At 46.5% G+C, this 57,671-nt stretch carries 44 protein-coding genes and 4 pseudogenes (1 of these 48 running past the window's edge); 15 read left to right on the top strand and 33 right to left on the bottom strand.

Going from position 1 to position 57,671, the window contains the following annotated elements; all coding sequences use genetic code 11:
* Window positions 1–667: the 3' portion of a methyl-accepting chemotaxis protein gene (locus QF049_RS00240; protein WP_307534009.1), read on the top strand. Its footprint begins 1,406 nt before the window's first position; only the last 667 of its 2,073 coding nucleotides appear in the window; the start codon falls outside the window, past its left edge; it ends in the stop codon at window positions 665–667.
* 94 nt (window positions 668–761) lie between these two features.
* Complete coding sequence (locus tag QF049_RS00235) at window positions 762–1,934, top strand: aminotransferase class I/II-fold pyridoxal phosphate-dependent enzyme (protein WP_307534007.1); 1,173 nt, start codon at window positions 762–764, stop codon at window positions 1,932–1,934.
* Window positions 1,935–2,156: 222 nt separating this feature from the next.
* Here the strand turns inward: QF049_RS00235 and QF049_RS00230 are convergent, their stop codons facing one another.
* The 9 genes and pseudogenes from QF049_RS00230 to hcp form a co-directional block, all read right to left on the bottom strand.
* A complete protein-coding gene (locus tag QF049_RS00230; protein WP_307534004.1) occupies window positions 2,157–4,205 on the bottom strand; it encodes an iron ABC transporter permease in 2,049 nt (682 codons plus the stop codon).
* Window positions 4,202–5,203: an ABC transporter substrate-binding protein gene (locus QF049_RS00225; RefSeq protein WP_307534002.1), complete on the bottom strand. Its 1,002-nt coding sequence runs from the start codon at window positions 5,201–5,203 to the stop codon at window positions 4,202–4,204. The genes QF049_RS00230 and QF049_RS00225 overlap by 4 nt, the downstream gene beginning before the upstream one ends.
* Before the next feature lie 182 nt (window positions 5,204–5,385).
* Window positions 5,386–5,928 carry a CueP family metal-binding protein gene (locus QF049_RS00220; RefSeq protein WP_307534000.1) on the bottom strand — a complete coding sequence of 181 codons (543 nt, stop codon included), beginning with the start codon at window positions 5,926–5,928 and terminating at the stop codon, window positions 5,386–5,388.
* A gap of 305 nt (window positions 5,929–6,233) precedes the next feature.
* On the bottom strand, window positions 6,234–7,013 hold the full coding sequence (locus tag QF049_RS00215) for a collagen-like domain-containing protein (protein ID WP_307533998.1): 780 nt from the start codon (window positions 7,011–7,013) through the stop codon (window positions 6,234–6,236).
* Window positions 7,014–7,265: 252 nt separating this feature from the next.
* Window positions 7,266–8,285 (bottom strand): NAD(P)/FAD-dependent oxidoreductase, encoded by a 1,020-nt coding sequence (locus tag QF049_RS00210; RefSeq protein WP_307543026.1) that lies wholly within the window; start codon window positions 8,283–8,285, stop codon window positions 7,266–7,268.
* Between the two features lie 6 nt (window positions 8,286–8,291).
* Window positions 8,292–9,308, bottom strand: coding sequence for an ABC transporter substrate-binding protein (locus QF049_RS00205; RefSeq protein ID WP_307533995.1), 1,017 nt, complete (start codon window positions 9,306–9,308; stop codon window positions 8,292–8,294).
* A 102-nt stretch (window positions 9,309–9,410) separates the two neighbouring features.
* A complete protein-coding gene (locus QF049_RS00200) occupies window positions 9,411–11,036 on the bottom strand; it encodes a helix-turn-helix domain-containing protein (RefSeq protein WP_307533993.1) in 1,626 nt (541 codons plus the stop codon).
* A 250-nt stretch (window positions 11,037–11,286) separates the two neighbouring features.
* Window positions 11,287–12,675 carry a PTS transporter subunit EIIC gene (locus QF049_RS00195; protein ID WP_307533991.1) on the bottom strand — a complete coding sequence of 463 codons (1,389 nt, stop codon included), beginning with the start codon at window positions 12,673–12,675 and terminating at the stop codon, window positions 11,287–11,289.
* Window positions 12,676–12,931: 256 nt separating this feature from the next.
* Window positions 12,932–14,225, bottom strand: a pseudogene (gene hcp, locus QF049_RS00190) (hydroxylamine reductase).
* A gap of 310 nt (window positions 14,226–14,535) precedes the next feature.
* Between hcp and QF049_RS00185 the strand changes: the two are divergent.
* A complete protein-coding gene (locus QF049_RS00185; RefSeq protein WP_074096008.1) occupies window positions 14,536–17,187 on the top strand; it encodes a cation-translocating P-type ATPase in 2,652 nt (883 codons plus the stop codon).
* 64 nt (window positions 17,188–17,251) lie between these two features.
* On the opposite strand, the gene QF049_RS00180 is transcribed toward QF049_RS00185, so the two are convergent.
* A complete protein-coding gene (locus tag QF049_RS00180; RefSeq protein WP_307533988.1) occupies window positions 17,252–17,635 on the bottom strand; it encodes a VOC family protein in 384 nt (127 codons plus the stop codon).
* Window positions 17,636–17,920: 285 nt separating this feature from the next.
* On the opposite strand from QF049_RS00180, the gene QF049_RS00175 reads away from it, so the two are divergent.
* Window positions 17,921–19,261, top strand: coding sequence for an MFS transporter (locus tag QF049_RS00175; protein ID WP_307533986.1), 1,341 nt, complete (start codon window positions 17,921–17,923; stop codon window positions 19,259–19,261).
* Window positions 19,262–19,416: 155 nt separating this feature from the next.
* On the opposite strand, the gene QF049_RS00170 is transcribed toward QF049_RS00175, so the two are convergent.
* Entirely contained in the window at window positions 19,417–20,073 is a 657-nt protein-coding gene (locus tag QF049_RS00170) for a DUF2625 family protein (RefSeq protein WP_307533983.1), read from the bottom strand.
* A gap of 103 nt (window positions 20,074–20,176) precedes the next feature.
* Here QF049_RS00170 and QF049_RS00165 point away from each other — a divergent pair, with 103 nt between their 5' ends.
* Complete coding sequence (locus tag QF049_RS00165; RefSeq protein WP_307533981.1) at window positions 20,177–21,664, top strand: right-handed parallel beta-helix repeat-containing protein; 1,488 nt, start codon at window positions 20,177–20,179, stop codon at window positions 21,662–21,664.
* A gap of 129 nt (window positions 21,665–21,793) precedes the next feature.
* On the opposite strand, the pseudogene QF049_RS00160 reads toward QF049_RS00165, so the two are convergent.
* Window positions 21,794–22,195: pseudogene (locus QF049_RS00160) on the bottom strand (GGDEF domain-containing protein); the annotation flags it as partial.
* Window positions 22,196–22,398: 203 nt separating this feature from the next.
* On the opposite strand from QF049_RS00160, the gene QF049_RS00155 reads away from it, so the two are divergent.
* Complete coding sequence (locus QF049_RS00155; protein ID WP_307533979.1) at window positions 22,399–23,613, top strand: MFS transporter; 1,215 nt, start codon at window positions 22,399–22,401, stop codon at window positions 23,611–23,613.
* Complete coding sequence (locus tag QF049_RS00150) at window positions 23,606–24,169, top strand: TetR/AcrR family transcriptional regulator (protein WP_307533977.1); 564 nt, start codon at window positions 23,606–23,608, stop codon at window positions 24,167–24,169. The genes QF049_RS00155 and QF049_RS00150 overlap by 8 nt, the downstream gene beginning before the upstream one ends.
* A gap of 85 nt (window positions 24,170–24,254) precedes the next feature.
* Here QF049_RS00150 and QF049_RS00145 read toward each other — a convergent pair whose 3' ends face one another.
* Window positions 24,255–25,889 (bottom strand): DUF1593 domain-containing protein, encoded by a 1,635-nt coding sequence (locus QF049_RS00145; protein WP_307533975.1) that lies wholly within the window; start codon window positions 25,887–25,889, stop codon window positions 24,255–24,257.
* Between the two features lie 292 nt (window positions 25,890–26,181).
* Between QF049_RS00145 and QF049_RS00140 the strand changes: the two genes are divergently transcribed.
* Complete coding sequence (locus tag QF049_RS00140) at window positions 26,182–26,832, top strand: hypothetical protein (protein WP_307533974.1); 651 nt, start codon at window positions 26,182–26,184, stop codon at window positions 26,830–26,832.
* A gap of 34 nt (window positions 26,833–26,866) precedes the next feature.
* Entirely contained in the window at window positions 26,867–27,424 is a 558-nt protein-coding gene (locus QF049_RS00135; RefSeq protein WP_307533972.1) for a DUF1697 domain-containing protein, read from the top strand.
* A gap of 140 nt (window positions 27,425–27,564) precedes the next feature.
* Here the strand turns inward: QF049_RS00135 and QF049_RS00130 are convergent, their stop codons facing one another.
* The 3 genes from QF049_RS00130 to QF049_RS00120 form a co-directional block, all read right to left on the bottom strand.
* Complete coding sequence (locus tag QF049_RS00130) at window positions 27,565–28,008, bottom strand: Hsp20/alpha crystallin family protein (RefSeq protein ID WP_036617413.1); 444 nt, start codon at window positions 28,006–28,008, stop codon at window positions 27,565–27,567.
* A 191-nt stretch (window positions 28,009–28,199) separates the two neighbouring features.
* Window positions 28,200–29,402 carry an MFS transporter gene (locus QF049_RS00125; protein ID WP_307533970.1) on the bottom strand — a complete coding sequence of 401 codons (1,203 nt, stop codon included), beginning with the start codon at window positions 29,400–29,402 and terminating at the stop codon, window positions 28,200–28,202.
* A gap of 111 nt (window positions 29,403–29,513) precedes the next feature.
* Complete coding sequence (locus tag QF049_RS00120; RefSeq protein WP_307533968.1) at window positions 29,514–30,473, bottom strand: helix-turn-helix transcriptional regulator; 960 nt, start codon at window positions 30,471–30,473, stop codon at window positions 29,514–29,516.
* 245 nt (window positions 30,474–30,718) lie between these two features.
* Between QF049_RS00120 and QF049_RS00115 the strand changes: the two genes are divergently transcribed.
* Window positions 30,719–32,305: a choice-of-anchor I domain-containing protein gene (locus QF049_RS00115; protein WP_307533966.1), complete on the top strand. Its 1,587-nt coding sequence runs from the start codon at window positions 30,719–30,721 to the stop codon at window positions 32,303–32,305.
* Window positions 32,306–32,816: 511 nt separating this feature from the next.
* On the opposite strand, the gene QF049_RS00110 is transcribed toward QF049_RS00115, so the two are convergent.
* The 5 genes from QF049_RS00110 to QF049_RS00090 form a co-directional block, all read right to left on the bottom strand.
* A complete protein-coding gene (locus tag QF049_RS00110) occupies window positions 32,817–35,060 on the bottom strand; it encodes a carboxylesterase/lipase family protein (protein WP_307533964.1) in 2,244 nt (747 codons plus the stop codon).
* Window positions 35,061–35,660: 600 nt separating this feature from the next.
* On the bottom strand, window positions 35,661–36,917 hold the full coding sequence (locus tag QF049_RS00105; protein ID WP_307533962.1) for an amidohydrolase: 1,257 nt from the start codon (window positions 36,915–36,917) through the stop codon (window positions 35,661–35,663).
* Between the two features lie 102 nt (window positions 36,918–37,019).
* On the bottom strand, window positions 37,020–38,534 hold the full coding sequence (locus QF049_RS00100; RefSeq protein ID WP_307533960.1) for an AbgT family transporter: 1,515 nt from the start codon (window positions 38,532–38,534) through the stop codon (window positions 37,020–37,022).
* 284 nt (window positions 38,535–38,818) lie between these two features.
* The gene (locus QF049_RS00095; RefSeq protein ID WP_307533958.1) at window positions 38,819–40,123 is read right to left on the bottom strand and encodes a hypothetical protein; all 1,305 of its coding nucleotides are present in this window, start codon (window positions 40,121–40,123) and stop codon (window positions 38,819–38,821) included.
* A gap of 187 nt (window positions 40,124–40,310) precedes the next feature.
* Window positions 40,311–42,224 carry a helix-turn-helix domain-containing protein gene (locus QF049_RS00090; RefSeq protein WP_307533956.1) on the bottom strand — a complete coding sequence of 638 codons (1,914 nt, stop codon included), beginning with the start codon at window positions 42,222–42,224 and terminating at the stop codon, window positions 40,311–40,313.
* Window positions 42,225–42,453: 229 nt separating this feature from the next.
* Between QF049_RS00090 and QF049_RS00085 the strand changes: the two genes are divergently transcribed.
* Window positions 42,454–44,106 carry an alkaline phosphatase gene (locus QF049_RS00085; protein WP_307533953.1) on the top strand — a complete coding sequence of 551 codons (1,653 nt, stop codon included), beginning with the start codon at window positions 42,454–42,456 and terminating at the stop codon, window positions 44,104–44,106.
* Window positions 44,107–44,260: 154 nt separating this feature from the next.
* The gene (locus QF049_RS00080) at window positions 44,261–44,626 is read left to right on the top strand and encodes a VOC family protein (protein WP_076328197.1); all 366 of its coding nucleotides are present in this window, start codon (window positions 44,261–44,263) and stop codon (window positions 44,624–44,626) included.
* Between the two features lie 321 nt (window positions 44,627–44,947).
* On the opposite strand, the pseudogene QF049_RS31465 reads toward QF049_RS00080, so the two are convergent.
* Window positions 44,948–45,118, bottom strand: a pseudogene (locus tag QF049_RS31465) (GNAT family N-acetyltransferase); the annotation flags it as partial.
* 319 nt (window positions 45,119–45,437) lie between these two features.
* Between QF049_RS31465 and QF049_RS00070 the strand changes: the two are divergent.
* Window positions 45,438–45,584: a hypothetical protein gene (locus tag QF049_RS00070; protein ID WP_307533951.1), complete on the top strand. Its 147-nt coding sequence runs from the start codon at window positions 45,438–45,440 to the stop codon at window positions 45,582–45,584.
* A 571-nt stretch (window positions 45,585–46,155) separates the two neighbouring features.
* On the opposite strand, the gene QF049_RS00065 is transcribed toward QF049_RS00070, so the two are convergent.
* From QF049_RS00065 to QF049_RS00055, 3 genes are all read right to left on the bottom strand, one after another.
* Window positions 46,156–47,634 (bottom strand): methyl-accepting chemotaxis protein, encoded by a 1,479-nt coding sequence (locus QF049_RS00065; RefSeq protein WP_124115868.1) that lies wholly within the window; start codon window positions 47,632–47,634, stop codon window positions 46,156–46,158.
* Window positions 47,635–47,935: 301 nt separating this feature from the next.
* Window positions 47,936–48,979, bottom strand: a complete 1,044-nt coding sequence (locus QF049_RS00060) for a pectate lyase family protein (RefSeq protein ID WP_373428187.1) — start codon at window positions 48,977–48,979, stop codon at window positions 47,936–47,938.
* Window positions 48,980–49,267: 288 nt separating this feature from the next.
* The gene (locus QF049_RS00055) at window positions 49,268–50,110 is read right to left on the bottom strand and encodes an AraC family transcriptional regulator (protein WP_307533948.1); all 843 of its coding nucleotides are present in this window, start codon (window positions 50,108–50,110) and stop codon (window positions 49,268–49,270) included.
* A 114-nt stretch (window positions 50,111–50,224) separates the two neighbouring features.
* Here QF049_RS00055 and QF049_RS00050 point away from each other — a divergent pair, with 114 nt between their 5' ends.
* A complete protein-coding gene (locus tag QF049_RS00050; RefSeq protein ID WP_307533946.1) occupies window positions 50,225–52,210 on the top strand; it encodes a beta-galactosidase in 1,986 nt (661 codons plus the stop codon).
* A gap of 123 nt (window positions 52,211–52,333) precedes the next feature.
* Here QF049_RS00050 and QF049_RS00045 read toward each other — a convergent pair whose 3' ends face one another.
* The 7 genes from QF049_RS00045 to QF049_RS00015 form a co-directional block, all read right to left on the bottom strand.
* Window positions 52,334–53,473, bottom strand: a complete 1,140-nt coding sequence (locus QF049_RS00045) for a DUF4179 domain-containing protein (RefSeq protein ID WP_307533943.1) — start codon at window positions 53,471–53,473, stop codon at window positions 52,334–52,336.
* Entirely contained in the window at window positions 53,463–54,011 is a 549-nt protein-coding gene (locus tag QF049_RS00040; protein WP_307533941.1) for a sigma-70 family RNA polymerase sigma factor, read from the bottom strand. The genes QF049_RS00045 and QF049_RS00040 overlap by 11 nt, the downstream gene beginning before the upstream one ends.
* 179 nt (window positions 54,012–54,190) lie before the next feature.
* Complete coding sequence (locus tag QF049_RS00035) at window positions 54,191–54,592, bottom strand: hypothetical protein (RefSeq protein WP_307533939.1); 402 nt, start codon at window positions 54,590–54,592, stop codon at window positions 54,191–54,193.
* A gap of 34 nt (window positions 54,593–54,626) precedes the next feature.
* On the bottom strand, window positions 54,627–54,953 hold the full coding sequence (locus QF049_RS00030) for a hypothetical protein (RefSeq protein ID WP_307533937.1): 327 nt from the start codon (window positions 54,951–54,953) through the stop codon (window positions 54,627–54,629).
* Window positions 54,954–54,967: 14 nt separating this feature from the next.
* Window positions 54,968–55,615, bottom strand: coding sequence for an SMI1/KNR4 family protein (locus QF049_RS00025; RefSeq protein ID WP_307533933.1), 648 nt, complete (start codon window positions 55,613–55,615; stop codon window positions 54,968–54,970).
* Window positions 55,616–55,643: 28 nt separating this feature from the next.
* The gene (locus QF049_RS00020; protein WP_307533931.1) at window positions 55,644–56,324 is read right to left on the bottom strand and encodes a hypothetical protein; all 681 of its coding nucleotides are present in this window, start codon (window positions 56,322–56,324) and stop codon (window positions 55,644–55,646) included.
* A 28-nt stretch (window positions 56,325–56,352) separates the two neighbouring features.
* On the bottom strand, window positions 56,353–56,820 hold the full coding sequence (locus tag QF049_RS00015; RefSeq protein ID WP_307533930.1) for a DUF6386 family protein: 468 nt from the start codon (window positions 56,818–56,820) through the stop codon (window positions 56,353–56,355).
* Between the two features lie 188 nt (window positions 56,821–57,008).
* Between QF049_RS00015 and QF049_RS00010 the strand changes: the two genes are divergently transcribed.
* Window positions 57,009–57,386, top strand: a complete 378-nt coding sequence (locus QF049_RS00010; RefSeq protein WP_036617371.1) for a PilZ domain-containing protein — start codon at window positions 57,009–57,011, stop codon at window positions 57,384–57,386.
* Between the two features lie 77 nt (window positions 57,387–57,463).
* Here QF049_RS00010 and QF049_RS00005 read toward each other — a convergent pair.
* Window positions 57,464–57,671 (bottom strand): annotated as a pseudogene (locus tag QF049_RS00005) (uracil/xanthine transporter); the annotation flags it as partial.

The following is a 57,671-nucleotide window of genomic DNA, read 5'->3' as shown; positions in this document are numbered from 1 at the left end:
ACTTGCGGTCGTGGAACAATTATCGAAATGGTCCGAGGAAAACCATCAGTCCACCCAAGCAATGTCCTCTATTATCCAGGAGATTGACCTGAGTCGGAATGAAATATCCAGTTTTGTGGATACAGTCAAACAGATTGCCTCTCAGACGAACCTGCTCGCACTGAATGCCTCCATTGAAGCTGCACGTGCTGGCGAACATGGAAGAGGATTTGCCGTCGTTGCCGAAGAGGTCCGCAAACTTGCAGAACAGACGGCTCAGGCAACAGAGGAAATCAACAAAAAGGTAAATGTTATTGAAGAGAAAACAACCCTGTCGGTTGAACATACCATGCGCGGTATGAAGATTGCGGAGGAGAATGCCAAATCCGTAGAAGATACCAAACATGTATTCTTTAGTATTAACAAAGACCTAAAAGATCTACAGCAGCGTATGATGCAGATTACCAACAATACCTCCAATGTACACAAACACAAAGATGAGATATTCCAGGCACTGGAGATTATCTCTTCTACCACTGAGGAGAACTCGGCATCGACGGAAGAAGTAAGCGCCAGCACGCAGGAGCAGCTGGATAGTATCGAACAGGTAGCGGATCTGTCAAAACAGTTGAACCAGCTATCTGGCAAACTGCAAGACGAATTAAGCCAGTTTAAAGTAAAGTCATGATCCGCAAGCTTTCACCTGCTCTTCTCTTTTAGTCGCTGTCCATTTATTATTAATGAATATGCGTACGAAGAGGATTGGAGGCTGAATCATCATCATGAACTTTGCCAAACGAATGGATCATTTCAACGAAGGAATTTTCACCCGGTTGCTGGAGATCAAACGCCGCAGACTGGAGAACGGACAGCCGGTTATTGATCTCAGTGTGGGTACGCCGAATATCCCACCTGCGCAGCATATTATAACTGCACTATGTGAGGCCGCAGCTGATCCGGCTAATTATATATATGCAGTGAATGATCAGAGTGAGTTGCTGCAAGCTACAAGCGATTGGTACAAGCAGCGCTATCAGGTCGAGTTAGACCCGAGAACACAGATCTGTTCCTTGCTCGGTTCACAGGAAGGGCTGGCACATATATCCCTCTCCATTGTTGATGAAGGTGATCTGGTGCTGGTCCCCGACCCCTGCTATCCCGTCTTCGCGGATGGACCGTTACTGGCAGGTGCAGAACTGTATTATATGCCGCAAAAAGAAGAAAACGGGTATGTTATTCAGCTTCAGGATATACCGGAAGATATCGCTCATCGAGCGAAATTCATGCTGGTCTCCTATCCCAACAATCCAACAACTGCGATGGCACCGGATCAGTTCTATCTTGACCTGATTGCCTTTGCCAAGAAGTATGATATTATCGTGCTCCACGATAATGCGTACAGTGAACTCGTATTTGACGGAAAGTCATGTGGAAGCTTCCTTGCGTTCCCTGGCGCCATGGACGTCGGTGTGGAATTCAATTCCCTGTCAAAAACGTACGGACTGGCAGGAGCTCGAATCGGCTTCTGTGTGGGCAATACAACCATGGTCTCCATGCTGAAAAAGCTAAAATCCAATATGGATTACGGGATGTTCCTACCGATCCAAAAAGCAGCAATTGCCGCCATTACCGGTGATCAATCCGAGGTTGAACGGGTCAGAGCTATTTATGAACAGCGTAGAGACATCCTCTGTGAGGGCTTCAGCAGTCTGGGTTGGCCGATTACCAAACCTGAAGCAACGATGTTCGTCTGGAGCCGGATTCCGGCGCACTACGACAGCTCGGAACAATTTGCCATGGATCTGGTTACACATGCAGGAGTCATCGCAACGCCAGGGAGTGCCTTTGGCCCTTCAGGTGAAGGGTATGTGCGCTTCGCCCTCGTTCAGGATAATGAAATATTGCAACAAGCGGTACAATCCGTCGATGACAGCGGGATTCTGAAATCCAGCTAACGGGAGTACGATTCGAATGTGCTCAAGCAAAAATCCCCTCAAGGTTCACAGGGAGTAAAAGTATCACGGTTGATAACGTGATCTCTACTTCTTGTAGACGTGAGGGGATTTTGTCATTTGGTGCGGGAGTAGACATTCATTGGGTGATTTAAGCTCGCGGCGGAATGGTGCCAAGTGACAGCAAAAAGCCTGCTCGGGGAGCAGGCTTTTTGTTTCAACGATTTATACAGACTTGCGCCAATTGGAACGATACATCAGATACAGGAAGTACGGTGTTCCAATAATCGCAATGAGTATGCCTGATGGAATCTCTGTCGGTGCCATGACGGTTCTGCCGATTGTATCGGCGAGCACCAGCATGACTGCACCCGCTAATGCGGATAGGAACATGGATCGTCTTAACTTATTCCCCGTCAGTAGCCGTACCATATGTGGTGCAATCAGGCCGATAAAACCAACGGTTCCTACACAAGCAACCGCCCCTGCTGCAAGTAATACACCAACTGTCATGGCTAATAAACGTGTACGACGTACTCCGAGACCAAGCCCGGATGCACTATTGTCGTCAAATACCAGCAGTTCGAATCTGCGTGCCAGCCACCAAGCCACCGGTACCAGAATAACTAAAAATAATCCGATAACCTTCACCTGTTCCCAGGTACGAGCATAGGTGCTTCCTGTCAACCAGATATATCCGCTGCTACCGTATACCGCACCTCGGACAATCAGAATCTGAATACCTGCTCCAGCAATCGCAGACATCGCAATCCCCAGCAATACAACCGCCGAAGGGTTCAGTCCTTTCTTCCAAGCGAGGGAGAACACAACCACTGCAGCAATGGCTGCACCGATGATTGCCGCAATTGGCAGCAAATATATCGGAAGACCCGGCCATAAAATGATGACCATCATCGCTCCAAGCCCTGCACCTGAGGACACACCAACAATTGAAGCATCTGCCAGCGGGTTTCGTACCGCCATCTGAATGAGCACACCGCTAATTGCCAGTGCAGCTCCTGCACCTGCGGCAACAAGAGTACGCGGAATCCGAAGCTGAATCAGCGCGGAGAACAGTCCATCCGATTGGAACAGACTTGGTAACCAATCGGCCAGCGGGATTCGCATACCGCCAAACATCGTACTGAGCAAGATAAGCACGACCGTTATGACTGAGAATAATACAGCCATAGGGCCAAATGCAAAGCGACGCGCAGCTCCTCCTGTGCTCATTGAAGTAGACATGCCTGATCCGTTCGCAGCCTTCATGCGTGTAAGAACAAGCCAGATGAGCCACGGTGCACCAATAATCGCCATAACGGCACCCGTTGGCAGTTCCATGCTGGAGTTATGCACCATCTTGGCGAGGACATCTGCTCCAACCAGGAGCGCTGCGCCCCATATGAACACACCGGGTAAAAGTAATCGATTAGAACGTACACCACTCAATCGAACCAGATGAGGTGCAACCAGTCCCACGAACCCAATCGGTCCGATTACACTGACAATCACGGCGGCCAGCAATACAGCAAGAATTAACCCCACTGCACGAGCCAATCCAACCTTTTGTCCCAAGGAAGAAGCCGTTGATTCATCCAGCTCCAGCATATCCCACTGTCTGGACAGGATTAACGTGAGAAGGGTAATACCAACCACCCAAGGCAAAGCATAAAACACACCACTCCAGTCATTCTGGACAAGTGTTCCGGAGCCCCAAAGGAACAACCCTTGTGTCTCCATGGAGAAAAAAATATGTAATGCACTTGTAAATGAACCAAGCACCATTGATACAATCATACCGGACAACGCAAGTCGAACCGGGCTTGATGTTCGTCCGCCGCCCATGAAATAAGCCGCAAATGCTGCCAGCAAACCACCCAGTGCTGCGAAAAGAAAAGGCGACTGACTTAATAGACCTGGAAAAGCGATAGCTCCCAACACCACCACAAAGTACGCTCCTGCATTAATGCCCAGCGTATCCGAAGCAGCCAGTGGATTACGCGTAATCGTCTGAAGCAAAGCGCCTGCAACAGCCAGTGCACCGCCTGCAAGAATACCAATCACCGTACGCGGCATCCGCAAATCCCAGACCATATTATGCTCTAATGAATCCTGTCTGCCTGTGAGCGAATCCCAAACGACATGCAAAGGAATGGATGCCTCTCCATAAATTAGACTTACAAAAAAAAGCACGATGAGAGCGGTCAAACCGCCCCCATATATGCTTATTGTGCGCCAATTCATCGTTGGCTTGGATCTTTGAACCGAACTCATTTGGTAATCGCCTCAACAACACCGTCAACCAATACTTTGGAGGAGATCGGTCCACCAAAAGTCCATGTGGTGCTAGCCAGTTGATAGGTGCGTTTGTCCTTCACGAAGTTCAGCCCGTTCCAAACCGAGTTATCTTTCATGGCTGTGCCAAAAACGTCATCGTCTGGTTGAGTGATATAAATGAAGTTACTGTCCTTAACAGCGGTCAACGACTCAATTCCTACTGTCGAGAAGCCGTAGTTTTCCAGTTTATCCGGCTTCCAATCGTTCAGCAGACCAATTTTGTCCAATGTACCGATAACAACCGAATTATCCGTAAACATACGCAGGCTGACTGCATTTTGATATGTGAATGCTTGTGTCAGTGCAAAGTTGAAGTTCTCTTTACCCGCAGCAGCCAATTTTTCTTTGGCTTCTACATAGTGCTGATCGAGATCACTAAGAACTTGCTTAGCCTTGTCTTCTTTACCGAGAGCTGTTGCAATGGTATTAAAGATTTCTGTCATTTTGTCATAATTATAGCCATCGCCATCATACGGATCGAATTCAATGGTTGGTGCAATAGCATTAAGCTGATCATAGACCGCATTATTATTATCTGCGTTAGCAATGATCAGATCCGGCTTCAATGCAGCAATAGCTTCCAGATTCGGCTCACCGCGTGTTCCGATATCCGTTACACTGTCATCCAGTGCTGCTTCGGATGTTACCCACACTTTATAGTTAGCGTTATCTGCATTACCTACTGGCTGAACCCCCAGGGCAACGACATCTTCCGTATATGTCCATTCAAGCGTAACGACACGTTCTGCTGGCTTGTCCAGCTTAAGCTCTCCACGTTTATGCTTCACGGTAACAGGACCTGCTGTCTCTTCAGCCGGAGCACTACCCGAGTCACTACCTTGACTTGTATCTGTTGTAGTCGTGGTTTTACCACAGCCCGCCAAAACCAGCACAAAGGCCAGCATAATCAACAGTCCGTTTAATCCTTTTTTCATATCTGTATCTCCCCTGTTTGTATGTATTTATATGATAACAATTATCATTATCACTATTGGATTATGCCGTAGGAACGGATATTTGTCAATGCAAAGTACCTTATTCCAACTCTTTTATGCAATAAAAAAGGAAAGGGATAGCTCTAAGGCCATCCTTTCCCTTCTAGTGCTTGTCTGTTGCACTAACTCAACTGCATCGTAGTGATGCATGTATTATCATTTTCGTATGTAGACAATTGCGTTTCTGCAACCTTTCCATCTTGAACAATACGAATCAGATAGGTTCTGTCTCTAGGCACCCAAAAATCCATAAATCCGTTTGTACCAGACTTCATCACTTCATCTTTCATAAAAGTGTTGCCTTGGGAATCATGAATGGTAACGCTGAATTCCTTATTGCTCATTTCCCCCTGACAACCGGTCAAGCTGTGAATTGCACAGGGATGCGTCTGGTCCACATAGGGTGCAATGGAAAGGAAAAATTCATTTTCAGGCAAATCGTATGTAGTGGTCTTTTTATCTTGATCGGTTACGATTAACTGTTTAGCATTGATGGAGGCAGATTCCGGTGTCTCTTTTCCTGTGCTGATATCTTCCACCAATTTTCGGATGTTGGGCGCATTGGCTGTACCCGCCTCTTCCTTGCCTGTATTGCTTGCAAACAGATAGGTTCCGATCACAATCACAACTGCAACACTTGCAATGATCCACATTTGTTTTTTCATCTGGAGTCCATCTCCTCGTCCGTTTTCATTAAGTATAATGGAGAACGAAGCAATATGGACTTATACAACAAACAATTCACCAGATTATCACATTATTGGTACGAATCTTTTCGCATCATAGTTGATTAGTTCGAATGGTAGGCTGGGCTCTGGAAACGGAGAGAGTAGCGGCGATGACCTTCAGCGTCATCGTCCCGCCACTCTCCACCTCCGTTAATCTATCTTTTGAATAAATAGACTTATTTACTGGATAAAACACATAAACTTTTATATTTTACGAACATAAACTATATTGAGAATCGGAATTAAGGAGTCAGTTTTAGAATGGTCACAGTGGTATTTAGATTGTTATGCAACTGTGCAGGAGTTGCATTCGCATTTACCAGCTGGATCGTCGTCGGAACCGTTGTTACTGTAATAATTACTTCAGCCGAGATAGGTCCACCTCCATTACCTGTGAAAGGCACAGGTGTTACGGGCGTTCCATTTACCGTGAGGTTGAAATCCGCATCGCCCTGATTATGAATGCTAAAAGAGATCAAGTAACTTCCTGTTTCATTGATTGTTATCGTGGAGGACGGCGGCACAAAAGTGAATGCACCTCCAACATTAGCCAAAACCCCGGTTAAAGTTATTGGTGAGTTGCCAGGTACTGTGTCTGTGCCTGTGCCAGGATCTGCTCGGAAAACACTTAGGAAATCGGATATTCCAGCCCCAACTGGACCGGCCGGACCTGTTGCTCCTGCTGGGCCTACTGGGCCTACTGGACCCACTGCTCCGAGCGCGCCTGCTGGCCCGACTGGCCCTTGTATACCCGGAATTCCTTGCAGTCCTTGTGGTCCCGGTATCCCTTGAGCACCGGTCGCTCCTTTGAGACCTATCGGTCCTTGTGGCCCAGGTATCCCTTGAGCGCCAGTTGCCCCTTTTGGACCTATCGGTCCTACTGGTCCAGAAATTCCTTGAGCGCCTTGCGGTGCATTAACAACAACCTTAGGTCTAACCTTTACCACCTTAACCTTAACACGACAATGCATGCTTTGTTTAAATTTACGTCTACAAATGCGTTTTCCATGACGATTTAACATTGAACTCACCTCCGTGATATTTCTCCACATACTATGTGTATCCATCATGAGGGGCATAGACTATTAACTATAAATTAGAAAATTTTAGTGCCCATAATGAGAAAATTGGTCTATGAATCCAGTCTATAACATGAATGCAAAGACCAATTTTCAATATAAAATGCAGATAAATAAGCCAGTCGAACACGAGATACTCTCGAGGTTTGACTGGCTTTTGCGATGCTTATCCCTTTCACACAGGTTCTTCTTATTTTACAATAGTGCTTTGTTTTTCTCATAAAACCGGGCGTTGTGAGAGGATACACCTGCCATATCGGAAGCAGCAGGTTCCAGATACGTCTTGGCACTGTTGACTGCGAGCACCGCATCGTTAAAAGCACCAGCGATCAGCCTGACTTTGCTTCCATAGGTGATGAAATCACCTGCTCCGAATATGCCTGGGATGTTGGTACGCATGCGCTGATCAACGGATACGCCGTAATCTTCCCGCGCCAGTCCCCATTGCACCAGGTTACCAAAATCACGATCATACCCGTGGCTTACGACGATCTCATCCACCTCAACATGTGTGGTCTCACCGGTTTCTACATGGGCCAACTCAACACGATCGATTTTGTCACCTGTACCGTATAAGCGAGAGATACTATATGGTGTCATGACGTTGGATTGAGCTTTCATCTGGGCAACAGGCGACTCATGTCCAGTAAATTCATGACGTCTGTGTGCCACCGTAATTTCACTTGCTATTTTGCCCATTTCATTCGCCCAATCGACTGCGGAATCGCCGCCACCCGAGATCAGAACACGCTTCCCTGCAAATCGAGATAGATCAGTTACGGTATAGTGCAGATTCGTCAGCTCATACCGATTGGCACCCTCGACATCCAGCTTTTGCACCTGAGTCATACCTCTGCCTGCACATAACAGGATGGTACGTGTGTAATGACGCTCGCCTGTTTTGGAAATGAGTACAAGTACACCATCCTCACGTCGTTCAAGCTCGGATATTTCCTGCCCAAACACAATCGTTGGATCGAACGTTCTCGCTTGTCTCTCCAGCGATTCAATCAGCTTCTCACAGCGAATCGGATCAATCCCGCCCACATCCCAGATCAGCTTCTCCGGGTACGTACGCATGAATCCACCCAGTTCCTGCTTGGCTTCGATGATCTTGGTGCGCATGGCTCTCATACCACTATAAAATGAGGCATACATGCCAGCTGGTCCACCACCAATGATCGTAATATCGTAGATATCCAATTGTGTCTCCATCGTCATTTAAGGCACCAACTTTTCAACAACATAGTCCATCAATTTTACAGATCCAATCGGACCCACACCCGATACGAATTGGCTTGTCTTCAACGGGAAGACATGATCATTCTTCACAGCCTCCAGATTCGACCACACTTGGCTTGCTTTCAGATCTTCCATGGATTTCTTCGTGTCATAACCTACAAGGGTTCTGTCTTCCAGGAAAATATAATCCGGATTCATCTCAGGCAAGAATTCCAGTGAGAACTGGCTAAACCAATCTGTAGAGTCTTTGATCGCTTCAGGACTATTCAGACCCAGGATATCATAGAAGAAAACACTGCTGCTTCCTCCTTTGGGACCCATGAAACGGTAACGATTGTGCTCAACCCGGAGAACCAATACGGTCTTGTCTCCCAGGGCTGCCGCGATTTTCTCTTTCGCTTGTGAGGCTCTCTCATCGAATTCAGCCAGTACTTTGTCAGATTCTTCGGTCTTGTCAAATATGGCAGCCAGCTTTGGCATAGCACGTTTCATTTCACTGTTGGCATCCAGTGCCACCGTAGGAGCGATTTTGGACAATTCATCATATATGCCCTGTTCCATGCCTTCGCCAGCTGCAAGGATCATATCCGGTGACAACGCAAGTAACTGCTCATAATTATATTGATATTGCTCGACTTCAATGATCTGGACCCCATGTTCTTTCAAATAATCAGGGCGGTATTCCGCTTCAACCTCCGGAGTTAACAAAACGATTTGGGGTGTAACACCCATTTCAATCAGATACTCCGCATAGATCGAATCAAACACAACCAGATTTTGAGGATGAGTTGGAATCGTTACTTCTCCAAACTGATCCTTCACCACCTTAGTCCCACTTTCAGTCGCTGTTTCTTCTGCAGTACTCGCTGCTCCTTCAGTTGGAGCACCTGCTGTTCCAGCTGTAGCGTTCTCTTCAGTAGTTCCACCGGAACATGCCGCCAGCATCATACTGATCACCAACAGCATGATGCCCAACCCTTTAAATCTTCGTGACATGATATACTTCGCCCCTTATGTATATTGATAATGATAATTATTATCAAATGGTATCAAATAAGAAGTGTTGCTTCCATAGCATATCGTGCGTATTCCGTTGGATTATTGTGCTCTCTCATGAAGAGGTTCCGTAAGATGGCGAATGATCTGATTGAGAATCAGAGTGTGTCCCGTAATTCCCTGACCGTCTACCCACAGGTGAGTATCTACGTAAAATACCCGATTATTTTTCACAGCCTTCAGGTCATTCCATTGCGGACTCTCCCATAGTTTCCTCATATTTTCTTCAGCACTGAAGTGCTGCATGATCCGCTTCTCCACAAACAAATAATCGGGATTGGCTTGTGTGAGCAGGTCCAGCGAACAAGGATTAAACCAAGCTGCACCTGAATCAAGTGCTTGCGGCAGTGTTAATCCAAGCTGTTCATATAACAAGTGTGATACCCCGTGTGAATGCCCACCCAGATATCGATAACCAAACGCTTCTACCCTTAGCAACATGACTGTGGCCTCGGATTGGATGATGGGTTGCAACTGTCGCTTAGCTACACTGACTTCGTGTTTCATCTGCTGATGCAGTCTATAAGCCTCTTCTTCTTTGAGAAACCAGACTGCCAATTGATCGAGCATTGGTTCTACATCTTGATGAAGTCCGGTAAGAATCGGTGCAATTGTGCGCAGCTCCCTTTTAACCTCTTCCGTCAATACGTTTCCTATCAACATCTCCGGTTGAACTTGTCGAACAAGTTCTATCTCCACCTCATATTGTGTAATCTCCAGCATCTGCACTCCATACGATGTAAATTGTTCATGGTGATGTGGCGACAACAGGATCGGGGTGACCACTACGGCATGGGGGATGACACCCAGATGAATCATAATTTCTGCACAGATTGGAGAAAGTGATACGATCTTGCGCTGCGTCATCGTCTGCCTATATATCTTAGGTGATACGCCAGTCAACTGTTTGAAGCGTCGGCTAAAATAATGAGCATCTTCAAATCCAGATTTTTTGGCAATATCCTGTGAGGTTGCATCTGTTAATATCAATTCTTCCTGTGCACGATAGATCCGGTAGTGGGCCAGATAATCCAGAGGTGGCTTACCATATCGCTCGCTAAATTTGCGGGAGTAATGCCATGGACTGATTCCGGCAATCTGAGCTAACTGCATACGTGTAATCACCTGATCATAATGCTGCTGCATGTAGTCAATGGAGCGCAGTATGCCGTGCTCTGGCTTCTGTTTGTTGTCCGCTTGTTTCCGGTACAGATTTTTTAATAATTCATATAACAAATGCTGATGCCCAACTCCTACTGCACTTTGTTCCTGTGTATCCTCTTCACTCCAATCCTGAATGATACTTGCCAGACTTCCACCCGACAGTTGTACCTTCTGATACGCCTCTCCTGACGGTAAATGCCATTCGAACTTCTCTGCTTCCCGTCGCTCATGCAGGACCGAATATGTATCGAACTGAACATGCCATCCTGCCAGATCCAGATTGCCACCTTCGATAACCTCCATTACGGAGTTCTCTTCGAGCGCTATTAATTCTCCAAAGGAGACGTGAACTCGATGTCCATTTATATTCCAGATCGCTTTTCCATCAATAATAAATATCAAGGTGTGACTCGAAAAGTGATGAAGCTCGCCTTTCGTTATCCATGCATTGGTTAATGCCTTCGTTGACTTCCATTGAGCAATCCATTCCATGTTGTCAGACATATGTTATCCTTTCAGAGGGATTGATCATCCAGATTTATAGGTTTCACTATATCAAAATACTCTACAACTCCATATACAACAAGCTATGGCCTGAATAAAATAGTAGACAGCTATTGTACATTTCATACTTGTAATATTCAGATAAAAACAACAGAAAAGCCCGTACCAATAGGTACAGACTTACTCTGTTTGTTTGGCTTGCATTGTTTATTTTGTTACCTTCTACGCTTTACTTGATGATAGCTTTCGGTCATCCCTGTCCCGGTTTCTGTCCTTTTCCCGCCATCCAATAAGTCAGTCCACCTGACACAACAAAAGCAATCACCACACCAATGAAGGTGTGTAACAGATTCAGGCTACCCTCTTCAATGAAGAGCGGGAGGCTGGTCAAGCCCAGATTCCCCACCATAGCGAATGCCTTGACAGATAACAATCCGAAATATAGTCCACCCGCAGCTCCACCCAGCAATGCCGCGTAGAAAGAGGATCTCTTTCTCATATTGACCGCATATAATGCAGGTTCCACGACTCCAAGGAGGGCTGTTCCCGTTGCCCAGAAAGCAAGTCTTCTGGATGCTGGCTCTTTCGAGCGAATTCCGTTTGCAATCGCGGCCCCCGCTTGTCCAACAATCGCCACTAACATGGCAGCAATCACCACAGAAGAACCATTCATGACGATTTCATTAATGATGATGGCAAGTAACCAGTAGTGTAATCCTGTAATTAACATCAGGGAGAAGAGTGCTCCCAGCAACATCACCGTCAACACTGGAGCATTAGCTACCAGTGAATCCAATGCCTCCGGCAGATATTCGTCGATCCAGGTGCCAACTGGACCAAGTATCATTAATACTAGTGGTACAAGAATCAGCAACGTCAGGAAAGGGGCAACAATCCCTTTGGAAAATTTCGGACTCCATCGTTCAACGACTTTTTCCAGGTAGGACGCTGCACAGATCGTTAGAATAACCCAGATGGCCGTGGAGTAAAAAGCGGGCTGGGACACAAGTGGCAAGCCCAGGAAATGAACCTCTTGCTCACCTGACATCAACATGGTCATCTCCGGATAGAACATCAATCCGCCGATGGATGCAGCAACATAGATATTGCTCTTCAACCGATACGCTGTGCTGATTGCTACCAATACAGGCAGTAGATAAACAACACTGTCTCCAATGATCTTAAATATCGTAAAGGTCTGGCTGTCCATTAGTGCAGAAGAATCCGCAGAACTATACGTATCCATTAACGCAATAATAGCGAGCAGAATTTTAATAACAGCGGCTCCGAGAATTGCAGGCATCAAGGGTCTGAACACATCGGAAACAAAATGTAAGATCGAGAATCTGTTTTTCTTCACGTGTCCCGCTTTCTGCAACGCTGTCCCTGTCGAATCCCAGGCGTCCATACCCAGTAACGCATTGTAGATCACGGAAGATTCATCCTTTACTGCCAGATGGCACTGCTCACCCGTTACCCGAATATCTGCCACATAATCTGTGGAGGCCAGAACCGACATGTTCAATTGGGTACTGTCCTTCAGTACCAGCGTCGTTGTACCCTTATCGCGTTCTACGAGCTTGATGTTCTCCTTGCCACCTGCGAGTTTCAACCAATCTTCAATCTGTGTGTCATACATTATGTACAATCTCCTCATGTTACGGTAAAACCGTGTTTTGTGATGTGTTCGATCTAATATGCCTCTATCTATATACACATTTCCATGAAAAAACTTCAATAGGATAATAAAACTAATTTTCCTTACATTGCATGTTTATTTATACAAGGTATATGGACCTATGAAGGTCAAAAAAGCAAAAAAGCCTACTCTTATGTAGGCTCTTATCCATCTGTACTTATGAGTCATACTCTTCATGTAAATATACATCCTCATCCTATGACAGTGCCAACATCGCGTTCATATCTTCTTCTGCTGTTGTAATTAACTTCAGACCAAACATATCCACGAGTACATCCAAGACACCTTCCGATATAAACTCAGGCGGTTTTGGTCCAATGCGAATGTCCTGAATGCCGAGGCTGAACAGGCCAAGCAGGATCGCAACTGCTTTTTGCTCAAACCAGGACAGCACAATGCTGACAGGTAACTCGTTTACAGTACAGCCAAAAGCATCCGCCAAAGCCATTGCAATTTTCACCGTTGAACCGGAATTGTTGCATTGACCCAGATCGATATAACGCGGTATCCCCGTGTCTCCAACCGTACCATAATCCACATCATTGAAGCGGAACTTACCACAGGATGTCGTCAGAATTACAGTATCATTCGGTAAGGATGTCGCGAGTTCACGATAGTAGTTGCCACCTTTGCCTGGCGCATCACAACCGGCAATAACGAAGAATCGACGAATATGACCGTCTTTCACCGCTTGAATAATCTCGGGCGCAAGCCCAATCACGGTCTCATGATGATATCCTGTCGTTAAGACTTGCTCCGATTGTACATTAGCCGCAGGCAGTGACAATGCACGTTCAATCAGCGGTGAGAAGTCATCATCCATAATCTTGGCAACCCCCTCCAGACCCGCCACTTCGTAAGAGAAAAAGCGGTCTGCATATGTGCCTTTGATCGGCATGACACAGTTGGTTGTTGCAAGAATAGCACCCGGGAATTGTTTCAAACAGTCTGCGCTGATCGTACCATGCTTTACCGATATTACCCTTGAGATGGGCATATTTCTTCAGCGCCGGATAACCGTGCGCAGGCAACATTTCCGAGTGCGTATAGATGTTAATTCCTTTCCCTTCAGTTTGACGAAGCAACTCCTCCAATGCATACAGATTATGTCCCGTCACCACGATGCACTGTCCTTCGATCTGATTCTGACTAACCGTAATCGGTTGCGGTACACCAAAGCGGTCCGTGTGCGCACGATCCAGCACGTCCATAATGCGGATTGCTGCATTACCTACCTTCATCGCCATATCCAGATGTTCCTGTACATTAAAATTTGAGTTCGTTAATGTCATATATAATGCCTCATGTGTAATTCGATCCACCTCAGGATCATGATATCCCAACTGGCGTGCATGTGTTGCATAGGCAGCGATGCCTTTTAACGCAAAAATCATCGTATCCTGCAAACTTGCGATTGTTTCGTTTTTGCCGCATACCCCTACCACAGTACACCCGCCACTCGGCGTCTGTTCGCACTGATAACAAAACATATGGTTTCCCCTCCAAACTTAGATTAAACGCAGTTCGTTATGTAATAGCGTAACAGACCCTGATATGAGCTAGTGTGATGGTGCACACAGTTTCTGATCCAACATCTATATATGGTTCTCTGAGACTATCATCCAAACTGGAAATAATAACATTCAAAAAAAGGCATATCTCGGATCATTATGAAAAATACTGTGTACAGCTAAAAACGTATAAATCCATAATCTTAAAAAAATATGGGAATGAAACGATTCTAGATTTTGCCCGTAAGGGTAATACACAGAGAAATCTAATATTCAAGGAGCTGGTCAATTGCAACATTACAGACACAGTGCGGAGGAAACCCTTCAGGATGTACAGAGTTCCTCCAAGGGGCTCACAACCTCCGAAGCTGCCAAGAGACTTGAAACGGAAGGATATAACGAGTTAAAAGGTAAAGATGCAACACCAGTCTGGAAACTGTTTCTCGAAAATTTCAAAGATCCGATGGTCATCGTGCTGCTGATTGCAGCCGCGGTACAGGTTGTACTTGGACATCTGATTGAATCGTTGATCATATTCCTGGTTATTTTGCTCAATGCGGTGATCAGTGTAGTGCAGACCAAAAAAGCCGAAAGCTCGCTCGACGCGCTGAAACAAATGTCTGCACCCGAAGCCAAGGTCATTCGTGACGGGCAGAAAAAAACCATTCCAGCGAGGGAACTCGTTCCCGGTGATATTGTTATGCTGGATGCAGGTGATTATGTCCCGGCAGACGGCCGTATCCTGGAATCAGGAAGTCTGAAAATCAACGAAGGCATGTTGACCGGAGAGTCCGAAGCTGCGGAGAAACACGCCGATACCATCCCGGATGAAGCTCCTATTGGAGATCGTCGTAATATGGCCTTCAGTGGCTCACTGGTCGTATATGGACGGGGCATGCTTGTCATTACAGGTACAGCTCTCAAAACCGAAATCGGCAAAATTGCCGAACTGATTGAAAATGCCGAAGCCAAGAACACCCCATTACAGCGCAAGTTGGAATCATTCAGCAAAAAACTGGGCTTTTTCATCCTGGGCTTGTCGATTCTCATCTTTGGCATTGAAGCCGGTCGTGTATGGTTGACCGAAGGTACGGAGAATATCGGGCCTTCCATCGTAAATGCACTGATGTTTGCCGTAGCTGTTGCGGTTGCTGCCATTCCCGAGGCGTTATCCTCCATTGTGACGATCGTATTGTCACTCGGAACGAATAAGATGGCCAAACAACATGCGATCATTCGCAGACTGCCTGCTGTTGAGGCGCTCGGCTCTGCCAGTATCATCTGTACGGATAAAACAGGAACACTAACTCAGAATAAGATGACTGTCGTTGATTATTACATTCCCCATGGCACCAAGGACGAATTCCCCGATGATCCCGATCAGTGGTCGGAAGAGGAACGACGTTTGTTACATATTGCAGTGCTCTGCAATGATTCGAATATTAACCAGGAAGGCAAGGAACTGGGTGACCCCACCGAAGTGGCCCTCATTGCCTTCAGCAACCGGGTGAATAAGGATTACAATGAAATCCGTGACCAGTTCCCGCGTGAAGCTGAGCTTCCTTTTGACTCGGATCGAAAACTCATGAGTACGGTGCATACCTTCGAGGGACAGACGGCTTTGCTGACCAAAGGTGGACCGGATGTGCTGTTCAGTCGCTGTAGTCATGTATTTATCAACGGTGAGGTTCAGCCCCTCACACCCGAGATTCGCACACAGTTTGAAGAAAAAAATGAGGCCTTCTCCAAACGTGCCTTCCGTGTGCTGGCCTACGCGTACAAAAAATTCGATGATAAAAACCAGGTCACCATTGATGACGAGCATGATCTGACACTTGTTGGCCTGACAGCGATGATTGACCCACCGCGTGAAGCGGTATACGGTTCTATTGAAGAGTCCAAAAAAGCGGGCATTCGCACCATCATGATCACCGGAGATCACAAAACGACGGCTCAGGCGATCGGTGTGGATATCGGCCTTGCTGAACCGGATGATCTCGCCATTACCGGAGCCGAACTGGACAAAATGTCTGATGAAGAGCTGGATCAACAACTCGAACACATCTCGGTATACGCCAGAGTATCACCTGAGAACAAAATCCGGATTGTGCGTGCATGGCAGCGTAAAGGCAAAGTGGCAGCCATGACGGGAGATGGAGTTAATGACGCACCTGCGCTGAAACAAGCCGACATCGGCGTAGCGATGGGTAGCGGAACAGATGTCGCTAAGGATGCGGCTGCCATGATTCTGACGGATGATAACTTTGTCTCCATCGTGAATGCGGTCAGTGTTGGGCGGATGGTATTTGATAATATCAAAAAAGCCATCGCATACCTGTTCGCCGGTAACCTCGGTGCCATTATCGCCATTTTGTTTGCCTTGATCGTCGGCTGGGTTAATCCGTTTACGGCCCTTCAGCTGCTGTTCATCAACCTGGTGAACGACTCCCTGCCTGCCATTGCTTTGGGTACAGAGAAACCTGAGCCAGATGTCATGCGGCGTAAACCACGTGACATTAACGAAGGCATCTTCGCAGGTGGAACCCTGCAAGCTGTGATTACACGTGGTGTCCTGATTGGTGCAGCTGTTATCGTGTCCCAATATATCGGACTTGGCATCTCGGAGGAAATCAGTGTAGCTATGGCATTCACAACCCTGATTCTGGCACGCAGTCTGCAAACATTTGCAGCACGTTCCAACACACAAACCATCTTCCAGGTGGGCTTTATGACCAATAAATTCGTGCTTGGCTCCATTCTGGTATGTCTCTGTCTCTATGCAATCACACTGATTCCAGGTGTTCGCGGCGTCTTCGCTATCCCGGATACATTCGGCTGGAATGAGTTCCTGATTGCAGGCGGACTTGCTCTTGCTGCCGTCATACTGATGGATGTCATCAAGTGGATTCGCAATCGCGGCAAACAAGTTACTGCGGCATAAGATCTGCAGATGTAACATACACAAACAGGCGCCCGTGATCGGAGCGCCTGTTTATGTATCTAAATCACCCCTGTTTGATGCCAAAAGCGATCCATCTTCCATCGATATCCTCGATCACAAACTCCTTGTTATTGTAGTCTGTATGATTGAGGGCACGTACGATTTTCACATCTGCGTTGATCAATTCCTGCTGAAGCTTCTCCTGGTTCTGGGTAATAAAATATGCGTCATATCCATAACCATATAATTCTCTGTTGGGAATGACCTTTTGTCCATTGCTTTGGGTCAAAATAATCTCGGTAAGATCACGATAAAGACATACATGAGGTTCCTTGGCATCAAGATATTCGACGACTCGAAAGCCCATCTTTTCTTCATAAAACTGCGCGGTGCGCTTCATATCCAGAGTCGGAAATACGCTGTGGGACATTAATAATGCATGAGTCATGGGTATAATCTCCTTCATTTTCAACATGCTAATTACTTACATATCTAGTTACCTAACCGCTGATCCATCTGCTTATGTATGTTCAATGATCATTTTAGTTAAATTCAGGAAATCCGTCTATTGTTTATTAATAATATCTTGCTATGCTCATCACATTCGAACGAATCAATATGATATTATTGCCATATGACATAATAGAGTGTAGAATAATATATTGCTTTTCATCAAATATCTATTAAAGATTCTAACCGAATTCATATTCATACCCAAGACAGGAATGGTACCGTGAAAGATAAAATTGTCATGCCACTCTGGACATGCTGTCTGTTTATCGTTGTGATGAATACCACCATGTTCAATGTTTCTTTGCCAGTCATTATTCATGATCTTCAAATCACCTCGGACCTGGGGTCTTGGGTCATCTCAAGTTATTCGATTGGTTACGCCCTGTCGACGGTGATTTACAGTCGATTGTCAGACCGTATCCCGGTACGCAAACTGTTAACGGTTGGGCTCCTGATCCTCGGGTTATCTTCATTGCTGGGGTTGTTTGCGCATAACTTCGCGATCTTGTTACTTACACGCATACTACAATCCGCGGGTGCCGGGGTGATGGCCGGGCTCGGGCTCGTCATTGCAAGTCGTTACATCCCGGTGGAACGACGCGGAGCTGCCATCGCACTGATCTCATCAGGTAGCGCCATGGCTTTTGGACTTGGCCCCATTGTCGGCGGACTCATTAGCGAGTACTGGGGCTGGAACGGACTTTTTGCCATAACCGTGCTTGTCCTGCTCGCCCTGCCTGTATTGCTTTATTTTCTCCCCCGTGAATCCGTCAAAACAGATCAGCCGTTCGATGTTATTGGTGCCATATTAACCGTCATAAATGCCACTACACTTCTCGTCGCGATCACCCAGCAATCCTGGTTCTGGTTTACCATCGGCGTTATCTCGCTTATTGCACACCTCTTGTATATTCGGAAAGCGAGTCTTCCGTTTGTGAATCCACAAGTATTCCGAACGCCAGGATACACCCGGTTAATCCTTATCGGTTTTTGCGTACTGGTCGTGAATCTGGGCAATCTGTTTTTGATGCCACTTGTGCTTGCTGATCTATATGGACGCTCTTCGCTCGCCATTGGTTTGCTGATTGCTCCTGGGGCAATCGTTGCAGCATTCTGCACCCGTTTCGTTGGACGCTGGATCGACCGTTATGGCAATATGCGATTTATGATCATCGGACACACCCTGCTCGCAGCGGTACTTGCTTTATTCATGCTCGAACTGGATCAATCCGCCCTGATCATTACCAGTGGTTATCTCTTTTTCTCACCGGCACTGTCAGCCTCCATGGCTTCACTGAATAATGAAGCGTCACGAGTGCTGCCCAAAGCCCAGATAGGTTCCGGTATGGGCATGTTACAATTGATTCAGTTCTTCGGTGGTTCGGTGTCTGTAGCTGTGTGTGGGCTGCTGCTACACAGCATTCCGGGAGTCTCGGTCGAGGAAGCTTATCATGTGGTGTATGCTTGTCTGTTGTTCGTCTGCGTTGTTTCACTCGGGCTGACCGTCTGGCATAGCAGAGCTTCACGCTCAGGCATTAAATCGGTTACATTGGACAATTGATAATTGATGTTTAAAGTTCAAAACAAAAAGGCTTGCGCCAAGCGCGAGCCTTTTTTAGTTTGGAACAGAAATGCCGTTTTTTTTAAAAGTGGATCACTCAATGAACTTGAACTTACCGGTTACTTTCCTGATTTCATCCTACAGCAGCATGCCAACTATTTACCGTCCAGTGCAAACTTCCAGGCCTCCATTATGCTAATTGGGGCTTTACTGCTGCTCTCGCCGCCACCTTCCTGCGTCCAAAGTGGTGGGTAATACGCGAATACTTGACCTGTCTGTAGCTGAGACATATTCTCTTGCCAGCCTTTCCAGCGAAAGGTCTGATAGAACTGCCCCAGATCCCCATTCGCCAGCCAGTTGATGAAACCTGAATATGCCAGTTCTGTCGATTCCCATTCGAGTGTATCCGGTGCAAAATAATAAATGTGTCCCGTACGGCCATACTTCCCTGTATCCAGTCCGAAGAAACCGCCTGCCGCATCATATGCAACGACCATCATACCCTCCAGCACATCTACCCAAGGTTGCTCACTCACCCCATTCCAACTGGTGAGACTCCCAGATGTACTGTCACCACCCGCACCAAGCAGCGTGATCCAGCCATGGTCCAGTACAATACCTTCTGTCTCATAAGCAACAGCCCCCAAATAGGATTTGGTGCTTATTTGTAGACGATAGAGGGTATCCTCACCAGCCTCTTGTTTTGCTGGAACATACACATATGTATTTTGCCCACTATCCAGGAGTTCCTTAAGTTCTTCCCATGCGTGATTCTCCCGATCTACTAATTCAGCTATCGTTAATGTATTCATGAGCAGTCTCCTCGCTGATTTTATAAGAGCATATCATGGGTTATTAACCCGTTCAAATCTGCTATAATCTATCTTCAAAGCTAAATTCAAGGGGGAAAACGATTTGATTCGCGTAGTTATACTTATGATTCCGATTCTGATGGTGCTCGTATCCGGTTGTCAGAATCATACATCTGCCATGAAGGAACCCGTTTCTGTTCAAAAGTCTGATCCCCAGGTCATCCATTACATATCACCCCAAGGAAACGACTCGAATAAAGGAACCATTCAATCTCCTTGGAAAACATTGCAGCACGCAGCCGACCATGCTTCGCCAGGAAGCATGATCTATTTGCGTGAAGGTGTCTATCATCAGAAAGTCAAAATCACCAGAAGTGGTAATTCTTCCGCTAATCCAACTCTATTTTCAAGTTATCCTCAGGAGCAGGTTATCATTGATGGTAAAGGTTTATCTGTTCGGGGCATTGAAGGGTTAATTGAAATTGAAAATGCCAGTTATATCACGATTCAGAATCTCGAAATTCGTAATTTTACAACCACACTTGGGGGCCAAGTTCCAACCGGGATCTATGTCCACGGAGCAGGTGAGCATATTCAGCTGTTAGACAACACCATACACGCGATCGCTAGTTACGCAACTCCTGAAGGTCCCGATTTGCGGGGCAGGGATGCCCACGGTATTGCCATATATGGCACAGAGCACCCTAAAGCATTACGCGATATCATCATCAAGGATAATGAATTGTATGATCTTACACTTGGTTCCAGCGAATCACTTGCAGTCAACGGTAATGTCGATACCTTTGCCATACAGGACAATATTATCCATGATTCCGACAATATTGGTATTGATCTGATCGGGTACGAGGGTACGTCCGAGGACGACACGTACGATCAGGCTCGTAACGGCATTGTACGAGGCAACGAAGTATACGATATTACGTCCAATAACAATCCCTCCTACGGTACAGACCTGCCCAATGATACCAACTCGGCCGGTGGCATCTATGTAGATGGCGGGAAAGATCATATCATCGACCAGAACCAGGTATATCGGAGCGACATCGGAATTGAGATTGCCTCGGAACATGCCGGACGTTCGACCAGCAACATTACCGTTCGTGATAACCTGATTTATTCCAACAGATTGACGGGTATTGCCATGGGAGGTTATGACGAGGAACGAGGAGCTACCGAGGATAGCAAGATTATGTATAACACGCTTGTGGGGAATGATACCCTGAATGCAGGCAATGGACAGTTATTCATGCAGTCACGGACAAAGAACAATACGTTCATGCGTAACATTCTCGTATCAGGCAGCTCGGAAGTACTAATATACAACGAATATACTAGCAATACCGGCAATGTGTTTGACCATAATGTCTATTATTCACCAGGAGAGCAGGAAGACGCCCTGTGGGTTTGGAAAAATAAAGCCTACTCCGGCATCGCTGCCTACATCAAGGGATCTGGCAATGATTCACACTCCAGATATGTGAACCCGGCATTTATGGATGAACCCAACGAAGATTTTCGTCCTCAGGCGAATTCTCCGGCTAAGGCGTATGGTTACCTTGCTCCGCGATAAATCAACCCTGAGTCTGCCATCTCAACTTAGTCAATCTGTTTCACACAAATAAAAGGAGCCTGTGCATGTGGGATCATCTCCCTCATCATGCGCAGGCTCCTTTTTGCTTTCTTTTGATGCAAAGCATTCTTAACTTCTTACCATCTGAGCTGCATGTGTCACCCGGTTTCGTCCTCCAGTTTTGGAGGCATACAGGGCGTTGTCCGCTTTTTGGAACAAGGACTTTTCCGTATCTTCCTCTACTACAGTGGCCGCACCGATACTCACCGTAATGTTATATTCACCCCAGTCGGCTGAAGCAACCTGTGAACGATATCGTTCTGCGATACCAATCGCCTGCTCCTCTTCACAATCTGGAAGAATGATAACAAATTCCTCCCCGCCGTAACGTGCAACCACATCCGTACTTCGCGACACCGATTGCAGCAGCCCTGCCAGATTGCCGAGCACCAGATCTCCGATCGGATGTCCGTACGTATCATTAATGCTTTTGAAATGATCAATGTCTACCACCAGAAGGGAGAAATAACGTTGTTTCTCACGGAATGAATCATTTTATCTGATTATTATACCGGAAAATGTTGGGATATGAATTAAAAATTATTAATAACTTCTCTCGTCCACCAAAAAATCATGAACCCCTGTTCTGAATATGCGCTTTACAATCTGACTATCGTCAGGTAAAATCAGTTCAACATGTCGCGCGACAGAGATCAACATTACGGAGGAAAACCATGAGTACTTCAACACATAGCTCTACACCTCAGCAACTCTGGGGAAGATCATTCCTATTTATCATGTTAGCCAACGCATTATTGTTTATGGCATTTGAAATGTTGCTTCCCACCTTGCCTTTGTTTGTTTCAAGTCTTGGTGGCGAAGCCTCCCAAATTGGGCTTGTTACCGGCGTATTTATGTTCTCTGCCATCTTGATTCGACCCTTCACTTCTGTTTTGGCAGCTCGAATAGATAAAAAATATCTGTTGATTATCGGCATCACTATCTGTGCATTAATGACAGGCGCATACTACCTATCGTCAGGTATTTGGATGATTCTTGTGTTTCGAGTGATCCACGGATTCGGATTTGGTTTGGCAACGACATATTTTGCAACGATTGCCACTGAAAACATACCAAGAGATCGCCGGGGAGAAGGTATGGGGTATTTCGGCGTAGGGGAGACGGTCGCCATATCCATCGGTCCATTAATTGGAACAAGTTTGTTGTTTAGGTACGACTACCAGAGCCTGTTTATGGGTGGCATGTGTATTTTGCTGTTAGCTCTCCTGATGACAGTGTTTGTATCCAGAAAACCGAAGACAGGAGTTCGTAGCGAGTCCATGCAAACTCATGTACCTTCGGTGAAACTGATTGAAAAGAAGGTACTCTTCCCTTCCCTTCTCATTATGCTTGTTGGTATTGCAGCTGGTTCAATCATGTCCTTTGTGGCTTTATTTGCTGCCGAAAGAGGATTCGAGAATATAGCCTGGTTTTTCTTCATCGTTGCCATCGCCAGCTTCGCCGTTCGACTGTTCTCGGGGAAAATGTTTGATCGATGGGGACCAGGTTCCGTGTTGTTACCTTCTGCCGTGTTTGCAATCGCGGGACTACTAGTTCTGATTATCGCCCAGACTGATGTGCAATTCCTGATCGCCGGCGCATTATACGGCTTTGGTTTTGGTGCCATATTCCCGGCCATTCAGACCTGGTGTGTGAATCTTGTAGAAGAACATGAGCATGAAAATGCGATGGCTTCCTTCTTTAATTTTTTCGACCTCGGAATTGGTGGTGGTTCGTTGATCCTGGGCGTGGTGGCTTCTGCATTTTCCTATACGGTGGTGTATGCTGTCTCTATAGGCATTTTTGTGGTATATATCTTGTTATATTTGGTATACTCCCAAAAACAGCAGAGGTATACAGCTCGCCAACTGGAGGTAGACATTGAGTAAAAAACGAATCAAGGAAATTGCCATTCAACATTTTAATCGTCTGGGTTACGAGGGGACCAAGATGGCGCAGATTGCCGAAGAGGCAGGCATTCGCAAGCAATCCCTGGCTTATCATTATTCATCCAAAAAAGCGTTATTGCTGGAGTTATATGAGGAAGTTGTGCAGGAGGAACAACAGTTTGTACGCCAATTTTTCAGTGAGTCTGTTACCCAAACTCTGGATCAGCAGCTATATTCCTTTTTGCATGAACACAAAAATCGCTTTCTGACTCATCCAAACGTTGCTTTTATGTATATCCTGTCCTTTATCACACCGCTGGAGGTGCATGATTTTGTGCTGGCCCAATATCGAACGTACCTCGGGACACTAAAGGAAGAGCTGGCAGCCGTATTTACCAGACATTCCGATATACGCCTGAGTCCGGAAGAAGCCACCGTAGCTTTTGTCACCGTGATGGATGGATTGGATGTACAGCTCGTGTATGAGACACGACAATCCTATGAACAAGCTTTGGCGATCACCTGGAATGTCTTCTGGTCAGGTATCCAGCGCTAACCAATTGATTACGATGAGACTACACAAATAAGAGGGGCGTCCCACCAGCCATGTTGATGACTTTTGGGACAGCCCCTCTATTTCTCTATTTCACAGTTAGGATCACACGTTGATAATGCTTCAACTGATGCTCTCCATCATCCTGTACTTCGGCAACGATATGAATGGTATCGCCCGATTGGGCATCGTCAGGAACGGTAAATGTCACCGCTTCGGTGTCACTGCCCTGCAATTTTATCGTATCCACCTGCTCATCCTTGGCAAGTTCACGATGCAAGCCAAGTAACAAGTCTCCCGCCATTTCCGGCTGAACTTTGTTCGGTGTTACTTTGGAATCCTCATACGTGTCCGCTTCGAAATATCTCCACCACGTATACGTCAGTTGATCTCCATCCGGGTCTTTACCCTCCGCGTGAAGAGTAACTTCCTCCCCAGGACTAACACTTAGATCCACCCCTTCCTTAATCGTTAAAGAGGGGTTATGGTTGGCACCTTCGTAAGTGTCTGCAACTGCCCAGTCTGCACGAGCTGCAAAATCATCCTGAATATCGTCAAACCATCTCATCAGAGAGTATTCGGCTTCATATCGTTTGGTGTATGGATCGTAATCAAGCACATTGTTTCTAAACAGCTTGTCGTTCACAACGCCAAAGCGTCCACCCCAACCGCCGTAGGAAGGATTTTCCATACTGCGCAGCCCATTATCGATCAGGTAAAAGAAGGATGGAGAATCACCCTCGGATATAAAATCGTACTTGTCATATTGTGGATTGTTCTTGAGATATTCAGCGCTTCCCCGTTGTTCTTCGGCCAGTTCGCCTTCGATCATTTTACCGTCACCCATCGATGCATACATATCCATCAGCTTGCCATGTCCGTTCAGAGTATTCTTGACCATCCAGTCGCCATGAAGCTTACTGTTCACTTCTTCGGCATGCATCTTCCATGCATAGGCAAAATGCCAGAAGTTCGATTGGTCGTTGAGAATGCGGATATCCGGCCAATTCTTCGCAATGTATTCGTTGTAACTGTCATCCTGATCCAGAATGATATACAGGACCAGTTTGTCGCTGACTTTTTTGCGGATCGTCTCCCACTCAGCCGTGTCTTTGTACTGTTCCTCAATCGATTTCAGCGCTCGGGCTGTGGTATTGGTACCACCCCATGTCTGAACAATCAGGTCTCGGGAGTCATCGTCGAGGAAAAGAGTTTCGAGGAACTCGGAACCTTCGGTTTCCTTCTCCATCTCCCCTTTATCGGAAATATTACCGATCTTCGTCATCGCTCGAAGCTGTTCCGGCTCCGGGTACCCATCCGCATGTTTGGACAAGTTCGGGTAAATCTCCCCATAGGCATCGATCATGTCGTACACCCACTGTGTGCCTGTCCAGCGGAACGGTTGGATCCCCGCTTCCTCGTCTCCAGCATAATGATACACCGAGCTGGTCAGTACAATTCCGGCAAGGTCCATCTCATTCGAATATAAGAGGAAACGAATGACGGAGTTCATATCATCCACTTCACCGTCGGTTGTAATCACTGTTCTACCTTTGGCAGCTTGGTTGTTTGCAGGTTTCTGGGTTTCATTCTCTGTCTGTTCTGTCGGCTGATTCGGTGTGTCACTCGCGGTTTGTGGCACTTTGGATGCGCATCCACTGATCACCAGGATGATACTGAGACAACCTGCGGCAAAACCGTTTAACCATTTTCTCTTGTTCATAATGCTCCCCTTTCTTCTGTACAGCGTGATGTTAGTTGGGTTGGGATCAATGCAAAAAAACCCGAACAACAATATGAATGGAACAAAGTCCACGCATAGTGATGTTCAGGTTTTGCCTGCCCGAAGCAGTAACAATCCTTATTTGAGTGAAAGTATATCATGTCCACTCATGAATGTAAACGTATTCAAATGTTTTTTTGAATTTATCTTTGATATAGTATAATGCTTATAGCCAAGAATCAAACGAATCGGCCTGTTATTATATCAATGTTATTAGGAGGACTCAGACATCATGCAACAACTGGATACTGCCTTGAGCCGTTTGGTGGAACAGCAGGATTTATATAATGAAGCTTATGGACTTTTCAAAAATCATGATCTGCGTCCCCGCGAACAACATCACCAGCCGGAAGTGGATACACGAATACCTCTTTCTCCAGAACTTCAGTATCTGTACAGTCATTATGACATGATGGATGCGGATGCGGAAGGTACACTCAAAATGAAAAATGCCGCCATCGAAATCGGTGATGCCGCACTTATTTCCTTTGTCGCACCTGAACATCTGCTTCGTCAGCAACTGGGGTTCCGCTGGATTGGCATGAACGAACCTTATGAGGAGTCCTCCACTTGGCCAAAAAATCACGTCGTCATCGCAAACTTTAACGATGATCCGTTAATTGTAGATGTAGAAGCACCAAACTCTCCCGTATATGCCGCTTTTACAGGTGGAGAACCAAACCGTGTTGCTGATTCGCTGTCAGACTTTTTCAGTGCACTAGCCATCCTGATTGAAGCGGCGCGCACCTATGCCGGAGAAGTAAAAGATGAAGAAACCTATGAAACCAAGCCCGAGTATCTGGAGCAAGTGGAACCTTTATTGCAAGATCTGTTGGGAGAAGAGTATACTGCTCATCTTTTCGAATATCTGTCATTTTGTTAAAACGGTGAATTGAAGGAATTGGAGGGGCGTCCATATGATCTATGTGGCTTTGCTACGAGGCATTAATGTAGGCGGGAACAATAAAATCAATATGAAGCAGCTGAAAGAAACGTTTGAACAAGCAGGCATGCTGGATGTTGTTACCTACATCAACTCTGGCAATATTATTTTTGCCGATCATCAGGAACGTGCCGAAGCAAATAGGGAGATATCCCTTTTGTTAGAGCAGGCCATCGCCGTCGATTTTGGCTTACAGATCAGGGTGATGGTGCGGAATATGGATGAAATCCATAGCGTTATTCAGGCGCTGCCAGAAGAATGGGTTAATGATGACACCGCCAAAAGTGATGTGATGTTCCTCTGGGATGAGATTAATGAGCCCTCCGTGCTGGACCAACTGCCCATCAAACCGGAAATTGGTACACTGATCTATGTTCCCGGAGCGATTTTATATTCAGTCAGCAGAGAAGATGCGTCCAAAAGTGGCATGAACAAGCTTGTGGGTTCCAAAGTCTATGCTTATATGACGGTTAGAAATGTGAATACCACACGTAAGATTTATGCCCTGATGCAAGCAGCAGCAGAGAAATAACTTGGAACCAGCCCAATGGATAGTCAGTTATGTATCGTCCAATTCATATGAAAAAGCATGCAGAAAACATCCTTATGGATGTCTCCTGCATGTTTTTTGCCATATAAGGAAACTATTTTACCCACCGTGTATTAGTCAATTTAGTCAATTTGAATTCGTCTGCGAGATTGATCATCACCAGGACGTTTCGGAATCTCGAGCTTCAGCACACCTTCTTCCAATTTGGCCTTAATGTGCTCCTCATCAATATGATCAACATAGAATCGCCGGATAAATTCGCCGGAACGGCGTTCTTGCCGTATGATTCGATTGGAGTCATCCTTCTGCTCCACTATATCATTGCGTTTGGCACGAATAATCAATTCATTACCTTGAACCTGAATGTCTATATCCTCTTTGGCAATGCCCGGAAGCTCGGCTTCTACCGAATATTTGTCTTCTTCCTCACGAATGTCGGTCCGGAATGGCTGGGAGCCAGTTCCAAAAGGGGAGAGGAATGAGTTCTCAACCATGTCATTGAAGGATTTCAACATGTGTCCGAACGGGTCTTCATTTCGTTTACGAAACGGAATCAGATCAAACATGAAAATCAGCTCCTTTTGTGTGGTTGGTTTATTGGTGTTGCTTACATTGATTATTATAATACCCGTGCAAATCAGGCTCAAAGTCCGTAAAAGACGAAAAAAAACGATTTTCTTTCATCATGATTCACTATTTTAAAATAGATCCTTTTTTCTTTTGTTTTGACCTTATTTGATCTTCTGACTTTGTCTGACTATAACGAATGAATGGCGTCCGTTACAGTATTGGATTGATTCTTCCGCATTCCCAGCATCATGATTGCCAGCAAGACAACCAGAACAGCTACGAGCATAAATGGAACATGTTTGTCCACCTGATAAAGTGTCGTTGTAAGTAAAGGCGTAATGACGGCGGATATCCCCTGAATCGCTGCTACCAATCCCGCTGCACCTCCCTGCTGTTCTTTGCTAACTGCCAGCGAAGCACCTGCCATGAACCCGGGCATCATCAGACCGGAACCCATGCCAAACAGGAAAAACGAGAAATAATACATGGATAACACATTGAAGACCAAAAAAAGGATCATGCTTGCGATCAGAAAAAGGGATCCGAGCAAAATCATCGGGCGTGGCTGCCATTTCAACCATTTCATCTGCATGATCTGCATGATCAACATCGCTGCTCCAGAGAACATGAGTCCAAACGAAACCATTCGGGCAGTCGCCGCTGGAGATAGAGCCAGTTGATCCTGGAAATAAAATCCCCCGACAACCTGTAGTGTCATGATACCCATCATCGTGACTAAGCCGGCAGCAAGGTACATTCGTAATCCACGTTGGAACGGGTTTACTTTAGGCGGTTTTACCTGAATGACCGGTTTGGCTGACGGGATTAACAGCAAGGCAATAATAAACGCAGCGATCGCTATAAAAATGCCAAAATAAAGCGGCCAGAGCAGACCGATAAGGGTAAAGGCTCCTGCAATCGCAGGTCCAAATACAAGGCCAAGTCCATTCGCAGCACTGATAATTGCCATCCCGCTTCCCCGCTCTTCCCCTTCTGTCACATCACCCATATAGGCCTGGGCAGAAGAAAGTACAGCTGGAATAAACATACCGATCAGACTGCGCGTCACAATCAGAAGGGTTAACAATACGCCCCCTCCGATCCATGCATTCAATCCCCCGTACAATGCCAGTGCAAATAATGCACAGCTCACAGACATGCCTATGAATCCAATCAATATGATGGGTTTTCTGCCCTTCAGATCACTGAATCTGCCCCATACCGGAGCCATGACAGCCATCATTATGGACCCAAGCGAGATAATAAGACCGGAATGGCTTTCTTTCATGCCCAACTCGCGAATAAGCGGCGGCATAATGGGTGCAATCAGCATCAGACCCAACATGGCTGCAAATACGCTAAAAAAAATACTACCTCTGATTCGGTTCATGTTTGTACACTCCTCTATATTTCAGTACAGTATCCACTGTACCTGGAGTATACAAGGCTGAGAGAATCCCCACTGCCTCCATACGGAACAATTCACGGCAAGCCGGATTATTTAATAAATCTTTTTCATCTCTGAGGGCTTCACGCCGAATTTGCGATAAAATTGCTGCGAAAAGGCACTGACATTGCTGTAACCGACCGCAATCGCGGCCTCGGTGACGTTGTTATTCTGATTGCGCAGCAACTTCATGGCGTTGTCGAGACGAACCTGACGCAAATATTCGAAGACCGTGCTTCCGAAAAGTGCCTTGAATCCTTTTTTTAATTTAAAATCGTTAAGACCTACTTGTCTGGACAATGCTAGCAAAGATGGAGGATCTACCATACAGCCCTCCATAATCTCCCGTGCCGTATGTAACTTCCGGATGTCCTCTCTGGAGAATCCCGCGGGGATTGGCGCCAGATCAAACAGTTGGATCATAAATCGATTCAAGATCTCCAAGGCTGTCGCTTCCATCATTAAGGATGATCGATAACTGTTGTTTAATTCCACAATCAAACTGTCGATCATCGTTCGTATCCGGTTATCCAATTGAAATACAATCGGCTTAAACACTTTTCGTCCTAACACCTGATTAAACGCAATCGACTTGAAACCGCCCAGTTGTGCCGCAGCATAATTGAACAGAGAAACCGGAATCCCCAGCGAAAAGGACGTATACAGCTCCCTTGCCGGAGGATGAAACCACGCTTCGAAATCATGCATAAAAATAAGGGCCCCTTGCCCTAGCGATAATGAATAATCCTGACCGGATATATCCACATGTCGCTCTCCTGATAAGGCAAATTGCAATTCCACAATGGGTGTCTCGGAAGCAAAATACGTAGGATAAGGCTGATGATATTCAACCTGGGAATATAAAATCTCAATGCCACTGTATGTTGTCACTCTTTTGACCTTACCACTACCCGCCTTGGGAGAGAGCAGATACGTGTGTTCATCTTGCTGACTGTAAGGTTCCTGGGTCAGGTAATGCTGATATACTACGCCTAGTGCATCATCCGTGCGCATGGGTATCCACCTCGCCTATATCTTGATCAGACTTATCAGTAAAGAAAGTCCGAATTAATTGATAATGATTCTCAATTAATTCTACCGCAATTTCTTTTTTTAGACCAGTCCTATATGTATGAAGATTCCCGTCTAACCTTTTACACAATTCGACCTGCCTTTTTACCATTGCTTAACGTTTCTTTCTTATACTGAAACAGTTGTACATGCCATCACACACGAAACGATAAAGGGGATCTGGAACATTGAAAAAGAGAAATCAATGGCTTGCCGTTCTGTCGATGACTGCCATTCTTACCGCAGGAACAACCAGCTACACATCAATGATTCATGCTGCTGACGCAACTAAAACTACCACTGATCATGTCGTACTGCGTACAGCCATCCAAAATATGCAGGGTACGGTCACATGGAACGGAAGCAGTCGCAGTGTTGATATCCAGATCGCAGATACTAAAGTACAACTTCCAATAGGAACGTCTTCAGCCACCATCAACGGTGTGAAAACTCCTTTGGACAGTAAAAGTTACATCACCAAAGGTACAACGTATGTATCTTCCCAAACGCTAAAATTAATTACGGATCAACTGATCCTGAAACAAAATAAAACCGGTTTTGAACAGACCGCATCCTTTCAGATGCCTGGTGGCAAAGCAGAAATATCAGCCTCTACGCCAGATGGACAGCGCCTGCTCGTAACCGAAGCAGACAATGGTAGCATTGCCATACTGGATATTGCTGACTTGAAAAACATCAACGTCCTGAAGACAGTCAGCTTCCATGACCTCTCCGACAAAGCTGAAGTCACAAGCGTAACCGTGTCCAAAGATGGTAAATACGGTCTTGCTATTATTCGTACAGGGGATACAGATAGCGAAGCAAACAAAGGATTGCTTGCCATTGTGGATCTGACAACCTACAAAACCGTCAAAACGTATGAACTCGGCATTGGTCCTGACTCCATTGCACTGTCACCTGACGGTCTGCATGCGGTTATCGCGATAGAGGATGAAGAACTGAATAAAGCTGCCGATGAAATTGACTATGCCAACACCAAACGTCCGGGTAGCATTATGGTTGTATCTTTTGCTGGCGGGAACGTATTGGAGGGTGAAATCACCAACTTGCCGGTATCTCTGGACAATGTAGAAGGTGCCATCTATCCGCATGATCCACAACCGGAGTATGTTGCCATTAGTCCAGATAACAAAACAGCAGCCATCACGCTACAGGAAAACAATGTCGTTGCCATTGTAGATCTGGAGACAAAAAAAATTAGCTCAATCTTCGCTCTGGGTACCACTTCACATCAAGCAGATCTGAAAGATGATGGTATCGTTCAGTTTAAAGAGACGTTGACAGCTCGTTATGAACCGGATGGAATTGCTTTCTCGGCAGATGGTAAATACCTGCTGACAGCTAATGAAGGGGACTTGGGCAAGAATGAATTTGAGGATGGTGTAAAAGCAGGCGGACGTAATATTGCTGTCTGGGATCTGCAAGGCCAGCGGATGTACGATAGCCAGAACCTCATTGACACGGCAACCGCCATGGTTGGCTTGTACCCGGATGATCGCAGTCCCAACAAGGGAAGTGAGGTGGAGAACCTGACCGTTGCTACTGTAGACGGCACTACGTATGCAGCCGTAGCTTCTGAACGGGCAGATGCCATTTTGTTCTTTGATCTTGCTGATCCGGTCAATCCGGACTACCTGGGTCTGATTCCTACAGCCGGAGAATCACCAGAGGGAATTCATCGTGTTAACGGACGCAGCCTGTTTGTGAGTGCAGATGAAAGCACGGGAACCCTTAGTTTTTTTGCCAAGAAATAGATCGAGTGCCCTCGGTATGCAAAGGCTGAATTGAATGGTTTCACGCTGTATTGAGTAGGAAGGGGCGAAGAGCCCCTATCCTCCCATACTGTTGTATCCACACCATTCCGCGCATCCACAACTAGTGGTTCGAAAAGTTAACGAGATTTTATATTTTCCAATTCCTGCTTGTTCCGCTCTACTTCCTCTTGTAATACTCGTACTTCCATCCTTAATGCGGATACTTCCTCTTTGACACCAGACCTCTTCATCACAAGATAGAAGATCAGATATAATACGAGGCCCATCATAATAAAGAAAATCAATAGAGTTATAATCCCAGCAATAACAAAATTACTAGCTCCATCCATAATGTACGTTTTCCCCTTTCCCATATCTTATTAATTTATATTTACAACAATACCATAATTAAGCATAACGAACAGTATAAAAAGCCAAGAGAATATGCTCCCTTGGCTTTCAATTTATCTATATACCTTTTATCTATATATACCTTCCTACCCAGTAATCCTTATTCCCAGAAGAAACGGCCTGCGAACACTTTTTCCGTCAACAGTTTGTATGTTTCTTCAGGCAATTCCTTTTTCATCTTTGCCATTACGGCTTCTTTGCCTTGATTATATTGTGTGGACATGCCAATCTCTGCGGTTGTATTACTTGCATCCAGACGCATGATTGGGGCTTGGGCATCTTTCGTCCAAGGTGTCCATGCCGCTAGATCAGGTGATCCGCCCGTACCTGGATTGCCTGTGTACAGGAACTGCTTCAGATATGCTGCCATCGCGGCGGACAACTGATCACGTCCTGGTTTGTTTGTATCGCTAAAGTACCCCTCAGGGAAATAGGCAGCAATTCCGTCTGCGTGTCCTGTATAGAAGTCCATATCCGCACCATGTGGTGCGCCCAGTAACGTGAGCAAACGCTCAGAGATGACCCCAAGTTGTGTACCCCATGCAAAACGATACGCATATACCGGCGGCTGACCTGCTTCACTTGTCAATTGTTCCGCTACACGCTCTGCATTAAAGCCTGCATAAGCTTCGCTACCGTATTTCAACGCAGCAGCATATTGTTCCGCCTTGGTTTTATCAGTAAACAGAGTCTCATCCGTAATGGATGGAGAGAAGTTTGGATCACCGAAGGCAAAACCGGAGAACTCCGTTTCCAGGCTGCCGAGCAATACAGGAACTTTCTTATAATTGCCATTATTGATGGCGTCAAACCCTTCTTTTGGAATCACTGTGCCATCACGGAACAGATGCGGGAATGGGTCCATACGGATTGCCGTTGCGCCAAACGCAGTGACCAACTTGTCCGCAGGCAGTGCACGCAGGTAGCTCTCCAGCTGTGCATGAGATTGCTTGCCAATCCATGCTTTTGCTTCTTCTGCATTAGCCGCTTTCCCCTCTTGCACGAGTAGCTTCACAAGTACATCCTCGGATTTTTGCTCGCCTTCTTCCGGTGATGCTGTCGTCAATCCTCCGCTGAAAGCAACTGCTTTTTGATACAGCCCTTTGCTAAGTGGAGAGATCAGAGTTGCCAGCACATCACGTGCACCAGCAGATTGTCCGGCTAATGTAACATTGCCTGTATCTCCGCCAAAACCTTCGATATTATCCTGCACCCACTCCAATGCACGGAATGCGTCAAGCAGACCATAGTTACCTGAGTCATCCAAGGCATTGCCTGTTTTCAGCGCTGCATTTTCGAAGAATCCAAGGGCTCCCAAACGGTAATTCACTGAAATGATAATGCTGTTGGTGCTCCGTGCAAGCTGTTCACCTTGAAAATCTTTACCTGATCCGGTCATATTCCCGCCGCCGTGCAGGAACACCATAACCGGAAGTTTCGAACTGGTTGTGTCAGGACGCCAGATATTGAGATACAACGAATCTTCGCTTCCCGCTGTAGTCTTGCCGGAGATCTGCAAGCTGTTTGCTGCAAATTCCTTAGCCGATCTCGTTCCTGTCCATGCTTCCGGTTCTTGCGGAGCTTTCCAGCGCAGTTCACCTACCGGAGGTGCCGCGTATGGAACACCAAGCCAGCCGAGCGTGCCATATTGCTCATAGATTTTGCCATCAATCGCGCCATACTTGGTCTGTTGCACCGTTTGAGGTTGGAACGCTCCAGCTTCTTTATGTTTCAACCAGTTCTGCTCCAAAGTTCCACTGCCATTCTTGAGCTGTATCTGCAAAGCCTGTGCGGTTGCCTCTGCCATCAGGCGATTGGTAAGTTGACTCGCGCCCTTCCCTTGAAGTGCCTTGATTCCTTTACCAGCCGCGTAGGTGGAAGCCGCTCCCTGCTCATAATCCGTACCTGCTTCATATCCAAGCACCTTCAGCAGCATTTCGGCATAACCTTCCGCTGTAAGGGGTGCATTAGGTTCAAACTTCTCCGTTCCTGTTACGATCTCAGCCACATACGGATGCTGCTTCAAGTAACCAACGACGGGTTGTAATACTTTGCCTGCCTGAGCCGCATCGTCATACGTTTCCGATCCCTGATAAGCGAGTGCTTCTTTCTCCAATCCGGACAAACGCAAGTAAAGTACTGCGGCCTGAATACGTGTCGCCTTTTTGTTCAGATAAGCTGCATTAACACCTTGACCGCTGCCGCGAATAAGCTCGGATTGGATCAGCTTGTCCATCGCTGCTGAAGAAGTAGGTCCTGTATTGCCTGCTGCATAAGCTGGTAGAGCGGATACACATAACCCCAGAATGGTTGCTACAGCAATCGAACGTTTAATGGTTTTCATGTCATAAATCTCCTCGCTGTCGAATAGTGTGTGATGGGATAAGTTCATTGGAAATGTTCAGTTGAAATGCGTATCTAAGAATCAGTATTCCAATGTCTGGATGAGTCTATATCTCTATTTATGAAAAATTAAATCTGCTGCGCTCCTTTCTGCTTGAAATATCTGCTACGGCGCTTGCGGTCATGCCATCAGGCATTTTTTTATATAAAAAAACCTGAACCGAAGGCAAACAGACATCGCTTTAGCGTGGTCTACTGCCCTCAATTCAGGTTTTGCCTGCAATCAGTAACAACCCTGAGGAATGAGGTTCATTCCATATGATAATGTAAACGCAATCAATCGTTTGATGAACAAACAACCAACGAATGAACTGACACAGGTATTGCCCTAAACACGGTTACAATCCTGTTGTTATGGTGATGTTAGCATACAATGTAAGCGTTCGCAATATCTTTTTTCTAATCTTCTTCATAGGATCTCCAATAGGGGTTACAATAAAAACCCGCATTCTCATGCGGGTTCGAACTTAACTTACATCATGCTGATTTGCACAGCTATCTCTTAATCCCTGAATATCTGCTAGCCTACTTCTCTGGTTGTCTACAGCGTGCGTGCCAACTTCTCCAGCAGTTCCACCGCAGGGGCCAATACCGCTTCATCAATATCAAATTCAGGATGATGATGCGGAGCAGGCAACTCGCTGCCAACAATCATATACGTAGCTCTGCCACCTTGCTCCTGTACTCGCCGAATCATATAACTGGCATCCTCGCTGCCGAGAGCAGCACTATCCGATATGGCCTCTGCATGGGTGAAACCAGCGATGCCTTCCGCTTGCAGAACCGCAAGCTCTGCAAGTTCCATATCACATCGAATCGGGATGGCACTTCCAACCACCTCAACGGTAGCGGTTAGTTCGTGCATGGCCGCACTATGCTCAATGATATTCCGCACGCGACGTTCCAGCTCCCGATTCGTTTCTTCACTCGTCGAACGCGTCTCAATAACCATACGGGCATGCTCAGCAATAATATTGGCTCCTGTTCCACCTTCCAGAATGCCTACGTTAATCCGGGTATCTGCCGAACTGAACCGGGGAAGTGCATGAATGTTAAGCATGGCGGTCGCTGCACCCAACAGCGCGTTCCGTCCTTCCTCCGGCGAAGCCCCTGCATGGGAAGATACACCGGTGAAGTGTGCTTCCAGCTTGGTGGTTGCCAGGAATCCGGCAGACGCACCTCTGATATGACCGGATGGCACACCGGTACCCAAGTGCATACAGAACAGGCGATCCACCTGTTCCAGCATTCCTTTTTCGACCATGGCATATGCCCCGCGTACACCTTCTTCGGCAGGCTGGAACAACAGCCGGATTTTGCCGGCAAACTTACGGTTACTCAACCGTTCTGCAAGCGCCAATCCAATCGTTGTATGTCCATCGTGTGCACAAGCGTGCATAATGCCTTCATGACTGGAACGAAATTGTCCCGCTTGCGGCGCGTGTTGCTCCAACTTGCTCTCACGGATTGGCAGTGCATCCATATCGAAGCGAAATCCCGTCGTTGGTCCATCCTGCTCCCCTTGAAGTTCAGCAACAACGGCAGTGAATCCACCTCGCATCTGCTCCACAATCACCGGATCTGCACCTTCCCGGAGGGCACGCTGATATGCATCTTCCAACACTTCCGGCTTGGGCAGACCCCGCCGTGATGTGTCGTCGATCGCATCTTTTCCATAAGTGACGCTATACCCAAGTTCCGTCAGCATCTGCACCACTTTGGTCGCAGTACGAAATTCCGTGAATCCCAGTTCAGGATGTTCATGCAGATCCCGGCGAAGCGCGATAATATCCATCATGTGTCATTCCCCTCTCTCCAACCTCTATCTATTTCATCGTATATACAGTTCTACACTACTCATTCAACGTTAGGAGTCACTAAGCCTGCTCCTGTTGATCTCCTACAGTCTTGCGTTTACTCCCGGACCAAGTGGCAGGTTGAAGACATACCATAGAATGACCATAACCACCCACACCGAGAAGAACGCAATCGAATACGGCAAAATTAGTGAATAATACGTTCCCAGCTTCGCGTCTTTTCGGTAATCCTGCAGAAATCCTACGAACAGCGGTACAAACGGTGATACTGGAGCCAAGGGAATAACGACCGAGTCCGATACCCGGAAAATAACCTGAGTGAATGCCGGATGGAATCCAAGCAGCATCATCATTGGAATAAACACCGGGGCAAGAATCGACCAGATCGCTGATCCGCTTGCAATAAACATTGTCAGCAATGCCGACAGGAAGATCAGTCCGATCACCACGGGAATGCCGTTAATGCCCGTCTTTTCCAGTAAATCCGTAATGGTCAATGCCAGGAATTTGCCCATGTTGCTCCAGTTGAACATCGCCACGAATTGAGACAGCGGGAATACCATCACGATAAATCCAGCCATCGTTTTGATCGGTTCAATGAGCAGTTTCGGCAGATCGTTCTGGTTTTGAATCACTTTCAGTTTAATGCCGTAAGTCAGTGCTACGGTAAAGAAGAACAGTAAAATGACAGGAACAATCCCGGCCAGGAAAGGCGAACCCATGACACTTCCCGTTTCCGGGTTACGAAGCACCCCATTGGAAGGCACGACCATGAATGCAATCACTGCGATAAAAAGCAATGCTGCGATTCCCGCTGCACGTAGTGCCCGGTTCTCTTCAGGTGTCGGCGCTTCGAGCTTGTACACCCGCTCCCCTTCGTAACGGCCCAGGCGTGGTTCCAAGAATTTGTCAGTCATGAACCCCGCAACGAGGGTCAGCACAATAACCGAAGCAGACATAAAGTACCAGTTATCCAGAACCGTAACACCCACATTGGGATCTACAGAGGCCGCAATCTCGGTACTGATGCCTGACAACAATACATCCGTGGTCACAATGAGCATATTGGCTGTAAAACCTGCACCCACACCAGCAATCGCGGCAATCAATCCGGCAACCGGATGTCTGCCTACCGCAAGAAAAATCAGCGCTCCAAGCGGAGGCATGATCACAAGCGCTGCGTCCGAGGATACATGGCTGAAGAACGCGATGAAAATAACGAGATAACTGGCGTAACGCACAGGTACTCGAACAGCCATTTTACGCATAACCGCTTCAAGAAGCCCCACCTTCTCCGCCAGACCAATGCCCAGCACCAGAGCCAGGATGGAAGCCAGTGGTTTGAAATCGGCAAAGTTCTTGACCACATTCGGCAACAACCACTGAATCCCCTCTCTGCTCAGCAAGTTCTTGACGTGTACCTGCTCCCCATCAATCGGGTTATGTGCCGTCGCATTAAAGAGTGATAACACCAATGTGGCAACCATCAGGGCGACAATGAGATAGATAAACAATAAAAACGGATTGGGAAGCTTATTCCCTACTTTCTCTACCCAACCAAAAAGTCCTGTGTTCTCCTGTCTGTCCGCATTCACCATGCAAACTCCCCCCTGACTGTGATGGAACTGCCTCTGGATTGACTGAACAAGTCTGATGAGGTCTTGTCCCCGTTAGCAGATCATTAACGTACATTTAACGAAAATGTCGTAATTTTAGGACATTATATAATTAACTCCACATAAAGTTCAATACCTGTGTTATGTATTTTAACACTTGTAATAAAAAAACCGCTGAGCCACGCTTGTGTTCTTGTCCTTTCCACACGGACATGAGACATAAGGTTGCATCATCGGTTTTATTGTTTCGTTCTATGTTCGTTAACCTAACGCAGAAGACGATAACGGTTACTAGGCCTTCCCCGCCTTGTGTTCAGCTCATTGCCAGCAATTTCTGCCAGTGCAAATGCGGTAAGGCTACCCATAATTCGTTGTACGTGCCTGATGGTCATCGACAGTCCGGAAGCCAGTTCACCGGCTGTAAATTCTTCTTTGCCCATTCGACGTATGTATGCCTTTATTTTCTGGAATGTACGGATACTGACGCCTGCTTTGTTCAATTGTTCCAGCAGTTCGATGTCACTTGAATACGTTTCGTAGGATAATTCTTGGTCCTCTCCTGCCGCCTCCACAATGGTTCCATCCGTCTCATAGATAATGATTCGTCCTGCTTCATCATCCTTGGCATATTGGATGGCTTTGCGTGCATGACGTTCGGCATCGAACGCCGTCTCCCCGAATCCAATTCCGGCAAAGGAGGGCAAGTCTGTATCCAGCTCCAACTGATGCATGGTCGAATGCAGTGATTCCATATTACGAGCCATTACACCTCTTGAACCATACATCAGATATCTCCCGGTGCCGTCTTGATGAAGTGATCCATCGATTTGTTCACAGTGTCGCAGCAGTACTCCCTTGATCTTCAGCTCCATATGTTGCAACTGGTAACGCTCTGTCGATTGTTCGCCAGCTTCATGCAATCGATCGATCTCAATCATAAGTACACCAATCTGACTGTCCTTGAACGCGGAACTGCGAATTTGTTCAATCAGCATGCGTACGGCTTGCACCGTTTCCTGCTTGGTTGAATCAATTTTGAAGACAGGTACCCCACGTTCCAACAGGCCTTCATACACCGCATACAGACATGTAATCGCTGCTTTCGTAAGCCCCTCCTGCCAATGCTGGACGTGAAACTCAATCATGGCCCCCACATCATAATCGATAGAAAACACGTATTTACGTAATTGTTCCTGCGAGAAATTCAGCTCTTCCAGGCTGTCCATCAGCCCCCAGCTCTCGTTATCTGTCATATCAATGGAGATATCTTTCACCGGACTGTCCAAGGTGTAGACGGCTTGAAGCATCGCCTTATACAAGCTTGCCCCTGTAGGAGGGCAGTATATCGCATGTTCTTTTTCAAGAAGTACAGCTTGGGCACTCAGATAAGGAATCGGCCCCGTAAATACCCACCCGTGTACATTCTCCCGATTTCGTCTAATAATGTCTCCTGTTTCTCTTGCATGTTCATAGGCATATAGCTCGTAGCTCGCCCCCAGATTGTAACCCAGCAATGCACTCATGGTTCGCTCAATGGACGGCTTAGGTCCTACAATTCCGATACGATACATTCACAGACCCCCTTCTTCCACTCCACAATTTAACATATATCATATCGCTCCGAATGTTCCGTGGGTTATAAGCTTTAATTATATACAGAACCGACGATATAACAAAACAGGCCATAGGTGAATTCACCTATGACCTACTCTGATATAACGTGTGTTCGGGGGCCACACTTATTGAATGAAGTGATCTCTATTCCTGCAGCTTGCTCACTTGCTCAATCAGGCTATCCAGCCCCTTGTCGACCAGATAAGGTCCATAATTCCAATAGTTGCGAGAAACATTAATGATCCGATGATTTTTGATCGCAGGAATACTCTGATACACCGGCTCGTTGAATAGTTCCATCATCTGCTCCATCTCTTCATCGTCCATCTGGGTGAAGAAGTAGTCTGCAGGTTTATCCGCCAGCTTCTCCAATGAGAGCACGGTCCCACCATCTGCATAGGCTTTGTACTGTTCAGGCATATCAAATCCGAAATCCTGGTATATCAGCTTGCCCAATGTGCCACCTTCTCCCCCAAGTAATACCTCCTTGTTATAGATGACGAAGGACATGGCCGTGGTTCCCGGTTCAATATTGATGTTGAGTTCATCCCGAATCCCTTTCAATTTTTCTTCAAAAGTAGCAATCCATCGCTCTGCTTCCTCTTTCCGATCCATAATCTCCCCCATCGTTCTCAGGGTGTTGATGACATCCGGGTCACCGCCCCAGGCTACCGTAATCGTGGGCGCAATTTTCTCATAGGTGCCGATCACTTCCGTGCTTGTATAATCAGGTACGATGATCAGATCTGGCTCCAGATCCGAGACCACTTCTACGTTCCCCGTTCCTGATCCGATATCCGGTACATTAGCCATCTCTTCCGGGTACAGATCCAGTGTTTCCTTGTTGGCACCCGCCGGCTTCATTCCGAGTGGCAGCAAATACCCCCCATATGTGATCACAACCGGTTTGGCAGATTGGGCTGGAATCTCAACCGTTCTCCCCGATGCGTCGGTATACATTTTGGTTGCAGGCAGTGAAGCATCTTCATTTGCTGTTGACTGTGGATCAGCTCCTCCCCCGCAAGCTGCTAATAGCAGGGATAAACTAAACAATAAACTGACCGCCAAAGTAGGCTTAAAACGAACATTCAAGTCATTCACGCTCCAAGTGTTGTATTGATAATGATTATCGTTATTATCAATATAGCGTTGTGTGAGTTCTCCATCAATGAACGATTCCGACTTCTTATTGGTACGATTTGAACCTTTAAGCAGATGACTGTGCATTTTATATTGAGCGGGAGTTTCTCCCATCATTCGTTTGAAGATTCGGCTAAAGTAGTACAAATCTTTATATCCAACGCTCTCAGCCACATCACGAATCTGTGTCTCTGTCTCTGTTAGCAATACTTTGGCTCGATTCATCCGGGTTTGGATGACGTAATCCATCGGACTGCATCCGAATTTGCGCTTGAATACCCGTGCCAGATAATGACTGCTGTAATGAAATTGGGCCGCCATATCCTCCATGGACACGGGATGTGCGTAGTGCTCCTGAATGTATGCTGCAATCTGCTCGGCTAATTCCGGAGGATCAGCCACCTGATCACTCGCCTGCCTCCATTGACGAAACTGTTCGTATACAAACTGATACAACAGTCCTGTAACCTGCAACCTGTCCAATTCTTCGCCGCTTACCCAGCATTCATGCATTCTCTCCATAATAGGAATTAGCGACAGCGGATATGTTGATGCAAAATAATACTGCTGCGGGGAAAATTCATACTCCTGTTGTACGTTTTCCACTCTCGACGTGTCGGTACCAGTGGAGCTTGGCTGGGGTTTATATAAAATCAGATAATATTCCAAGGGGAGATCCAGACTATGGATATGTATAGTTGTTCCTTTGACACCATGTAGAACCTGCGTCTGGGTGGACCTGAGCTTTTCTTTGCCCATATGAACAATGGCTTCTCCTCTGACCATCAGCAAAAAAGCATGGGCTGGCAGAACATACGGCCTAATCGTCTGTCCCGGCTTCAAGACCAGATGACGAATATCCATGAGCTTCACCTGATTTTTATTCCACCACTGAATGGCTTCTGACCATTCTTTCATTACAAACCACCTCAAAGCCGATCATTAGACGAGGGTCATTCCCTGGCCCGATTTTCTCCTTAACATACAAGAGTGGTCCTCATTTTGTCCAGTTCACATGAATTCTAGCACCCTTCACTAATCGTAAATTTTACATATAGTTAACCCATTTCATACGTTAGTTTAGCAATTGTTGTATACACTTGGTTTGAGATACCAAACTATACATATATTCTAGGAGGATGCATTCATGTTAAACCGGTTTAATGTCCGTGCAGCCAAAATGATGCTCGCGGTGACAACAATTGTTACGGCTACACTCGGAGGAAGCAGTGCAGCGTGGGCTGTGGAAGACACCACCTCAACAACATCTGCATCACCGATTAAAAATGTAATTATTCTGATTCCTGACGGTATGGCTAACGATGCTACCGCTCTGGCTCGTTGGTACAAAGGCTCTTCCCTGACGCTGGACTCCATGGCAAGTGGCATGGTTCGGACTCACTCCGCCGATGCGCCGATTGCGGACTCGGCCCCTGCCGGAACAGCTTTTGCAACAGGTTATAAATCGCATACCGGATTTGTCGGTGTACTGCCGGACAAGGCTACCATGCCTGGACAGAAGGCGATTGCGCCTGGAGACGCAAGAAAACCTGTTGCATCCGTGCTGGAAGCTTCCAAACTGGCGGGTAAAGCAACTGGCATTATCGCTACATCCGAGATTATGCACGCTACGCCAGCAGACTTCTCTGCTCACTACCCGGATCGCAAAAATTACGATGCGCTCAGCAAACAGCAAGTCTACAATGGCATGGATGTTGTATTGGGTGGGGGTAGCAAGTACCTTGAGCCAGCGGGGCGCAAAGACGGGGAGAATCTGGTTTCCTCCATTAAGGCACTGGGTTACGATTACGTCACTACACCGGCTGCAATGAAAGCATCCGACTCAAATAAACTCTGGGGTATGTTCGCTCCCACGAGCATGGCTTACAATATGGACCGTGACCCTGCGAAGCAGCCAAGCATTGCCGAGATGACATCCAAAGCCATCGAAGTTCTGTCCAAAGATGAAGACGGCTTCTTCCTGATGGTCGAAGGCAGTAAAGTAGACTGGGCAGCTCACGCCAACGATCCGATTGGTATTATCAGTGACGTGCTGGCTTTTGACGATGCCGTAAAAGTAGCCATGGATTTTGCCAAAGCCGATGGAGAGACTGCCGTTGTCGCTGTTACGGACCATGGTAATGGTGGACTCACCATTGGTAACAACGCAACTAGCGGCACATACGATAAAGAGCCGTTGTCCACATTTATCGGACCTTTGAAAAAGGCCAAGCTGACAGGCGAGGGCGTTGAAGCGAAGCTGAATGCGAAGCGCACAAACATCAAAGCAGTGATGAAACAGTACTATGGTATTACCGATCTGACTTCCGAAGAGATTGCCACAATTAAAGCGGCCGAGCCAGGCAGTCTTAACTATGCAATCGGTCCAATGATCAGCAAACGTGCAGGGATTGGCTGGACAACCGGTGGTCATACAGGTGGAGATGTCGTGCTGTACACGTATGCTCCGAACAATGACCGTCCATTCGGTGTAATTGATAACACGGATGTCGCCAAATATATGGCACGAGTACTGGATCTGGATCTCGACAGCGTGAGCAAACAATTGTTTGTACCTGCCAAACAGGCATTTACGACCAAAGGCGCGACGTACAAACTGGACCTGACGGATGCCAAAAATCCGAAGATCCTCGTTACAAAAGGCAACACCAAGCTGGAACTGCAAATCTACAAAAATATTGCACTGGTAAACGGCAAAAAGACAACTTTGGAGGGTGTCATTGTTTATAACGGTGTAGAGGCATTTGTACCACAGACGGCCGTTGATCTGATTCAATAATTCGTTAGAACTACCGGAGATTACACCATTTGGCTGCCGATATTTCGGCAGCTATTTTGTTGTTTGCTGATAAGGAGTAGGTTCCTGTTAGAACCTATCGTATAATGAACGTAACCAAAATACATATCATGCAAGAAAAAGGAGAGATTCACCCATGTTGATCAAATTAAACTGGATCACGCTGAGGGTCAGTAATCTGGAAGCTTCGCTTGGGTTCTACCACGACATGCTCGGACTTCCCATTCAGCGCAGATTCGAAAGCCGTGGACGGCAGATTGCAATGCTCGGCATGGAAAATGAAGCCAAGTTGGAACTGATTGAGGGCAGTGAATCCATTCTTAAACCAGAGGCCGGCGTGTCGATCGGCTATGAGGTGAACTCGCTGGATGAAGCCATGGAACGACTGGCAGAATTGAATATTCCGATTGTGCGCGGCCCCATCCAGCCCAATCCGCATCTGCGGTTTATTTACATTACAGATCCCGATGGCTTCGAGGTACAACTCGCAGAGCATGTCTAACTAGGCGAGTGCGAAATGAGTGTGCGTATCACGATGACCAGTTGGGTGTGCAAGTGTGCAGTCAAACCAGATGCAAGCTCACACCTACATCAAGCAGCGCAAAAACGTTATTATGTTTGTTCACAGCTTCATGCGGCGCATCAGCGGCACACCTACGCGATTCAGCAACCGATCAAGCAGCAGCCAGCACCAGCGTCTGCCCCATGGAAGGTGTCGCTCATACACAACGGAATATTCAAAATCCGCCACAGCACCGCGATTGCGCTTGAACTGCGCAGCCCCGGCGCTCTCATGTAACAGGTGGCCGTTCTCTCGAGCCTGCCCGATCAGACAAGCTGATAACATGCGGTATAGTCCAACGGATTGGGGCACCGCTGTGTCGTAACCAAACAGCGGCGTTGTCATGATTCCATTTCGGCAGAAATAACCCATCACCGCATCCAGGCACCCTTCCTTCCGCAGTCCATAGAGCCTGAGTGTTCCTGATGCCATCGCAGCAGCTATGAACCGCTCGGTGAATTGCGGATTGTGATAGGAGTATTTTTTCAAGGTATAACAGCTTGTACAGCTCCACAATTCGCGGAATATCTGCATCCGTCATATCTGACTCGGAAACGAATTCGTAGTCGTGCTTGGCCAATAATTCGTAATCCCGCTTCAACAGCCAGCGCGATTTCGAGTTGCCAAAATTCGGATCATGCGCTTGATACAAATAGATTTGTCGGCTCGGGATTAATCGGCAGCCCGCTTCCGTTAGCCTCGCCGTCAGATCGGGATGAAGTCCCGGACACAAGGAGCGAAACACAATGACATGCTCAGGGTATCGCTCTTGTACCACTGTAAGCAAACATTCTACCTGTTCACCGGACATGGCTGGATACAGATTGGTGGACAACAACCAGTTGTTCACATGCACAACTTTGTTGATCTGCGATTGCTTCATTCCCCAACCTATTAGACTGAGCAGCACAGAAAGACCTTTTTCCAACACAGGCCTCTGCAACATGGACAGTTCCTCCTTGGCGTAACTCACATAATGCGTATATGGCGAACAAACGTAAGCATTATCATACTCTGTATCATTCACCGTCAGCGGAATAACGAGATCATCAATCCGGGCGAGCAACAATGTCGTTTCCACGTTGGACATAAAGCTTTGGGTCCCGTCCAGCATCATAGGTTCCAGATAAGCTCTGGCATATCTGCCGTCCTCCGTATCGGGCCAGTCCATGCCTTCGAACGAATGCTGATCATAAAGACGCACGCGTTCAGCGTGATTATCATTCCTAACTTCATATGTACGGTCATCGTAGGCCGAGCTGTCTTTCATTCCTTTATTCTTCAACCTTTTACTCCCCCATGAGGTAACATCTTCTTTTAACTATCATTTACATTGTTAGTTCTACTCTCTTCATACTCTACACATCACACTGTATAGGAAAAAAATGTCGGCATCAAGCTGTTTGGCACATGAAAAAAAGCCCGTCCAGTACGCTAAATACGCACCGACAGGCTCTCAACTATTAATATTAAAGTTTGTTCACAACGGAAGAAGCTTGATGATCCGAGACCAATTCATTCAGGTCTACAATCAGTTGCTCCAGTTCTCCAAAGCTCTCTACCATCTTCTGTGTCAGGTTGCGTTGTTCTTCCATGCTTGCCAGAATCTCTTCTGTCGCTGCACTGGATTGCTCAGTCACACTCGAAATCTCGGAAACCTCATTCACAACTCTGGTGGATGATTCCTTCATGGTCGCCGAACTAGTCTCGATATCTGTCGCTTGAGTTAACACATGCTGAGAGTTGCTGTTGATCGTACGGAATACTTCCTCTGCCGTATGGACGCTATCTCTTCCTTGTTGTAACGATTGACGAATGCGTTCGAATCGATCCGTCAGTGCCTGCGTCTGCCCTTTTAATCGAGACAGGATGGTTCCGATATCACTTGCGGACTGACCCGAGTTCTCTGCCAACTTGCGAACTTCCTCTGATACAACAGCAAACCCGCGTCCATGCTCACCCGCACGAGCGGCTTCAATGGCTGCATTGAGTGCGAGCAGGTTGGTCTGACTCGCAATATCCGCTATGCTGTTCAGCATAAGTGTCATGGATTCACTTTCCTCGTTGAACTTTCGCATGTCATTTGCAGTTGTATTAATCGTTTCATATAGATCTTGCATTTGGATGTTCAGCTGGTCCATCTGTGTGCTTCCTGTTTGCGTGCTCGTTGCCATACTTGCGGACAACTCTTTCATCTGTTGGGAATACGAAGCAACGTCCTTGATATGCTGATCCGACACAGATAAGGATTCCGAGATCTCGGCTACACTGGTCGCCTGAAACTCAACACCTTTTGCAACCTCACTGAACCCAAGTGTCACCTCATTGGTGATAGAGCCGGTCGCATTCACTTTTTCCTTCAATTGATCCGTATAACGTGATAAACCTTCGACCGATTCCTTCACACGCTCCAGCATGGTTTCCACTCTTTGCTTAGAATGCTCCACCTCATTCTGGCGTACTTCACTTTCATGGAAGAGCCTTTGATTCAGCTGGGAGACCAGCATCAGAATGGCTCCCGTGAGAGCGAATAGTCCCACATTAACGATATTACCTATTAGCTCAACAGAGTCAACGGTATTCATAACAAATAACTGAAGAACACTGTTGACTAGTAATACCGAAAATCCAACCACAAAAAATTTCTTGTTAGGAAATAACAGAAGAACTGCGGTTATGACCAAACTTAACGCAAAATTGACCGTTCCCCAACCGACATAGACTCCACATATTGTCAGTAATACGGTAATCAGCCATGGAATGAGATGAATATGTTTCTTTTTCGCATTAGCGTATGTAATCCAAACTACAAAGATCAGAGCTACTCCATTGGACACAAGTAACTTCGGCATCGTAAAGGCCAGACCCATACCAATGGCAATAATAATCCACAAAATGATACCGATTAATTTGTTCCTTTTCCAAATAATTTCGTCCATACGATCCATGCATACCCCGTCCTTTTAAGTAGGTTAAATGTAAGTTGTAGGGCCTTTCTGTACTACATCTAGTAGTCTTTGGTCCTGCTTATGTGCAAATCGCAAATACGCAGCGCCTTAACATAGTACATATTAACTTCACAAGTATGAAATCAGCGCTACTTTATGTATATCGGTATTCAACATTTAAAATGAATATGAAATACAAAATGATATGTAAGCATATCATTTTATAAACAAAAAAGTCTGTCTTATACGTTATGGCGTACAAGACAGGCCTTTTTGGTCGTGAATGGATGTCCAGCAACTTTTACTTTCCGAATACAAGTGTTGTATTGGAGGAGCCTGCATACTTGGTGACGAACTCACGCGCGTAGCTGGCACTCTCTACCTGATAACTGTAATTGGAGCTTGGTCTCCAGTTCGTTTTAGGAGAAGTCGGACTATTAAGCGCTGGTGTACTTCCCGTATCCGTAAACTCACCTTTTCCTTTGTCATCCAGGATGCCACCCTTTTCAGCGCCAGCACCAAAGTAGTTGTTTTCGGAATAAATCCGTGCTTTTTCACCAATTGTGATGGCCTGATTAAAGTTGTTTGCATAGTTGTTTTTGAGATGGAAGTAACCATATCTTAAAAGTCCAGGTCCTCGCACATATAAATTTTCAAAGTAATTGTTGGACATCGTCACATGAGGGACGCCATTGTAACTGCTGTTACCATCATTCGGATGACCGAGGATAACACCATACTTATGGTTTGCAAATTTGGAATTGCTAATCGTAATGTAGTCTGCGCGATCGCCAATATACAGAAGCTTGTCCAGGTCACTTCCGCCGGAGCTGTAGCTATGGCCAGAGAACGTCACATGATCGATCCAATAATTGGAGCCAGAAGTGATATACACCTGGATATCATCATTCCCGTTGATATTTGCTGAATGTTGAAATGTCAGATTCTGAAAAATCACATTGCTTGAACTGCTTGTAGATCTGAAATGAATATTCGTTAATGTATGTTTGTCAAAGGAACCGACGAGTGTCTTATTCGCTCCGAATTCAACCTTTTGCAGGGTGGAGGAAGAAATATTCTGCTCAACGACGACAATTTTGGCTGTAGAGCCTGCCATATGTGTTCTCAGGTCATTGAGATTACTAACGTAAACAATCTGACCGTTCTTGCCACCTGTCGTGGCTGCCTTGGATACACCACTTTCATTCTTGGCACTGCCTGCAAAACCAGTCAACCCGTTCGTACCTGTGTTTGGATAACTGGCCGCACCATATATAGACGGGGCCGTGGAGACAGTTAGTAACAATAGAGTTACCGCGAGTAAAAGCATTGAAAATTTCTTCAAAATTCCACCATCCTTTATAATATTATCCTCGAAGACAACTCGATTATATCGTGTAACTTTGGTTGTGACAATACAATAATTGCAAAAAGACAACAATATTATCTTTTTTGCAACAGCAGATCAGATATAGTGAAAAAACAAAAACAGACCTTTCTTTCACACAAAATAGAGCCGCTAATTAGCGGCTCTACAAACGAGTACTGTGAGATACAACTTGGAACTGATCCGCCCTCGGATCAGTTCCTAAAGCCTCTGACGAAAAACCATTCGCTTGCGGATAATAATATATCACGACTTCTGATAGCTGCGGCGGAAGGCACCGGGTGTAAGTCGTTCCAGCTTCTTGAAGATTGCTCCATAATAGCTGGTAGATTCGAAGCCGACTTGACGAGCAATATCCTCCATCCCACGTTGCACATTGTCGAGTAGCAGTTCCTTGCTCTTGTTGACCCTTACTTGATTAACATAGCTGATGGGTCGAATGCCTGTCGTTTTCTTGAACAAATGACAGAAATATTCCGGTGTGACACAGATCAATCCAGCCAGCGTTGGCAAAGTAATCTCTTCGGCATAATGCTGTTCAATATAGTCCAGAACCGGTTTTAATCGCTCATACTGCTGCCCGACCGTATCGCTGCCCTCAACAGATACGCGTTGAATAATCTCTGTCAATAAGGTATAGAGGATGGCGGAGCAGGCGTAATTGCTTAATGTCTGCTCTTGTGGTGTTAAGGCAGCTTGCAGCAACTCCCGCATTCGAGATAGAAGGTATTCAGGCGATGCAAGCGTGTATACGCATGTGTCGACAATGCCAACGGTTTCAAACAAGCTCGCTGACCCACTGCCATCGAAAATGATCCAGTCGACTTCCCAGCTCTCGGATAGCGCATAGTATTCGTGCTTCTGTCCAGGGAACAAGAGCATACCCATACTTGGCTTGACGATATATTCCGTATCACTTAGCTTGAGCTTGCCCACACCGCTGCGGCATTGTATCCACTGATAATCCTGAATGCCTTGGTCTCGGCGGATGTGCTCCTGTTCATGATGCAGGCCGATGCCAAGCAGATAAAAAGGGAGCAGCTTGTCTCGGGCAGATAATACCGGAAAATTACGATTGGGATGAGGCATACGACGAACTCTCCTGATCTTAATATTGTTATATGATATTAATTATTTAAGATATTAACTCAAATTAATATAACATATAATCTCAATATATTGATAAATAAAGGAGAACACAGGATGACAATTAAGATAGGAATTGATTATTATCCAGAGCAATGGACCCCGGAGTTATGGGAGAAAGATGCCATACTTATGCAACAGACGGGGGTTGCAGTTGTGCGAATGGCGGAGTTCGCCTGGAGCCGAATGGAACCGACTGAGGGTAATTATCAGTTTGAATGGCTGGATGCAGCTATAGAAGTATTCGCTTCGCGTGGTATGGAAATTGTATTATGCACCCCCACCAATACCCCGCCAAACTGGATGACTACTCGTTATCCGGATGTGCTGCCCATGGATGAACAACGCCACATCATTCGGCCAGGTGTGCGTGGACATCGTTGCAACAATAGCCCTTCCTTGAGAATGCTGGGCTCCAAATTTGTGGAAGCGATATCACAGCGATATGGTAAGCATCCCGCCGTCATAGGCTGGCAAATCGATAATGAGATGCACTACCAGGAATGCCATTGTGATACATGTAATCGTGCATTTGTCGCTTGGCTGCAAAAGCGTTATTCCAATCTGGAGGAGTTGAACCGGGAGTGGGGTACGGTCGTCTGGAGTGGTGAGTACAGCAGCTGGGCTGAGGTAACAACGCCGCTGGGACCTAGCAAACCGATGAATCCTTCCTATCTTCTGGAGTACAAGCGATTTTGTTCTGACAGCGTAGGCTATCTGCTGGGATGGCAGCTTGAGATTTTACGCCGTAACTGTCCAGGCCAATTCGTGACGCATAACATGTGGCAATATCCCAACAGCTTGGACTATTATGATATGCACAACGAATTGGACTTTGTCTCTGTTGATTATTATCCGAATGAGCTGTATCGCGATTATGGCGATCGGTTTCCGAGGAATGGTGCACTTACGCTGGACTTGGTACGCGGCATCAAACGCCAGAATTTCTGGGTAATGGAACAGCTCAGCGGAGCACAGGGTGCCTGGATGCCGATTCAGCGCACCCCGTATCCTGGACTGATCCGAGCTCGCTCCTGGCAGACCATCGCCCGCGGTGCCGATATGGTCGTCCATTTCCGCTGGCGGAGTGCTACCGTCGGAGCGGAACAGTTCTGGCATGGGCTGATCGACCACAGCAATGTTCCTGGACGCAGGTTCAGGGAGTTTGCAGAGCTTACTCGCGAGGTGAACCAATTAGGAGAATTGCTGGCCGACTCGACCATTGTTACCCAGGTTGCTATTCTGCATTCGCATGATCAGCATACGGCGCTTTCCCTTCAGCCGCAGGCGGAAGGAGGAATGCACTATATAGACAACCTGTCCTCTATGCATAATGCATTTCTTAAAATGGGTGTAGGTACAGATGTTATCAATTGGACCGAGGAGCTCGAAGGGTACAAGCTGGTCATTGTCCCTTCTCTCTTCCTGTTAAGTGAAGAAGTAGCACAACGACTGGAGCGATTCGCAGCTAAAGGAGGGACGGTTGTCCTCACCAATCGGACTGGCGTGAAGAACATGAGGAATGTATGTGAGATGATTCCTCTACCGGGGCTACTGGCAGAAGCAGCAGGTGTTGTCGTAAGTGAATATGATGCCATCGGCAACAGTGAGCATCGGATACGAAACGCGGAGGGCAAGACATTCGCTGCAAAGCAATGGTGTGATCTACTGGAACTGCGAGGTGCAGAGCCGATCGCCTGGTATGACAACGACTTTTACGAGGGTGTACCAGCGGTTACTGTCAATAAGTTTGGTGAAGGCGAAGTATATTATATCGGTACTTGGCCGGAGCCATCGTATTTCTATCAGTTGTTTGAAGACATATTGAAGGAAAAGGAATTGGCCCCCAAAATCCAGCTGCCGGAAGGTGTCGAGCTGTCGATTCGAACGAAGGGGGAGCAAAACTTCCTGTTTCTGATCAATTTGACGAATGAGCAACGAGAGGTTACACTGGACGTTCCTTATCGCAGTTTGTTGACTAGCGAGAGATTGGATCAAAAGTTGACTCTTCCAGCTCTGGGAGTAGATATTCTAACTGTATAAGATCAGCAGTTTTTCATATTTAAAAAGGGATGTATCACAAGGCTTACGACCTTGAGGGACATCCCTTCTCTTATTTCACTAACGTCCACCAATTCGAATAATAGTTTTGCCAGTTAGTTTGTCTTATTTGATTTTGATTTTCAGTTCATCCTTCTTGGCTTCTTGTAAATCATCATAGACCTTATCTGGTTTGCCACGAAGTTTTAATACCATTGACTCCGGATGGTCCAACTGATTGCTGCTGAAAGAATACATCATTCCATCTTCCGTTCCGCTCCCGCCTGCCAAGGATAACTTGGTCTGCTTTCCATTCCTGGAGGTCGAAATGATCTCGATAGGCCGAACGATCTCGTTGAGCGACAACTTCATTTTGTAATCAATCTCTTGATTAGGTGCATGGACAAATTTGACCCGAGTTACTAGCGGAGACACCTCCACCTCCGACAACAAGACCTCATAGCCTCCAAGAGTAAAAGTCCGATTAACGTTAATGACTTCCGTTTTAGGGATAGAAAACTTGGGATCAAGAGGGAAAGAAACGTTCATTTTTTTGGAAAATTGATATTTTCGTTCCTTCTCCCCGTTGTCTTTATAACCCACCACATCTGGCACAACTGAAGATAGCTGAAATTGTAGATTCACTTGCTCAGGCAATGGTTTGTCTCGATTTCGATCAATTGTACTTCGACCATAAACGATATGCTTATCCTTCGAAAAATACACACCGCCTGAGCTACCGTTGTCAAGCAAATCGCCTGTCGATGCATCCGTCATCTTCATATTGACAGTCGAATACATCTCCTGCGAAGCATCCGTTTTGGCAGTATACAATACCGTTATTCTATTCTCATCTGCCATAACTGCATTCACAGTAAACGCATATATGCCCGACGTAACCGTCTGATCTACAAATTGCACGTACCCATTATTAATTGCGGATGTTATCGTGGTCTTTTCCATATCGGTTGCCAGCTCACGAAAGGGTTCAAGTACCCCCCAATTGGCTACAGGTTCAGTATATGTTGCCTGTTCCTGCCCATAGCTCCCAAGCGGGCCCACAAGGAACCAACCTGCAGCCAGGACTGTGACCAGCACTGCCGTGATCCATTTGAAACGAACGGTCCTACCTGATCGTTTTGTTCTGGCCTTTGCGAGACCACGTTGAATTGCCGCAGTCGTGTCCGCCGGATTCCAGTGCTGTTTCTCTCTTTTCACCTGAAATGCGTCTGCAAGAAGTGCTTTCTCCTCCGGGTTAGTGGTCATGCCAATCCCTCCTGTTCTTCATCAACTTGCGCAACTGCTGGAGTCCTTTGTGCTGCCAGGTCTTGATCGTACCTTCCGGTTTGCCGAGGATGGAGGCGATATCCGTCAGTGTCATGTCGTTATAATATTTCAGCAATAATACATGGCGATATTTCGGTTTCACCTTTTGCAAAAGAGATTCCATAGCGATTCGATTATCATCAACGCTGATCATCCAAGACGCGGGAATGCTGTCCTCCAGATCTTCCTTCGCCAGAGGTGTCGCCCGCTTGCGGCGCCTCTGTTCATCGATGCAAACATAGATCAGAATCCGAATGATCCACGACTTGAACGCTTTCTCATTGTTCAGCGTTCGACGCTTGATCCAAGCCCGGCACGTCATCTCTTGTACCGCTTCCAGCGCATCTTGCCGATTACGCAGGTAACTGTAGGCAATGGAAATAAGCGTATCTTGATGCTCCATTATGGATTGCACAAATACCGTCTCATCTTCGATCTGTACATAGATCCTCTGGTTCGTCTCTGCTTTTGTTTCCACCCCGCATCCCTCCTTCTCTCTCTTTCTGTGGTATAAGACGGGTGAGTGAAGCAAACGGTTTTATTATTGGCTCATCAAAAAAAGCTCCGCCAACACCTGAGGGAGCTTTTTACATAAGACTTTCATCGCCAAAATACCGAATGATGACACACATGAACAATCCAAACAAGATTAACTCTTTACAAATTACCGATAACTTCGATCCCTTCAGCCAATTGCAGATGGTTTCTCACCCACACGGTAAACCGATTCAAAAAAATCTGTAATTCTGGCTCTGCAACCACCTGTTGATCCAGCGCTGATAAAATCCCCACCCACACCTCCTTCGTAATCGGATTCTCCCAGCAGGGATCAAGAGCCTTCATCTCTTCTCCAGTTCGAGGATCAGTTAAGGGAAATGCGCGATCCAATGCAGGACGAATAGAGTCAAAGTCTTCATTATATATGAACAGCATGTCTTCCATCTCTACTTCAACCGATTCTTCTATGTATAAAGGGGATAAAACAAAACCCACATTCCGCTGCGGACCCTGATACTGATACATGAACGCAGGAATTGTCCTCTTTGATTTTTTAGCCATAGGATCACTCCTGTTCAAGCAATTTCGCTACTAATCAGAGTTCAAACCAGATTAAACCACCATCAACCTGGCTGGTTTCTCGCTCCATCTGTTGCATCCAGCTCCGCGCCTCTTGGCCCCAGATATGAAACAAACAGTAGATATACGACTCCCCATCCACAATCTCTTCTAACCCGGAAGCCTCTTCTATCCACACTTCAAGGGCTCTAGGCCAGGAAGAATCTTCACGTTTCAGTACAAAACCGTTGGCTTGGTGTTCTAAGCTGTACATGTTGGTAAACGTTAATGCACTTGCCAGACGCTTCACAACTTCATGTAAAATCGCAGGCTCCGTTGCTCTAATCCCATATTCCCAGCCCATATGTACAATCTCCTTCAGACTTCGTTCGCTCCAGATTGTTGCTTTTGTTCATGCATTTGATGGATCGAACGATCCAACCACAACTCATACCAGTCCAGAAAATGTAGTCGATTCGTATTGCCCCAATACTGATCAGGATAGATTCCCTTACGGTTAGCCCGGTCATCAACCCAGATCTCTCCGCAGGAGGCTCCCTTAACAATCAGATTCATCGATATGCCACAACCAAAATCACTGATGCGCAGCATGCCTGCCGACCATTTTGGATCAAAATATTCGTGTTCTAGGGCATACCATTCCTCTTCTTCCTTGCTGTCATCGAACCAGTCATAGTTCCAGTTCCATGCTTCCGTGAATTGGAAAGGGTCCGAGAGCGCGTTCAGCTCATCGTCATAACCAAGCACAGCGTATACGCCGTCATCCGGATTTTCCAGACCATAATAAGGCCCTGCACCACCTGTTCCCATATGAAGAAGCCATACCTTATAGTCCTCCGGCAACTCAATTCGCCATTTCTGTTCAAATTGCGCAATATCCTTCTGCGTCCACACAGACGCCATTTCATATTCATGGTTCTCTGCGCCAAACAGGTCCAGATCCGGGTCCAGGCTTCGAAGAGTGATCAACTTTTCACGCATACGCTCAAGTTGTACATTGTACATGGCTTACTTTCCCACCTTTGCTACTGTATTACGTTTGTTCCACGGCGTACCCGCGTTGCTGTAACTCATCCAGTACTGCTGCCACATCTCGATCAGGACACAACTGCTTAATCAGTCTGGCGGTCACCTGGTTTTCTTCATATATTTCAGCTACGGCTTCCAACGGCAGATCCGGCAAGTCATAGTACCCTTTGGCCCAATCAACGTAATCTACCGGGTTCTTCTCCAAATATCCCAGCAAAAATTCTGCCCCACCTCTGGCATCCGCTTTGTCTTCCTCGGCCATCGCCAGCTGAATCCAGTTACCAACCTTCCATGGCAAGTCGTTCCCTGCCTGCCATAGGCAAAAGGTCACATCCTCCAGATCCAATCTTTCCTCCTGATCTCGCAGAACAGCCATCAACGTCTCCGGCACTTCATCGTACATGCCCGGATAGATTTCTCCGTCCTCACGAGCATGTGGGCTCAAGGGTGACTCATGATCAAATCCTTTGATCAACGTGCCTGAGTTCGTAAACAGGACATGCAGATGATCACCTGCGCCGTTATTGATGCTTCCCCATGCCACACCTGGCTGTAGTTCAGCTTCATAATGATGAACGCGTAGCCATTCTTCCTCCGAAAAGATAATATCCAAAGCAGCGAGTATTCTCATTTGTTTACGCAGGGCATCTGCATTCATCATCGTTATCTCGTTCCATTCCTGCATATGAATCCCTCCTGTTTGTATATGTACACTATATCCGGATTAATTCATCCCGCGTGTTATTTCCCTGAATACTTGGTGTCATGACAATGGTGATCCGACTGGCTTCTCTGGAGACGATACATGCATAATTTCCAGGCTTTAACTGAAACAGAACCCCTTCACACGTCTCATCCGGCTCTAATTCACCGCCAGTGACATCATCCGCCGCCCCCAGATAGACGTGCCCAGACGGAACTTGCAGATGATACACCTTTTCCCGTTCCGCTCCGTGATCTGGATCTGAATCCTCCTCTACATCCTCCAGGCTCCATTCCACCTCATACACTCCATCCGCACCCAGATTCAGGAACAGACAATGACCTGCATTCACCTCAGCCAGCTCATCCACTGGAATGGACCACCAGTCCGAAGTATCCTCGGCACGATGTTTTAACGCTGCTAGATCATAAAGGCACAATGTTGCCGTATCTGTAACCATCTGAAATGTTCCTCTCATATTCACCCGTCCCTTCTGTCTGATCCAGGTCTGACCTCAGAAATATATTCCATCATTATATCAAGCCTGATACACGTGTAAAAGGAACCCATGGACCATCTCTGCTTACGCAACTCTTCATTTCTTGCTCCAAATGGTCGATATAAGCATAACTGACTTTTTTTGAACCTGATGGAGGAAGCCAAGCCATGTCAATTAACAATAGAAAAGAACCCTTTCGCTACACATTGAAGGAACCAATCCACTTTGAGATCTATATTCTCAGCATCAACGGGGTTAACGCACCAGCCAAACCCATTCAGGCCGAACTCTGTGATATCAGTCGATCCGGCTGTCAGCTGTCATTTCCGCTGTCCCTTCCTGTAGAGAATAACGATATTCGGATTGGAATGAATATGCTGCTCTTTGAAGACCCTCTATATATGGAAGGCACTCTCCGCTGGGGTCAAGAAAAAAATACCTCATGGCATTATGGTGTTCAACTCGAAATGCAGGATGGGAACCAGGACCGTCTCTCTAGAGAGATGCGAATGCTTGCAGGACAAGGCAAAATTATTGTGAAATAGTTAGATGCCATATAGCCTGATAACAAAAAAACAAAAAAACAGCCCAATCAAATTGGACTGTCGCAAGATGAAACTCTTTATGCCGCTTTACTTACTGTCGCTGGTTGTTCCATTTTGGACCAGTTCACGGTTTTTTCAAGAACCAGTGAGACCAATACCCCAATGACGAGACCATTACTTATGATCGGAATGAGGTACATGGGCAAGGTTTGAAAGGCCTCAGCAGGAATATTCATGACTGCAACTCCCGTGAGGACCGGCAGCGCTACACGATAGATCGTTTTA

The sequence above is a fragment of the Paenibacillus sp. W4I10 genome, assembly GCF_030816325.1.
In the GTDB taxonomy this organism is placed as follows: Bacteria; Bacillota; Bacilli; order Paenibacillales; family Paenibacillaceae; genus Paenibacillus; species Paenibacillus amylolyticus_B.
The sequence above is the reverse complement of the archived record's forward strand: the minus strand, read 5'-3'. Positions and strand labels throughout refer to the sequence as shown.

Coding starts and splice junctions, on each gene's coding strand:
- QF049_RS00235 (WP_307534007.1), top strand. CDS start 762: ATGAACTTTGCCAAACGAATGGATCATTTCAACGAAGGAATTTTCACC.
- QF049_RS00230 (WP_307534004.1), bottom strand. CDS start 4,205: ATGAGTTCGGTTCAAAGATCCAAGCCAACGATGAATTGGCGCACAATA.
- QF049_RS00225 (WP_307534002.1), bottom strand. CDS start 5,203: ATGAAAAAAGGATTAAACGGACTGTTGATTATGCTGGCCTTTGTGCTG.
- QF049_RS00220 (WP_307534000.1), bottom strand. CDS start 5,928: ATGAAAAAACAAATGTGGATCATTGCAAGTGTTGCAGTTGTGATTGTG.
- QF049_RS00215 (WP_307533998.1), bottom strand. CDS start 7,013: ATGTTAAATCGTCATGGAAAACGCATTTGTAGACGTAAATTTAAACAA.
- QF049_RS00210 (WP_307543026.1), bottom strand. CDS start 8,285: ATGGAGACACAATTGGATATCTACGATATTACGATCATTGGTGGTGGA.
- QF049_RS00205 (WP_307533995.1), bottom strand. CDS start 9,308: ATGTCACGAAGATTTAAAGGGTTGGGCATCATGCTGTTGGTGATCAGT.
- QF049_RS00200 (WP_307533993.1), bottom strand. CDS start 11,036: ATGTCTGACAACATGGAATGGATTGCTCAATGGAAGTCAACGAAGGCA.
- QF049_RS00195 (WP_307533991.1), bottom strand. CDS start 12,675: ATGTATGACACACAGATTGAAGATTGGTTGAAACTCGCAGGTGGCAAG.
- QF049_RS00180 (WP_307533988.1), bottom strand. CDS start 17,635: ATGACTCATGCATTATTAATGTCCCACAGCGTATTTCCGACTCTGGAT.
- QF049_RS00170 (WP_307533983.1), bottom strand. CDS start 20,073: ATGAATACATTAACGATAGCTGAATTAGTAGATCGGGAGAATCACGCA.
- QF049_RS00155 (WP_307533979.1), top strand. CDS start 22,399: ATGAGTACTTCAACACATAGCTCTACACCTCAGCAACTCTGGGGAAGA.
- QF049_RS00145 (WP_307533975.1), bottom strand. CDS start 25,889: ATGAACAAGAGAAAATGGTTAAACGGTTTTGCCGCAGGTTGTCTCAGT.
- QF049_RS00140 (WP_307533974.1), top strand. CDS start 26,182: ATGCAACAACTGGATACTGCCTTGAGCCGTTTGGTGGAACAGCAGGAT.
- QF049_RS00135 (WP_307533972.1), top strand. CDS start 26,867: ATGATCTATGTGGCTTTGCTACGAGGCATTAATGTAGGCGGGAACAAT.
- QF049_RS00130 (WP_036617413.1), bottom strand. CDS start 28,008: ATGTTTGATCTGATTCCGTTTCGTAAACGAAATGAAGACCCGTTCGGA.
- QF049_RS00125 (WP_307533970.1), bottom strand. CDS start 29,402: ATGAACCGAATCAGAGGTAGTATTTTTTTTAGCGTATTTGCAGCCATG.
- QF049_RS00120 (WP_307533968.1), bottom strand. CDS start 30,473: ATGCGCACGGATGATGCACTAGGCGTAGTATATCAGCATTACCTGACC.
- QF049_RS00110 (WP_307533964.1), bottom strand. CDS start 35,060: ATGAAAACCATTAAACGTTCGATTGCTGTAGCAACCATTCTGGGGTTA.
- QF049_RS00105 (WP_307533962.1), bottom strand. CDS start 36,917: ATGATGGATATTATCGCGCTTCGCCGGGATCTGCATGAACATCCTGAA.
- QF049_RS00100 (WP_307533960.1), bottom strand. CDS start 38,534: ATGGTGAATGCGGACAGACAGGAGAACACAGGACTTTTTGGTTGGGTA.
- QF049_RS00095 (WP_307533958.1), bottom strand. CDS start 40,123: ATGTATCGTATCGGAATTGTAGGACCTAAGCCGTCCATTGAGCGAACC.
- QF049_RS00090 (WP_307533956.1), bottom strand. CDS start 42,224: ATGAAAGAATGGTCAGAAGCCATTCAGTGGTGGAATAAAAATCAGGTG.
- QF049_RS00085 (WP_307533953.1), top strand. CDS start 42,454: ATGTTAAACCGGTTTAATGTCCGTGCAGCCAAAATGATGCTCGCGGTG.
- QF049_RS00080 (WP_076328197.1), top strand. CDS start 44,261: ATGTTGATCAAATTAAACTGGATCACGCTGAGGGTCAGTAATCTGGAA.
- QF049_RS00070 (WP_307533951.1), top strand. CDS start 45,438: ATGCTCAGGGTATCGCTCTTGTACCACTGTAAGCAAACATTCTACCTG.
- QF049_RS00065 (WP_124115868.1), bottom strand. CDS start 47,634: ATGGATCGTATGGACGAAATTATTTGGAAAAGGAACAAATTAATCGGT.
- QF049_RS00055 (WP_307533948.1), bottom strand. CDS start 50,110: ATGCCTCATCCCAATCGTAATTTTCCGGTATTATCTGCCCGAGACAAG.
- QF049_RS00050 (WP_307533946.1), top strand. CDS start 50,225: ATGACAATTAAGATAGGAATTGATTATTATCCAGAGCAATGGACCCCG.
- QF049_RS00045 (WP_307533943.1), bottom strand. CDS start 53,473: ATGACCACTAACCCGGAGGAGAAAGCACTTCTTGCAGACGCATTTCAG.
- QF049_RS00035 (WP_307533939.1), bottom strand. CDS start 54,592: ATGGCTAAAAAATCAAAGAGGACAATTCCTGCGTTCATGTATCAGTAT.
- QF049_RS00030 (WP_307533937.1), bottom strand. CDS start 54,953: ATGGGCTGGGAATATGGGATTAGAGCAACGGAGCCTGCGATTTTACAT.
- QF049_RS00025 (WP_307533933.1), bottom strand. CDS start 55,615: ATGTACAATGTACAACTTGAGCGTATGCGTGAAAAGTTGATCACTCTT.
- QF049_RS00020 (WP_307533931.1), bottom strand. CDS start 56,324: ATGCAGGAATGGAACGAGATAACGATGATGAATGCAGATGCCCTGCGT.
- QF049_RS00015 (WP_307533930.1), bottom strand. CDS start 56,820: ATGAGAGGAACATTTCAGATGGTTACAGATACGGCAACATTGTGCCTT.
- QF049_RS00010 (WP_036617371.1), top strand. CDS start 57,009: ATGTCAATTAACAATAGAAAAGAACCCTTTCGCTACACATTGAAGGAA.